Source organism: Buchnera aphidicola (Pterocomma populeum), assembly GCF_049314985.1.
Taxonomy (GTDB): Bacteria; Pseudomonadota; Gammaproteobacteria; order Enterobacterales; family Enterobacteriaceae; genus Buchnera; species Buchnera aphidicola_BQ.
In genome coordinates this window covers 403,699-461,369 of record NZ_CP186013.1, presented here as the reverse complement: position 1 = coordinate 461,369, position 57,671 = coordinate 403,699, and the positions used below count along the sequence as shown (strand labels likewise).

Sequence of the window (57,671 nt, the reverse complement as noted above, 5' to 3'; positions counted from 1 at the left end):
TTTAAAAGAACCATTGATCATCGAAAAAGCAATACTAAGAATTAATATACCTCCAGCAATACGAAATGAATTTACAGAAATACCAAAAAAATTTAAAATAGAATTTCCAAAAAAAAGTGATATTAATAAAATTAATGCTGCTGAAAAATTTGCAACTAAATTGGTTTTAATTTTTTCTTCAGTTGTTTGATGATGGGTCATGCTTGTAAATATAGGAATCATTCCAATTGGATTTACTAAAGCACATAAACTTACAAAAAATTTTATATATATAGATAAATCAAAAATTGAAATATTCATATTATACTCCTAACTAATATTAATTTTTATAATATGTTATAAAATGTTTTTTAAAAAAAGTATAATACTCATATTACACTATTTTCTTATATTACTACTGTCTTTTATACCAATATGGCATTAGTCTTTATAAAATTTCATGAAATAATATTTAATTAATTTAATAGTTTTTTTATAATAAAAATTTTTAATTATCATATATATTAAAAATTGGGTTTTGCAATAATATTGCGATTTTCTAAACGAATATCATATAATTTAACTGAAATAACATCGGATACCTGATAATGTATCGATCCATTAATTAAGACTATTCCTTTATCTGGATTAAAAATTAATTCTTCGCGAATTGGATGTAAAAATATTCCAGGAATAAAAACACAAGCACCATTTTCTATTAATCGTCCTCGAATACCACTTCTGGAAATATCTATTATTTCAGCATTAAAAACGCTATCTCTATTTTCTTTTCTTTGTAAAAAAAGAACATATAACCAATCTGATATATCTCTTTCAGCTATTCTATTACGACGTCTTTGTTCAATAATTTTTAATTTAATTTCTTCATTTGGTTTTATAGCTTCTTTTTTCTGTATAATCGATTTTAATAAACGATGATTAATCATATCACTATATTTTCGAATAGGAGACGTCCAAGTTGCATAAACATCAAAACCCAATGCAAAATGTGGTCCAGGAGTAAGACTAAAATCTGCAAAAGATTGAAAACGACGAATTCGATTGTTAATATATGTATTAGATAAAATATTTAAAACATATCTTAATCTACAAAATCCTTTTAGTGTCATAATGTCTTTAGCTTTAAAAGACAGTTGATAATTTGATAAAAATGACGCTACATGTTCTGCATTAATCATATCAAAACCTGTATGAATATTATATATTCCAAAACCAAGATTTTTAGATAATAATTGAGCACCAGATACATTAGCTATAATCATAGATTCTTCAATAATTTTATGAGCAATACGTCTTTTTTCTACTAAAATATTTAATACTTCACCTTTTTCTGAAAGATCAAACCGATATTCTAAATTGTCCTGAAATAATATTGCATTTAATTTTCTCCATTTTATTCTTAATAAACATAAATCATGTAATAGTAATATTTGTTTTTCAATAGATTTATTTTGAGGTTTCCATGTTCCTTTTTTTTCAATCCAATCAGATACATTATCATATGATAACTGAGCTTTAGATTTAATCCATCCTAAAAAAAATTTGGAATTTTTTGATATGCTACCATCTTGAAAAATAATTGCTGTACATGCTAATACTGGTCGTTTTTGATTAGGATTTAATGAACAAAGATCTTCTGATAAAGATCGAGGTAACATTGGAATATTAAATCCTGGTAAATAATTTGTAAACATTCTTTTAGAAGCAATTATATCTAATCTACTTCCTGTCATAATATAAGATGTAGGATCAGCTATAGCGATAGTTAAACAAAAATTTCCATTATTGTCTTGATTAATAAAAAGAGCATCATCAATATCTTTTGTATTTTTATTATCTATAGTAATAAAATCTAAATCTGTTAAATCCACTCTATGGTCTTTTTGAAAAAAAATATCATTATCTTTTAAAGATGGTTGTTTATTTTCAAGATTATGACGTGATAATGTCACTAACCATGGTATCATAAAGTTATTTTTTTCTGTGATTTTATTAATTAATTCTGCATAAAATATTGGATCTCCTTTTAGCTTATGTTTAATTAAATTTGCTACAGCCCAATCTCCTGATTTAAAATTATCTATACATTTTTTATTCGGACTACATATAATATAATCTTTAAGAAGAGGATAATCTGGAATAATAAATAATTTATTTTCTTTTACTTCCACTTTTCCTACAAATCGTCTTAAAAAAGGTTCAATAAGTTTTTCAGGTTCAACTATTTCTCGTTCTTTTTCAATTTTTAATTTTGCTAATATACGATCTCCATGCATTACTTTTTTCATATTTTTAGGAGGAATAAAATAGCTTTTTTGCATATCAACTTCTAAAAATCCAAATCCTCTTTCCGTATTTTTAACAATTCCTTCCACTCGTGGAGTTTTAATATGTAATTTTTTTTTTAATTGTACAAGTAATGGGTTATTTTGAAACATAATAGAGCCTAATTCTCACAGTAGAAAAATAAATAATAATTTGATAAATTTAATTATTGTTTAAATATATAACTTATTTACAAATTAGCATAGGGAAATTTGATTAAAAATCCGAATAACAATTACAATAAAAAAATTATAAAAAACTATTTATTCTACTAGCATGAAAACCATGATCAACATAAATAATTGAACCAGTAATTCCATTAGATAAATCAGAAGATAAAAAAGCAGTAACATTTCCTATTTCTAAACTAGTAATATCTTTTTTGATAAAATAAAATGATTCACAATATTTTTTAAATTTATTAAAATCTTTAATTATATAAGAAGAAGTAGTTTTAATAGGACCCGATGAAATAGCATTCACTCTAATACATTTTTCACCTAAAATACTGGCTAGATAACGTACATTAGACTCTAAAGAAGCTTTAGCTAAACCCATCAAATGATAATGAGAAATAACTTTTTGAGAACCAATATAAGATAAAGTAACTAAAGAAGAATTTTTATTTAACATGTGTCTACATTCTTTTATCATAGCTAAAAAACTATATGAACTAATTTCATGAGTAGTATTAAATGCTGATCGAGTTATATTGTTAAAAATATCTTGGGATAACTGCTCTTTAGGACAATAAGCAATAGAATGAACTAATCCATCAAAATTTTTCCATATACAATTAACATCTATAAATAATTTTTTAATACTTTGATCATTAGAAACATCACAAATTAATAACATATTAGGTTTGATTTCTTCTATAAAATATTTAATTTTTTTTCTAATTTTTTTATTTTGAACAATACAACCTAATTCCGCTCCTTCTTTATATAAAATTTTTGCTATCCCCCAAGCTATAGATCTTTCATTTGTTATTCCAGTAATTAAAATTTTTTTTCCTTTTAATAATTTCATTTTTCTTCTCAAAATATATATTTATCTTTATTATAAATGCTTTTAAAAATATTTTATTTATTTTTTAAGATATGATAAATAAACATTACTTTTTCTAAATAATGTATAGCTTGTTTTGATGGATGTTTTTTTTTATATAAATACAAAATTCTTTTTTCGTCATATTATTAATTATAGATATTGCTTTCTTTTTATTTAAAGAAAAAATATTTAATAAAGCTTTATTTCCATTAACATATGATAAAATTGTAGAATATCTAAGAATATCTTTATTTTGAATACCATATAACATTTTTTTTTGCAATAAACTAATATAAGCAGTACCAATACTAATATTTATCTTTGGATTATATAATTGTTTAATTGAGGGATGACCTTTTTTATGTAAAAAACGATATACTTCTAAACCCGCAGAAAATGGTTTAATTTGCATTAATCCAATAGCATTAGATTTACTTTTAGCATATGTATTACCTGTAGATTCTACATAGATAATTGATTTGACTAAAGTTTTATCAATATTATACTTATCAGAAAAAACTTTAATTAAATTATCCCATGGTTTACAAGAATTATATAAAGTTTTTTTATTTAAAATATGATGTGTTTTATCAAGATGATGTTCATAAAAAACACCATTAAATCCAGTTAAAAAGATAAATATAAAAATTAAAATACTTAATATCATTAAATAATCCTTTTTTTTAAATATTAATATTACTATATCATAAAAATCAAATTTAATTTTTTCGTATTAAAGAATTAACTATTTGACTTGCTCCTCCAATATAATTTAAAGGTGTAATACATTTTAAACGCTCTCTTTCTTCTATAGGGATATTTAATTCGTTAATAAAATTATGTATTATAGTTCTATTTATTTTTTTTCCTCTTACTAACTTTTTCACTTTTTCATAAGCATTTTTAATACCATAACGGCGCATTACTGTTTGAATTGGTTCAGATAAAATAGACCAATTTTCATTTAATTTTCTTGATAATTCTGACTGATTAATTTCTAATTTACTTAATCCTAATAATAAAGAATTATATCCAATTATTGCGTATGCAATAGAAACCCCTATATTGCGCAAAACTGTAGAATCACTTAAATCTCTTTGCCAACGTGAAATAGGAAGTTTATGAATCATATAATTCATTAAAGCATTAGATAAACCTAAATTTCCTTCAGATTTTTCAAAATCAATAGGATTAATTTTATGAGGCATAATAGATGAACCTACTTCTTCTTCGACTAATTTTTGTTTAAAATAATCTAAAGATATATAACCCCAAAAATCACGATTAAAATTAATTAATATTGTATTAAATAAAGAAATACAATTAAATAATTCCGCTATATAATCATGAGGTTCAATTTGTGTAGTATAAGGATTCCACATAATTCCAAGAGATGTAATAAATTCTTCACTAATTTTATGCCAATCAATTAAAGGATATGCTGATAAATGAGCATTATAATTTCCAGTAGTACCATTTATTTTACCTAATATTTCTATTTTTTTTAACTTTTTATATTGACGCTGTATTCGATAATAAAAAATAGCAATTTCTTTACCCATAGTTGAAGGTGTTGCCGGTTGACCATGAGTTAATGAAAGCATAGGAATATTTTGATATTTACACATCATACTTTTTAAAATACAGATAATTTGGTACCATAAAGGTAAAATTATTTTTTCACGTGCATCTTTAATCATTAAAGCATATGCTATATTATTAATATCATCAGAAGTACATGAAAAATGTATAAATTCTGAAATTAAAAACAATACTTTAGATGTAGAAATTTTTTCTTTTAAAAAATATTCTATAGCTTTCACATCATGATTTGTTTTTTTTTCTATATTTTTAATTAATATCGCATCTTTTTCATTAAAGTTAGAGAGTATATTATCAAGAAAAATATTTTCCTCTTTATTTATAGATTTGATATTTAATTTTTTTGATAAACTAATAATCTTTTTAAACCATTGAATTTCTACATTTAGACGATATTTTAAAAAACTAAATTCGCTAAAAATATTTTTTAATGACTCAGTAGATTTTTGATATCGACCATCTATAGGTGAAATAGCATGAAGAGAAGTTAATTTCATATTTTATATTCCTAATAAAAATTAAATATTTTTTAATTTATCAATTATATGATAAAATTTATGGATTATATTACATCTAAAAATATTAATATTACTGAAAATCGAAATAGTGATTTTTTTAAAAATAGAATTAATATCTTTGCATAATATAAATTTTAATAATTTTATTTTGTATAATAACCATTAATTTCTAATATCTTTTTTTTGATATATTAGAAATAATTTAATTTTTTTGAATATGACTACATCGAAAATATATTTTATTATTTATATTACTATATATAAAAAAATAAAAAATTATATTATTAATAGTATTCTATTAAAAATTGTAATTTTTTATTGTTACCATAAATACCTATAATATATTTTTAAAAAAAATTATTATCATAATTACTGATTTTTATTAATGATAAAATGAAATAAGATGATTAATAAATATCTGTAAATAATAATATAATAAAATCTGTTTTTTTTGATCATGTATCCTGTTTTTTATTACAATGTTAATGTATCATATTAATTATATTTTTAATAATGGTAATCTAGAATTAATAATACCACCACCTATACATATTTTTGATATATAAAATACAGCAGATTGTCCAGGTGTAATGGCCAAAGAAGGTTTTACAAATAATACTTTTATGGAAGAAAAATCGATATTTTCTACTATGCAAAATATATCTTTTTGACTATATCTAGTTTTAATAGAACAATAAAATGGAAAATATATTTTTTTTGTGTTAACCCAATTTATATTATTTACAATTACACCTATAGAAAGTAAATATTCATTATGCAATCCTTGTTCTACAATTAAAGTATTAGTTTCTATTTTTTTTTCTACTACATACCACGGATCATTATTTTTACCATATATTCCACCAATGCCTAATCCTTTTCGTTGACCTAAAGTATAATAAAAAATACCATCATGAGTACCCATTATTTTTCCAGAAACATCAGTAATATTACCTTTTTTTTTAGAGATATATAGATTAAGAAAAGATTTCATTTTTCTTGGTCCAATAAAACAAATACCAGTAGAATCTTTTTTATATGCTACATTTAAAAATATTTTTTGCGCAATTTTCCTAACTTGAACTTTCTTTAAATATCCAATAGGAAATAAAATTCTTTTTAATTTATTTTCATTTAAAGTATATAAAAAATAACTTTGATCTTTACTAATATCTAAACCTTTTAAAAGTATAAATTTTTGATTTATTTTTTTTATTCGAGCATAATGTCCTGTAGCAATATAATCTGCTTTTAATTCTGTTATACAATAATCAAAAAAAATTTTAAATTTAATTTCTTTATTACACAATATATCAGGATTAGGTGTATTACCTTTCTTATATTCATTTAAAAAATTTTTAAACACTAAATCCCAATATTCTGCAGAAAAATTGATCTTATGAAGATGAATATTTAATTTCTTACATACTAATATGGTATCATCTAAATCTTGTTTAGAATTACAGTATTTTTCTGTATCATCTTCTTCCCAATTTTTCATAAATAAACCTTCTACTTGGTATTTTTTTTTCTTTAATAACCATGCAGAAACTGATGAATCTACACCTCCGGACATTGCTACAATTACTTTTTTTCTTTTTTTTGTTATTATCATAAATTAATCTTAATATTTTAAAAATATTTTTATATTATAGTGTATTAAAGATAATAAATAAAAAATTATATCAACATATTTTCATCAACTCAAAATAATGATTTTATAATGTTATAAATTAAAATTAACGTTTTTCTGAATGCTAAAATATAAAAAATAAATCTTTATGGAACAAAAAATATGAAGAATATAAGAAATTTTTCTATTATTGCTCACATTGATCATGGTAAATCTACTTTATCTGATCGTTTAATTCAAATATGTGGAGGTTTATCTGAAAGAGAAATGTCTCATCAAGTATTAGATTCAATGGATTTAGAAAAAGAAAGAGGAATTACGATTAAAGCACAAAGCGTAATGATTGATTATAAAACAAAAACAGGTAATATATTTCATTTAAATTTTATTGATACACCTGGTCATGTTAATTTTTCTTACGAAGTATCACGATCCTTAACAGCTTGCGAAGGAGCATTACTAATTGTTGATTCTAGTCAAGGCGTGGAAGCGCAAACGTTAGCTAATTGTTATACTGCTATGGAAATGAATGTAGAAGTTATTCCTGTTTTAAATAAAATAGATTTACCTAATGCTAATCCAGAACGTGTAGCAAGAGAGATTGAAGATATTATAGGGATATCTGCACTAAATGCAGTAAGATGTTCGGCTAAAACTGGACAAGGTATTGAAGATTTAATCAATCGTATTATCTCAGATATACCTTCTCCTACAGGAGATTGTAACGCAGCTTTACAAGCAATTATTATTGACTCGTGGTTTGATAACTATCTAGGTATTGTATCATTAATCAGAATTAAAAATGGAACTTTATGTAAAAAAGACAAAATTCAAGTCATGAGTACTAAAAAAAATTATATTGTTGAAAAAATAGGAATATTTACACCAAAAAAAATAGATCGAGAACAGTTAAAATGTGGCGAAGTCGGATGGATTATCTGTGGAATTAAAAACATCGCAGCAGCACCTGTAGGAGATACTTTAACTAAAGAGAATCATCCTGCAAATCATGCATTAATTGGATTTAAAAAAATAAAACCACAAATTTACGCTGGCTTATATCCTATATCATCCAATCAATATGAAAAATTTAGAGATGCATTAGAAAAACTTAGCTTAAATGATTCTTCATTATTTTTTGAACCAGAAAATTCTACCGCACTTGGATTTGGATTTCGATGTGGATTTTTAGGATTACTTCATATGGAAATTATTCAAGAAAGGTTAGAAAGAGAATATTCTATTGATTTAATATCTACTATACCTACAGTAATTTATCGTATTGAACTAAATGACGGAAAAATTATATATTTAGATAATGCTACTAATTTTCCTCATACAAATATGATTAAAAATATTCAAGAACCTATTGCTGAATGTACTATTTTGTTACCCTCTCAATTTTTAGGATCAATAATTAAATTATGTACAAAAAAAAGAGGATTACAAATTAATATGATTTATCATACAAATCAGGTATCTTTAATATACCATATTCCAATGAATGAAGTAGTTTTAAAATTTTTTGATGAATTAAAATCTGTCTCTAAAGGTTATGCATCTTTAGAATATAATTTTAAAACATTTCAATCTTCAAATATAGTATGTGTAAATATATTAATTAATTCAGAAAAGATAGATGCATTAACAATTTTATCTCATTATAACAATGCTCACTTTCGAGCACGCGAAATAGTAGAAAAAATGAAAATATTAATACCTAGACATCAATTTAATATTATTATTCAAGCTATTATTGGTAATACTGTTATTGCAAGATCGACTATCAAGCAACTAAGAAAAAATGTACTTTCAAAATGCTATGGAGGTGATATTAGTAGAAAGAAAAAATTATTACAAAAACAAAAAGATGGGAAAAAAAGAATGAAAAAAATCGGTAATATTAATATTCCTAAAAAAGCATTTTTCTCTCTTTTAAATATCAATAAAAAATAACATATTAAGGTAATGAAAATGTCTAATATATTTACTATTTTTTTATTCATTAGTACATTATTAACTGGAATTGTATGGATTTTTTATCGTATTAAATTTATTACAAAATATATTTACAATACAAAAATAATAAAAAATAATGAAAAACATACAATAAAAAAAGAATCACAACTATTACGTTCTTTTTCTTCATTTTTTCCTATATTTTTCATAGTTTTTACAATTCGTTCATTCGTCTATGAACCATTTCAAATTCCATCTGGTTCTATGATGCCTACTCTTTTAATAGGTGATTTTATTTTAGTTAAAAAATTTTCTTATGATATTAAAGAACCTATTACTCAAACCTCATTAATCCATTTGAATGATCCCAAACGTGGTGATATTGTTGTTTTTAAACATCCTATACAATCTCATTTAAATTATATTAAACGTATAATTGGATTGCCTGGAGATAAAATAGAATATAACATTAAAAATAAAAATATAATTATCTATAAAAATTACATAAATCATAATCATAATAAAGAAAAACTATACATTAATTATTCAGATAAAAAACCAAGTAATTTTATTCAAAAATTATATTTTTCTATAGATAATCAAGACATTAATAAAAAAAATAATAATAATAAAAAAGAACAAATAGAATATAATTCTATGTATTTTAATATAGTAGAAGAAAATATTGATAATGCGAAACATAATATTTTATTATTAGATTATCTTAAACAACCTATAGAAAATTATTTCCAGCAACCAGGTATTAAGAAATTTACATGGATAGTGCCAGAAAACGAATATTTTGTAATGGGTGATAATCGTGATAATAGCTCAGATAGCCGTTATTGGGGTTTTGTACCAAATAAAAACTTATTAGGAAAAGCTACAAAAATCTGGATGAGTTTAAAGAAAAAAGAAAATGAATGGCCTATTGGTTTCCGTCTGAATAGAATTGGTAATATAAATTAATAATTAAAATATAAAAAGATATAATTTATCTTATTTCTAATAAGTTATAAATATATCCTGAATTTTTTCTTTTTATATGTAAAAATGAATTAAAATATTATTGAAATTGGTCTAAAATGAACTATATCATAATAAAAAAAATACAAAAAATATTAGGATATACCTTTAATCATAAATATCTTTTACGACAAGCATTAACACATCGTAGCGCTAGTAGTCAACACAATGAAAGATTAGAATTTTTAGGTGATTCTATTTTAAGTTTTGTTATTGCTAGTGCTCTATATAATTATTTTCCAAATATTAATGAAGGTGATATGAGTCGTATGAGAGCTACATTAGTACGAGGTAATACCCTCGCAGAAATTGCTTCTGAATTTAATTTAGGAGAATATTTGCAATTAGGACAAGGAGAATTAAATAGTGGAGGATTTCGCCGTGAATCTATTCTAGCTAATACTGTAGAAGCATTAATTGGAAGTATTTATTTAGATAGCAATATTAATACTGTTGAAAAATTAATATTGCAATGGTATGAAAAACGTTTAAAAATCATTAGTCCGGGTGATAAACAAAAAGATCCTAAAACAAGACTTCAAGAATATTTGCAATCAAAACATCTTTCTTTACCATCATATTTAATTGTTGCAGTATACGGTGAAGCACATAATCAATTATTTACTATACATTGTATGATTAGTACAATTTCAGGTTATTTTGTTGGTACTGGTGCAAGCAGAAGAAAAGCAGAACAAGATGCCGCACAAAAAGCATTAATTCAATTGGAAATAGAATGAAAAAAGAAAAACAATACTGTGGATATATTTCAATTGTAGGAAAATCTAACGTAGGTAAATCTACCTTGTTAAATACAATGATTGGACAAAAAATTTCTATTACATCTCATAAAAAAAACACAACACAAAATAATATAATTGGTATTAAAACAGATAATCTATATCAATCTATTTATATAGATACACCAGGAGTCAATAATAATCGAAAAAATAATCATATATTTAAAATATATAAATCTTATTATAAAATAATACCTCAATCAACATTAATTATTTTTATGTTAGACCGTGATATTTGGACGGAAAATGATCAAATTATTGCAAATTATATTAATAAAATTAATATCCCAATTATTATTTGTATTAATAAAATTGATAAATTATCTAATAAAAATATTTTGTTGTCACATATTAATTTTTTAAAAAATAAAATTAATTCAACTGAGATCATACCTATATCTATAAAAAAAAATGAAAATATATTCTTATTAAATAATATTATTAAAACTTATTTACCTGAAAAATTACACGAATTTTCTCATAATACAATTACTACTAATTCACAATTTTTTACAATCTCTGAAATTATACGTGAAAAATTGATATTATTTTTAGGAGATGAATTACCAGCAATAGTTAAAGTAAAAACTGATTCTTTAGAAAAAAATAAAAAAGAAGAAATATATGTTAAAGCAACAATTTATGTATACAATACTAGACAAAAAAAAATTATTATAGGCTTTAATGGAGAAAAAATTAAAAAATGTAATATTTTAGCAAGACATCAAATAGCAAAGATATTTCAAAAAAAAATACACTTATTTTTATGGGTAAAAGAACAAAATTAAAATACTAAAAATATTAAATACTAATCATTAATATAATAATTATGACAATTATAGGAATAGGAATAGATATTATTGATATTATTCGTATACAAAAAATTATCTTGAATTATAAAGAAAAATTTGCAAAACGTATTTTATCAAAATATGAATGGCAACAATATATTATCAGCAATAATCACATTAATTTTCTTGCTAAAAGATTTTCTATAAAAGAAGCAGCATCGAAAGCACTAGGAACAGGAATATGTTCAGGAATAAAGTTTAATCAAATAGAATTATACCATGATCAATATGGAAAACCAAAAATACGTTTTTTTAATAACGCTTTAATACAATTAAAAAAAATAAAATGTAATTTTATACATATCAGTATTACAGATGAAAAAAAATATGTTTATTCTATTGTTATTTTAGAAGAATAATTTTATTTTTTCTCTTTTCATGAAAAAAATTACTTAAAATATGAGAACATTCATCTTGCATAACATTTTTAATAATACTTAATTTATAATCTTTTTTTGAATTTATAAAAATATTTTTTAATGAACATCTATTATAAAATTTTTTATAATCAGCACCAAAAACTAAACGACTAATACGACTATGTATAATTGCTCCACAACACATTATACATGGTTCTAAAGTGACATATAATGTAGCATTAATAAATCTATAATTTTTTAAATATTGACCTGCTTGACGAAAAGCTATAATTTCAGCATGAGCAGTGGGATCATTGTATATTATAGAACTATTCCAACCTATACCAATAATTTTTTCTTCTAATACTAATACAGCTCCAATGGGGATTTCACCTAATTTTTTAGCATAAGATGCATACTTTAAAGCTAATATCATCCACTTTTGATCTAGATTGCTAATCATAGTTATTATATAATAATCATCCTATTTTTTTAAAATTCTGAGTTTTTCTTTATTCCATTCATTTTTTTTTAAATCCATTCTTTTATCTCGTAATGTTTTTCCTTTTGCAAGACCTATTTCTAATTTACACCAAGACCGTTTCCAAAATAATGATAATGTGACTAAAGTATATCCAATATTTTTAATTTTATGAGATAAACTATCTATTTCATGAGTATTTAAAAGTAATTTTCTTTTTCGAATTGGATCACAAAACATATTATTTGAAGATATGGGTAAAGGTTGAATATTTGAATTAATAAGATACATTTCATGTTTCTGATAAATGATATAACTATTAGAAAAATTAATTTTTTTTGATCGAATTGATTTAACTTCCCATCCTTCTAATACAATACCAGCACAAAATTTTTCTTCTATAAAATAATTATGATATGCTTTTTTATTAATAAAAATTTTAGATAATTTTATAGAAATATTTTTTTTTTTAACATTGTTTATTCTATCCAAAAAAAAATTAATTATTATGGAATAATTAATATGATAAAAAAAATTCAAGTAATAGTAGTATATGCTTTAAGTAATCATCAATTTATATATCCAGTCAATATCAGATTAGGCGCTACTGTTCAAGATGCAATTAAAAAATCTCATATTTTAACTATTTTTGAAGATATTAATTTATATAAAAATAAAGTGGGAATTTATAATAAAATAGTAAATCTTAAATATTTGATAAAAAATGGAGATCGTATTGAAATTTATCGATCTTTAATAATTGACCCAAAAGAAAGAAGACGTAAAAATTTTTATTTAAAAAATACTATTTTAAATAAACGATAATTTTTTATATTAAATAGTATTAAATTTTTAATACTATTTAATAGATACTATTTTAATTTTTTTTTTGTGATACAATTGCCATTGCAGGTCGTAATAAACGGCAATTATGTAAAATATAACCGGTTTGAATAATCTCAATGACTTGATTAGATGGAATATCATCATTATAATGAATAGACATGGCTTCATGAATTAATGGATCAAATAATACATTTACATCATTTATTTTTTTAACATAATGTTCCTTAAATATAATTTTTAATTTTTTTAAAATATTTATTAAATTCTGAATAATTAAAATATAATTTTTTTCTTTTTTTTTATTTTCTAATAAATTTAATGCTCTTTCAATATTATCGTTTACTGAAATCAAAAAAATAAGTATTTTTTCTAAACAATATTTTTTATTTTTTTCAATATCTTGTTTTAATCTATTTTTCAGTTTAATTTTTTCTTGTTCAAAATTTATTTGATCTTCCAATATCTTTGAGTGATATGCTTTAAATTGATCTTCTAAAAAATATAATAAATTTTTTTTAATTAAATAATTAGTATCTTTATTAGTATTATCATCCTTTTTTTCTTTATTTTTAATATCATTAATTTCATTATTAATATTGCTAAATAATTCTTGATCTATATTATTTTCTTCTATACTGGTCATAAAATACTCCTTTTTTTACTTTATTAATTTTATAAAAAGAAAATATTTTTTTATCTAATATGATTATATAATAAAAATTATATATTAAAAACATTATAAAACTAAAATTTTTTCTTCAGTTGTATAACTATTTTTTAATTAATATTTTATTTGATTTTATGACTTTTAATAAGAGGAGAAATATAAGATATTGACATATCCCATGGTTGTTCAATCCATATATTTTGAGAAATATCTATAATATAATCATCAACAAATGGACGACCCATAGGTTTAGCAAAAATAGTTACAAAATATGCTTTAGGATATAATTTTCTAATAATTTTTGCTGTTCCACCAGTATCAACTAGATCATCTATAACAATAGTATCTTCACTATTAATATTAGATTGTTTCAGTATTTTTCTATTTTTTTTTAAAAAATTATCATTATAACTTGAAATACAAACAGTATCTACATATCTAATATTAAGCTCCCGTGCTAATAATGCAGAAGGAACTAATCCACCACGACTAACTGCAATAATATTATTCCAAGATTTTATTTTTAATAATCGAACAGCTAATTTTCGAGTATTTATTTGAAGCATATCCCATGTGACAATATATTTCTCACTCATATAAAGATATTCCGAAACTATCAAAAATAGTATTTATTAAAAAAAGTGGAAATAATTTTATACTGCTATATATTTTTAAATTAAAAAAATAATTTTTAATGAATAATACTTAAAAAGTATTTAATTTATTAATATAATTTATTATTTAATATTTTTTCGGTGCGGACGGGATTTGAACCCGCGACCCCCGGCGTGACAGGCCGGTATTCTAACCGACTGAACTACCGCACCTTATTATCTTATTATTGTACATATTTTAAAAAAATCAGTCAATCATCTTTTTCAATTAATTGAAAAAATTTATTTTTATTCAGATATTTTTTTTATTTTTTTAATATACTTTTCATGTTCTTCTATTTCTTGGTTTGTTGCATATATAATTTTTAATTTTGTTTTACAATTTCTAATGATTTTATTTTCAACATGAAAATACTGAGAATCAATTTTATTAGTAGAAAACATTGATTCTTGACCACCAGTCATTAAAAGGTATAATTTACCTAAAAGTTTTGCATCAATGATGGCACTGTGTAAATTTCTGTGAGAAATATTAATTTTATAACGGGAACATAAAGCATCTAACGTATTTTTTTTACCAGGAAATAACATTCGAGCCATTTTTAATGTATCAACAATAGAACAATAATAAGATATTTTTTTAATATTTAAATTTAAAAAATCAAATTCCTGTTCTATAAAACCAATATCAAAAGGAGCATTATGAATAATTAATTCAGAATTAGTAATATACTGTAAAAATTTTTTTGCTATATCTTTAAAAATAGGTTTTTTTAATAAAAAATCATTACTAATACCATGTATTTTGAATGCTGCATCATCTATATTTCTATTAGGTTGAATATAAACATGAAAATTATTACCCGTAAAACGTCGATTAAGAATTTCAACAGCACCTATTTCAATAATTCGATGATTTTTATGTGGAATACTGGTATGATTTATACCTGTAGTTTCAGTATCTAAAACTACTATTCTTTTATTACTAATCATAATTAAATTAATTCACTATAATTTAAATAATTTTTATAAGAAGTTTAATAATGTCAAAATTAATAAAAATATTCACTGATGGATCATGTCTAGGAAATCCTGGTCCAGGAGGATATGGTATCATTTTACAATATCAATCATATGAAAAAAAAATGAGTACAGGTTTTATTTATACAACAAACAATAGAATGGAATTAATGGGTGTAATAGTAGGACTAGAATCTCTTAAAAAACCATGTATAGTAGATATTACCACAGATAGTAAATATGTACAAAAAGGAATCACATCTTGGATATTATTATGGAAAAAACAAAATTGGAAAACATCTAAAAAAAAACCTGTAAAAAATGTTGATTTATGGATACGACTATATACAATTATTCAATATCACACTATTAATTGGTTTTGGATAAAAGCACATACAGGTCATATAGAAAATGAAAAATGTGATCAAATGGCCCGTCAATCTGCAAAAAATCCAAAAATAATTGATATCTATTATGAAAAAATGAAATATTTTTAATATTTTATTTTTATTTAGGAATGCAATTATGTTAAAAAAAATATCTATATTAAATGATAACTATATATGGATTATATATAATATTTATAAAGAATGTGTAATAATAGATCCTGGTACATCAAATGATGTTATTAAAACAATAATAAAAGAAAAATGGACTCCAATAGCTATTTTATTGACGCATAAACATAAAGATCATATTAATGGTGTTGAAAAAATAAAAAAAAAATATCCTGAAATTATAATTTATGGCCCATCGGAAATAAATCATATTCCAATTGATATAATCGTTTATGAGGGAATGGTTATAAAATTATTATATAGAAAATTTATTGTATTGTTTACGCCAGGACATACATATGGTCATGTATCTTACTATAGTAACCCATATATTTTTTGTGGAGATGTTATTTTTTCTGGTGGATGTGGTTATGTAGATAATAATCAATATATAGAAATGTATAATTCTATTAAAAAAATTTTATCTTTACCAAATAACACTTTATTATGTTGTTCTCATGAATATACTTTATCTAATTTAATTTTTTCAATTTCTATTGTTCCTGATGATATAGAAATAAAAAAATATTATATATTAGTTAAAAAAAAAATAAAAACAAAAAAATCAACTTTACCTACATTATTATTATATGAAAGAAAAATTAATTTATTTTTAAGAACTCATGAAACAATTTTAAAAAAATCTATTGGAATTTCAGATAAATCTAATAGTTTTAAAACATTTGTTGCATTAAGATTAAAAAAAAATTTATTTAAAAAATAATTTGGAGCTAAGCGGTATCGAACCGCTGACCTCCTGCGTGCAAGGCAGGCGCTCTACCAGCTGAGCTATAGCCCCTAATATTATCTTTATTATGGTAGGCCTGAGTGGATTTGAACCACCGACCTCACCCTTATCAGGGGTGCGCTCTAACCATCTGAGCTACAAGCCTGTTTAAATATATTAGATAATTTGTGTGGGCACTTTCAAAAAAGTATATTTTTTTAAGGAGGTGATCCAACCGCAGGTTCCCCTACGGTTACCTTGTTACGACTTCACCCCAGTCATGAATCACAAAGTGGTAGGCGACTTCCCATAAATGGGTTAGGATACCTGCTTCTTTTGCAACCCACTCCCATGGTGTGACGGGCGGTGTGTACAAGGCCCGGGAACGTATTCACCGTGGCATTCTGATCCACGATTACTAGCGATTCCGACTTCGTGGAGTCGAGTTGCAGACTCCAGTCCGGACTACGATTTACTTTGTGAGGTTTGCTTGTCTTTGCAGAGTTGCTTCTCTTTGTATAAACCATTGTAGCACGTGTGTAGCCCTGGTCGTAAGGGCCATGATGACTTGACGTCGTCCCCACCTTCCTCCGGTTTATAACCGGCAGTCTCCTCTGAGTTCCCGGCCGAACCGCTGGCAACAGGGGATAAGGGTTGCGCTCGTTGCGGGACTTAACCCAACATTTCACAACACGAGCTGACGACAGCCATGCAGCACCTGTCTCACAATTCCCGAAGGCACTTCTTTATTTCTAAAAAATTTTGTGGATGTCAAGACCAGGTAAGGTTTTTCGCGTTGCATCGAATTAAACCACATGCTCCACCGCTTGTGCGGGCCCCCGTCAATTCATTTGAGTTTTAACCTTGCGGCCGTACTCCCCAGGCGGTCGATTTAACGCGTTAGCTTCGAAGCCCAGCAGTCATGCCACCAAACTCCAAATCGACATCGTTTACAGCGTGGACTACCAGGGTATCTAATCCTGTTTGCTCCCCACGCTTTCGCATCTCAGCGTCAGTATTTGTCCAGAAGGCCGCCTTCGCCACCGGTATTCCTCCACATCTCTACGCATTTCACCGCTACACGTGGAATTCTACCTTCCTCTACAATACTCCAGACCACCAGTTTTAAGTGCAGTTCCCAGGTTGAGCCCGGGGATTTCACACCTAACTTAATGACCCGCCTGCATGCCCTTTACGCCCAGTTATTCCGATTAACGCTCGCACCCTCCGTATTACCGCGGCTGCTGGCACGGAGTTAGCCGGTGCTTCTTTTGCGGGTAACGTCACGAAATAAAATTATTAGTTTTATTTTTTTCCTCCCCGCTGAAAGTACTTTACAACCCTAAGGCCTTCTTCATACACGCGGCATAGCTGCATCAGGCTTTCGCCCATTGTGCAATATTCCCCACTGCTGCCTCCCGTAGGAGTCTGGACCGTGTCTCAGTTCCAGTGTGGCTGGTTATCCTCTCAGACCAGCTAGAGATCGTTGCCTTGGTAGGCTATTATCCTACCAACTAGCTAATCTCGTCTGGGTTCATCCAAAAGCATGAGGTCTATAAAAGGTCCCCCACTTTGGTTTATCAACATTATGCGGTATTAGCTACCATTTCTAGTAGTTATCCCCCTCTTTTGGGTAGATCCCCAGATATTACTCACCCGTTTGCCGCTCGCCGACAAGAAAGCAAGCTTTCTTTCGATGCCGCTCGACTTGCATGTGTTAGGCTTGCCGCCAGCGTTCAATCTGAGCCATGATCAAACTCTTCAATTTATAAAGCTAGTATTAAAGAAAAAATCTTCTTTAATATTTTAAATCAATAAAAAGACGTTTTGTACTTAATTTTCTGTGCCCACACAGATTATCTAATATTTTGTTAAAGAGCGTTTTAATTTGAAACTTTATAAGAGATTACATTTTTTTTATTATCTTGTCAACCTTTTTATAAAAATAATTTTAAATTTTAAATAAAACTAAATAATAAATTCAGTGTCTAATCATATTATTTTTAAATATGAAAAAAATAAAATATTGTTTTAAACTAAATAATAAATTATTGTAAAGAAATAAATTTATTTTTCAACAATTCTTATAAAACCTCAAAAATAAAGCGATTACAATGTATATTAAAAGCATTATAAAAAAAGATATTACACATGCATTAAATAAAATTATAGATATTCAGCATTATGATCCATTAGTTAAATTAAGTAAAAAATTAGAATATGGACATTATCAGATAAATAATTTAATAAAACTTTCTAAAATATTAAAAATTACACCATTTCAAATCAGCAAAAAAATTATATCTAATATTAATAATAAAAAAATGTATGAAAAAATAACATTTTCCGAACCAGGATTTATTAATCTTTTTCTTAACCTTTCCTGGTTATCTGAACAATTAAATAAAATGCTTAAATCAATTCGATTAGGAGTACCATATGATATTAATAAACAAAACATTGTTATAGATTATTCTTCTCCAAATATAGCTAAAGAAATGCATGTAGGACACTTAAGATCTACAATTATTGGAGATGTTATAGCTAGAATATTAAGTTTTTTAGGTCATAATGTAATTAGAGCAAATCATATTGGTGACTGGGGAACACAATTTGGTATGTTAATTGCCTATCTAAAAAATAAAAAATTAATTGAAAAACTAAACAATAATAATATTTCTTTGTTTCAATTGGATAAATATTATTCCAAAGCTAAAAAAAAATATGATGAAGACCAATTATTTGCAGAAAAATCAAGAAAATATGTTGTTAAATTACAAAATAAAGATCCTATTTACTATTCCATATGGAAAAAGATAGTATTTATTACAATGACACATAACAATGAAATATATAAAAAATTAAATGTAACGTTAAATGAAACACATATTATGGGAGAAAGTTTATATAATGATATGCTTCCAAATATTATTCAAGATTTAAAAAGTAAAAAAATTGCTATCGAAAAAAATGGAGCAATTATTGTATTTTTAAAAGAATTTAAAAATAGATTAGGAGAATCTATGGGTGTAATTATTCAAAAAAAAGATAAAGGATTTTTATACTCAACTATTGATATTGCCTGTTTAAAATACAGATATGAAATTTTTAATGCCCATCGCATTATATATTATACTGATTCTAGACAACATCAACATTTAATACAAGTATGGACTATTGCAAAAAAAGCAAATTATATCCCAAATAGCATAATATTAGAACATCATATGTTTGGAATGATGCTAAATAAAGATAAAAAACCTTTTAAAACTCGTGATGGAAATACAATTAAACTAAATGAATTGCTAGATGAATCTATAGAAAGAGCAAATAAAATAATTAATGAAAAAAAATTTAAATCATCTAAAAAAAAACGTATACAATTAGCTCGAATTATTGGTATTAGTGCAATTAAATATGCTGATTTATCTAAAAATAGAAATACTGATTATATATTTAATTGGGATAAAATGCTTAGTTTTGAAGGTAATACCGCTCCTTATATACAGTATGCATATACAAGAATCATGTCTATTTTTAAAAAATCTCACATTTCTATTTCTAAAATTAAAAATAATATTCTTTTAATAGAAGAATGTGAAATTAATTTAGCTTTATTATTATTAGAATTTGAAGAAATTATTTATTTAGTTGCAAAAAAAGGAACACCGCATATTCTATGTGAATATCTTTATAAAGTATCTACTAATTTTTCTAATTTTTATGAAAATTGTTCTATTTTATTTCCTAAAAAAATAAAAATTTGTAAAAGTAGATTAAAACTTTCTTTTTTAACTGCAAAAATAATAAAAAAAGGATTAAATATGCTTGGAATAAAAACAGTAGAAAAAATGTAAACTTCGATTATTAATATAATTATTTAAGTTATTAAACTTTATAAATATATATTATTAAAAATCAATAAAAAAAATAATTTATAAATATTTATAATTACACTGATCTGTATTCTTAAATAACACCAAGCATATTTCTATTATTCTGTATAACCAATTACACTTGTCATTTTAATATTTTTTACCGTTAAAATTTCAAATTGTGATAATACACTTAATTCTGGAAAACTTTGCCGTAAAAAACTAGATAAAAAAAATCTAAGAGAATGAGTAACTATTAATACAGTAGGATATCCTAAAGATATTTGTTTTTTAATAGCATCTTGAGTTTGAATTAATAAATTATTAGCTAAATTTGGTTCAATAGTATTAGATCCACCTTCTAAACTTTTTAATAATAAATTTTCTAAATTGATATCTAAACCAATAATTGTAAGAACATTATTATCAGGAAATAATGTTTGAACAATAACTTTTCCAAGTGCAATACGAACAATACTAGTTAATTCATTAGGATCTTTTTGCGATACTCCATGTTCAGATAAAGTTTCTAAAATAGTTCGCATATCGCGTATAGAAACATTCTCTAATAACAAATTTTTTAGAACTTTATGTAAAACAGTTAAACTTATGATATTAGGAATTAAATCTTCAGTTAATTTTGGTATTTTTTTTTCCACATGATCTAATAACTGTTGAGCTTCTTGACGACCAAATAGCTCATTGATATGTCTAGTAATTAAAAAATGCAAATGTGTTGCAATCATAGAGCTAGATTCTATTACTGAATAACCTTTTTTTTGAGCTTCTTGTTTAAATGATTTATCAATCCAATATCCAGATAAACCGAATGCAGGCTCATGTACTGTTTTAAAAGGTAACGATTCTGTTTCTCTTCCAGAATTAATAGCCATGAGCTTATCATAAAAACATTCACTTTTACCTACTTCTACACCTTTAATTAAAATACGATAAGTTGATTTATATAAATTGATGTTATTTTTAATATGTACTAAAGGTGGAAGAAAACCAATTTCTTGAGCATTTTTTTTTCTCATTATGCGAATTCTATGTAATAAATCTCCATTTTTGTTTACGTCTACCATAGGTATTAAACTATATCCTATTTCTATTCTAATTGGATCTTCTAGTGAAACATCACTCCAAGAAGCTTCTTCTGAAAAAGAATTTTGTATCGCCTTATTTTTTGATTTTAATAAGGATATATCTTTAATAACATTATTTTTTTGTAGATATAATTTCCAGGAAATAAAAAACAATGAAATAGTAAAAATTAAAAAAATTATATTCGGCATACCTGGTACTAATCCTAATATTCCTAATACTACTCCGCTTAATAAAATCACTTCAGGATTACAAAATAATTGACTAATCATTTGTTCACCTACATTTTTATTAGCACTTACCCGTGTAACAATAACACCAGCAGCAGTAGAAATAACTAAAGCAGGAATCTGAGCTACTAAACCATCTCCAATAGTTAATAACGTATAAACTTCAGCTGCTTTATTTAATAACATATCATGTTGAAATACACCAATAACTAATCCGCCGAATATATTTAATACCATAATTAATATTCCTGCAATTGAATCTCCGCGAACAAATTTACTAGCACCATCCATAGCTCCATAAAAATCAGCTTCTTGTGAAATTTTAGCACGGCGTTTTTTTGCTTTTTCTTCACCAATTAAACCAGCATTTAAATCAGCATCAATCGCCATTTGTTTACCTGGCATTGCATCTAATATAAATCTTGCTCCTACTTCTGCGATTCTACTTGCACCTTTCGTAATAACCATAAAGTTAATTATAACTAAAATGATGAATACTACTATTCCAATAGCAAAATTTCCACCCACTAAAAAATGACCAAATGATTCAATCACCCTTCCTGCAGCACTTGTTCCAATATGACCATATAAAAAAATAACACGTGTAGAAGCAACATTTAAAGCTAAACGTAATAATGTTGAAAAAAGTAAAATAGTTGGAAAAGAAGCAAAATCTAAAGTATGACGAGTAAACATAGAAACAAGTAATATCATTATTGATAATGCAATATTAAAAGTAAAAAATATATCTAATATAAAAGATGATAATGGTAAAACCATCATTGAAAGAATAATTAGAATAAGTATTGGTCCTGCTAATATTTGCCATTTAAAAATATTTAAACTTTTTATGATTCTAAAAAAATTAGAAAAATTAAACATTATTTTTTCTTTTTCCTGTAAAATTTAATTCTGATGGAACTTGTATATTATTAGGTTTTTTAGGAATACTACCACCATCTTTTTTCCATTTCCGAATTTTCCAAACCCATGCTAAAACTTCTGCTACTGCTTTATAAAGAGGACCAGGAATATATTGCCCTATTTCACCATAACGATATAAAGAACGAGCTAAAGATGGGGAAGAAATAATAGCAATATGATGAGAAATTGCTATTTTTTTTATATTAAGAGCAATTAAACCCTCACCTTTAGCTATAACTTTAGGAGCTTTCATGCACGTTTCATCATATTTTAATGCAATTGCATAATGTATAGGATTAGTAATCACAACATCAGAATGAGGAACATCTAACATCATTCTTCTGCGTGCTATTATTCTCATTTGTTGACGAATACGCATTTTAATATTAGGATTTCCTTCAGTTTCTTTATATTCCTCTTTTCTTTCTTGACGAGTCATTTTTAATTTTTTATAATAATTAAATTCCTTCCATGCTACATCTAAAATAACAATAGGAATTAATCCTAATATCACTAACAAACAACACTTAGAAGTTATATTTAATCCATCTAATAATGCATATTTAGGATTTTCTACAATTAACATTAATACTTTTGAAAAACATATCCATGAATATATACAAATAATACTAACAATGAATAATAATTTTAATATATTCTTAAACATTTCCATGATAATTTGAACAGAAAATATTCTTTTTATACCTAGAAATGGATTAATTTTATTTAAATTAAATTTTAAAGAACGAAAATTAAATTTTATACCACTAAAAAAGATCGGTGGAAATAAAATTATTAATAATAAACATAGTAAAAAAGGAAAAAAAGAAATTATTATTTCTTTTACAGACAATAAAATTCCTAATAAAATATCTTGTTGATCTGTAATAATTTTAGAATTAAAAGATAATCCATTTAATAAAATGCGATTAAATTGAAAAAAAAATTTTTCTTTATACCACCATAAATTTATAAAACTAAAAAATAAAATTAATAAAGCATTTAATTCCCGAGAATATTTAGTTTGTCCCTTTTTTTGAAATTTTTTAATATGATGTTCAGTTGGATGCTCTGTTTTTTCTTCATGTGTATTATTATTCATGTTAAATCTATCTAATAATTATTTATTTTTAAAATATATTAAACTTCTCTCTTTTAAAAAAACAAGTAAATTTTATATATTTATTATGTAATAAAAATATTTTATTTAAAAAATTTTTTATTTTTTAATAAAAATCTATTTATTAAAAAATAAAATATCTTTTAATAAATTTTTACACTTATGAGATTAATAGAAAAATGCGAACAACTAAATATTTATTATATACCTTAAAAGAAACACCACATGATGCAAAAATTATCAGTCATCAATTAATGTTGCGAAGTGGCATGATTAGAAAATTATCAACGGGTTTATATATTTGGCTTCCAACAGGTATTAGAATTTTAAAAAAGATAAAAAAAATTATTGAAAAAGAAATGAAAAAAATTAATGCATTTGAAATATCAATGCCTATTATGCAACCAGAATATTTATGGAAAGAAAGTGGACGTTTAAAAATATACGGAGATGAACTATTATCATTTTTTGATCGCCGAAAAAATAATTTTATACTCAGCCCTACAAATGAAGAAATCATTACATATTTTGTGCGAAATGAAAGATATTCCTACAAATCACTTCCCGTAATTTTATATCAAATAAAAGAAAAATTTAGAGATGAAATACGTCCTCGTTGTGGTGTAGTTCGTGCACGAGAATTCATTATGAAAGATGCTTACTCTTTTCATATCAATCAAAATTGCTTAGAAAAAACATATGATATATTATATCAAAGTTATTGTAATATATTTAAAAAAATAAAAATTAATTTTCATGTAGTTAAAGCAAATTCTGGATCTATAGGTGGTAATATTTCTCATGAATTTCAAGCATTATCCCCTAATGGAGAAGATGAAATAGTATTTTCAAGTAATTTTTCATATGCTACTAATATGAATTTAGCTGAATCTTTGGAAAAAATAAATTTTTTTAAAAACTATCAATCATCAAATATAATTAAAAAAAATTTAATAAGTAAGAAAAAATTAATTAAAATACCACATCAAAAAATACTAATTTCTAATCATATTAAAACTATTTTAGTAAAAACAAATGCTAAAAACAAGTATAATATTGCTCTATTACTGATACGTTCAGATCATGAAATAAATGTTTTTAAAATAGAAAAAATTGATATTATTTTAAAACCAATTACATTTGTTAATGAAAATGAAACAATGTCAATATTAGGAATAAAAAATAATTTTTTAGGACCAATAGGTTTAAATGTACCAATTATAGCTGATGTATCAGTTGCACAAATGAAAGATTTTACCATAGGAGCTAATATAGAAAATCATTATTTTATAAATGTTAATTGGGATATTGATTTACCTCTTCCTATAATTAAAGATATTCGAAAAGTAACAGAAAAAGACATGAGTCCTGATGGAATGGGATTGTTAAAAATTAGAAAAAGTATTGAAATTGGACATATTTTTCAACTTGGACAAGAATATTCTAAAAAAATGAATGCTTCTATTAAGCAGAAAAATGGTAATAAAAAAAATATATATATGGGATGTTATGGCATTGGAATAACGCGAATTATTGCCTCTATTATTGAACAAAATCATGATTCTCATGGAATTATATGGCCTATTGGAATATCCCCCTTTGAAGTCGCAATTTTGCCTATTAATATGAAAAAATATATTGATATATATAATCTTTCTGAATTTTTATATAAAAAACTAAAAGAAAAAAAAATAGAAGTAATTTTAGATGATCGCAATGAACAACCTGGTATAATGTTCAGTGAAATGGATCTTATTGGAATTCCTCATCAAATTATTGTTAGTCCGCGTTGTATAAAAGAAGGAAATATTGAATATCGTCAAAGACGTAATAAAAAAAGCATTATTATGTCTAAAAATAAGATTATTGATTTTATTACTACAATATTAAATAAAAAATAATTTTTTAATATTATTAAATTAAATAATGTAAATTAAAAATTATTCAAATAATTATGTTAAAATATAGAAAAAATATTAATAAATATTTTATTGTTATATTCTCTTTATTATAATAAAAATGAAAAATATTGATTAACTCACATATCATAAAAACACAATTTTGTTTTTTTTATTCCCACCATCTCTTTTAACATTGTTAATAAATTATCAGTTATTAAAATAGACCATGTATTATTTAATGGTACATATAAATTAATGTTCTTTCTAATATATGAAATAACAATAGAAACAGAACCTTTTTCCTGATCAATTAAACATTTATATAACCTTTCTAAAAGAAGTTCATCGATATATGAAAAATCCAAAAAAATAATTAATTTATATATATATTTTTTTCTTGCCATACTGATATTCATGAAATTATATGCAATCATTTTTATATTCTTATTTATATAATTAATGTCCAGAATTCCTTTTACAATGATAATTTCATTTAATTTTAATAAAGATTTATGTATATTTAATAATTTTGAAAAAACTACTACTTCTAATCGACTAGTATTATCATCTAATATTAATAACGCTATACGATCTTTATTTTTAGTTATTTTTATTTTTATTGAAATAATAATTCCAGCAACTGAAATTAATTGACCTTTATGAAATTTGTCTAATTCACATAATTTTATTCCATTAACATAATATTTTAATTCAGATAAATATTGATTAATAGGGTGTCCAGTTAAATATAAACCTAATACTTGATATTCTTGATCTAGCTGTATTTTATTAGAAATATATGATTCATGATTAAAACAATTATTTTTTTGTATTGGATTTAATGTATTTTTTAATGAACCAAATAAATTTTTTTGTTGATAATATTGTGCTTTTATATATTCTTTAGAAGCTTTAATTAAATCATCAATTTGCATCAGTAAATATTTTCTATTAGTATTAAAACAATCAAAACTTCCAGACATAATAAGCTTTTCTAGTACTCTGCGTGTAATTTTTTTTGGATCAGTGCGCATACAAAAATCAAATAAATCATAAAAATTACCATTTCTTGTACGTTCATCAATAATATTTTTTATTGAATTTTTACCAACACCTTTAATTGCACCTATGCTATAAACTATATCATTATTATGATTTATATAAAATTCATATCTACTTATATTAATATTTGGCGGTATAATTTTTAATCCCATTTTTAAAGATTCATTTATTAAAATTACCATTTTATCTGTATTATCTAATTCAGAAGTCATTGCAGATGCCATAAATTCTGCAGGATAAAAAGATTTTAACCATAATGTTTGATATGATACTAAAGCATAAGCAACAGAATGAGATTTATTAAATCCATAACCTGCAAATTTTTCTAATAAATCAAAGATTTTTACTGCTAATTCTTTATCAATATTATTTTTTTGAGCATTTTTTTCAAAAATAAAACGCTGTTCTTGCATTTCTTTGATATTTTTTTTACTCATAGCCCGTCGTAAAATATCAGCACCACCTAAAGTATAACCAGCTAATACTTGTGCTATTTGCATTACTTGTTCCTGGTATAAAATAATTCCGTACGTAGATTCTAAAATAGGTTTTAATAATATGTGTTGCCATTTTTTATCAGGATATGAAATATCTTCTTTACCATGCTTACGATTAATAAAATTATCTACCATACCGGATTGTAATGGACCTGGTCTAAAAAGTGCTACTAGAGCCACTATATCTTCAAAACAATCAGGTTGTAATCTTTCTATTAAATCTTTCATACCATAAGATTCAAGTTGAAAAATTGCAGTAGTTTCAGATTTTTTTAATAAATCAAAACATATTGTTTCATTTAAAGATATATAATTAATATTAATTAATTTTTTATTTTGCAATTTTAATTTAATATTAATCATTTCTACTGCATCATGAATAACAGTTAATGTTCGTAAACCAAGAAAATCAAATTTTACCAATCCAATATGTTCTATATCATTTTTATCAAATTGTGTAACAGGATTATTCCCTTTTTGATCATAATATAAAGGACAAAAATCAATAATTTTAGTAGGAGCAATAACGACTCCTCCAGCATGTGTACCTACATTACGATTTGTGCCTTCTAATTTTTTAGATATATCAATTAATCTTTTTACATCTGCATTATTTTTATATAAAGAAGCTAATTCAGAGTCTTTAGAAAAAGCTATATTTAACGTCATACCTGGATCCATGGGAACTAACTTAGATAATTTATTAATAAAACCATATGGATATCCTAATACTCTACCTACATCTCTAATTACTGCTTTTGCTGTCATAGTTCCAAAAGTAATAATTTGTGCTACTGTATGTCTACCATACATTTCTGAAACATGTTCAATAACTTTATCTCGTTGATCCATACAAAAATCAATATCTAAATCCGGCATAGAAATACGTTCAGGATTCAAAAAACGTTCAAACACAAGATCAAATAATAAAGGATCTACTTCAGTGATTTTTAATGCATATGCTACTAAAGAACTAGCACCTGATCCTCTTCCAGGGCCAACCGGTATATTATTATCTTTTGCCCATTGTATAAATTCCATGACAATTAAAAAATACCCAGGAAAACCCATTTGATTAATAATATTTAATTCTAAATCTAAACGATTTTTATAAATACAATACATTTGATTATATTCTTGATTATTAATATATTTTTTTTTTAAACGATTTTGTATTCCTTTCTTCGCTTTAATAATTAAATAATTTTCTACACTTTCTTTTCCTGTTGGAAATTTTGGTAAAAAATACTTACCAGATTTTATAATCACATTACAACGTTTTGAAATTTCAATACTATTAATTAAAGCTTCTGGAATATCAGAAAATAAATTATACATTACTTCACTACTTTTTAAAAATTGCTGCTTACTATAATTATTTTGAATTTTTGAATTTTGTAATATTTCTCCTTCATTAATTGCAATTCTAATTTGATGTATTTTAAAATCTTTTTCATATAAAAAACAAACAGAATTAGTAGCAACTACAGGAATATCATGCTCTATTGATAAATTTACTGCTAAATTCAAATATTTTTCTTCATTTTCGCGTCCTGTACGCATTAATTCTAAATAAAAAAAATTAGAAAAATATTTTTTATAAAATAATACACAGGTCGAAATTAAATTAGAATCTCCTTTTAATAGTATTTTACCAATTTCGCCATAATGACCTCCTGAAAGTAATATCAAACCATCAGATAATTCTAATAACCATTTTTTTTTTATAACAACACTATTCTGATTTACATATCCATTTTTATAAGCATATGAAATTAATATAATTAAATTATTATATCCTTTTTGATTAGCTGCTAATATTGTTAATTCTGTTAATTCAAAATTAATTAATTCAGAAAAAAATTTTACTGTAGCACCAATAATTGGTTTTATACCTAATTTATGAGCGGTATTATAAAATTTTATAATACCAAATAAATTATTAAAATCTGTTACAGCAATCGCAGGCATATTAAAATATATTGCTTTTTTAATTATATCTTCAGGTTTAGACAATCCATCAATCATAGAATAATCTGTATGTACATGAAGATGTACAAATTTTGACTGAATCATATATTTTATAAAAAATAAAACTATTTTTACCATATTATTTATATAAAATAGTTTTATTTATCCTTAAATAAAAAAAAATAAAAAATATTAATATAAAATTACTTTTTAAAAAAAAGTATTATAGCTCTACAAACAATATTTTTATGAACCATAGCAACACATTTAAACGTTTGTATATTTTTAGTTGTTTTTAACCAATAAATTTTTAAAAGTATTTGATCACCTGGAACAACTTCTCGCTTAAATCGAGCATTATCAATTCCTACAAAATAATACAATTTATGAATATCTAATTCATCTGTACTTTTACTAATAAGCAAACAAGAAGCTTGTGCCATAGATTCAAGAATTAAAACACCAGGAAAAATGGGATTATTATTAAAATGACCCTGAAAAAAAGACTCATTAAATGTACAATTTTTAATAGCATATAAATATTTTAATTTTTTATAATACAAAACACGATCAATTAGTACAAAAGGATAGCGATGTGGTAAAATTTTTAGAATATTCTTAATATTTAAAAAACAATTTGGAATACACAAAATATTTTCCTTATTGTTAAATAATTATTAATTTATAAATATTATATTTTTAATGTAAAATTTACAATTGTTAAATAATTATTTTTATATTTATATACTAAAATAAAAATAATATACTTTACTACTTATTATAAATAATTAAATATCTATTACCAATTTTTTCCAATATTAAATTGAAAATGTTCTATTTGATAATGTCGATTTTGTTGAATAAATAAAGGATAAGAATAAGAAAAAACTAATGGTCCTATGGGAGAAAACCATCTTAATGCTATACCAGATGAAAAATAAATATTATTTTTAAATTTATTATAATCGGGAAAATTTTCTATTTTTTTAAGATCTAAATCCCAAATGCTACCAGCATCAAAGAAAAAAGAAGATCTAAAAAAATTAGCATATGATTTGTTAATCAATGGTGTAGGTACGATAAATTCTAAATTCATCATAATTATTGCATTTCCACCTTGAGATTCCAATGATTCACATAATTCATTATTTTTATATCCAGTACAAATATTCTTATTATCTACTTTATAAATCTTTTTTGGACCAATTGTATTTAATTGAAAACCACGAATATTATTTGCATTATTAGCATAAAATTTTTCATAAAAAGGTAATTTTTCTTGATGTAAAGAATTACTTAAACCCATATAAGCATGATATGAAAATAAAAATGTATTAGCACGATTAAATGGAATATATTGTACATTATCAATCATAAATTTATAAAAATGATTATCTGAACCAGGAACTGTATTTTTTCCACTTATATTTATTTGATTACCAGAAATAGGAAAATAAAAATATTTTAAATTATTATATATCCAAGAATAATTAAAAGTAATATCATTTATAAAAATATTTTGTAATTCTGATTTATCTGATACATTATTATGTGAATGTAATATATTTTTTTTATATACATCCATAATATTATTATGAGAATATCCAACACCTAAATTTAATTGATTGGAAGAATTAATTAAAAAACTAAAATTTGTTTCAAAACCAGAAGTTTTGTTTAAAAAACTAGAAAGTCCATTTGAAGGATATTTATAATTATTATAAAAAATTCGATTACTTAAGTTTATATTATCCGATATAAAATAAGGATATAACATTAGTATATCTGCATATTTTTGATAATTATTTTTAACAATACTTGCTCGAAAAGAATTTCCTAAACCTAATAAATTATCTTGAGAAAATGAAAAATTAGTACTAATACCAGTATCTAAACCATATCCCAAGCCAAAATTTAATGAACCAGTCTGGTTTTCTTTTACTATATAAATAACATCTAATTGATTAGAATCATTAGAAAGAAGCTGTGTTAATATTTTAATATCACTAAAATATTGAGTTTTTTCTAATGCTTTTTTCCCAGACTCTATTAAGTTTTTATTAAAAAAAACACCTTCTTTTTGTTTTATTTCTCGACGTAATATTCTATCTTGTGTAAATATATTACCTCTAAAAGAAATATTATGTACAAAATACCGTTTTTTAATATCAATATTAAAATTTAAAATAATATTGTTTTTGATATCATCTACTTCAGGATATACATTAACTTCAGAATTAAGATATCCATGATCTAATAATATTGTTCTAATTTTTTCTACAGACAAATCAATTTTTGATTTATTATATATTTCCTTTTCATGAATTTCCATTTGATCTTGAATCAGTTTTTTATATTTCTTTAAGTTACCGTTAAAAAATATTTGAGAAATAGTATATTTTTTACCTTCATGAAAATTAATTGTAATATTAACATTATTTTTTTTTTCAGAAAAATATATTTTTTTTGAATTAATGTAAAAATGATAATATCCTTGATTTAAATAAAAATTCTTTAGTCGATCTATATTTTTTTCTAATCCTTTAGAAGAATAAATACAATAATTCCATATATACCAATGATTACTACAAGATTTTAATTTAAACAATGATTCAATTTTTTTATTTGAAAAAGTACGATTACCAACAATTTTTATATTTTTAATTTTTGTTGATACACCTTCATTAATAATAATTTTTAATTCCACTATATTTTTTAAAGAAACTAATTTTAATAATTTAATATGTACTTGATATTTTCCTATATCTTGATAATAATCTTCTAATTTTTTAATAAAAATCTTTATTTTAAAAGGATTGAATATACTACCTCTTTTAATTCCAAGTTCAGTTAAATATTTATTCAGCATCTCTAATCTTATAATTTTATTACCTGTAATAAAGATTCTGGAAATGATAGGTCTTTCTTTTACCTTAAAAACAATATTTTTTCCTACATAAAATACTTTAATATCCTGAAACATCCCAGTTTGAAATAAAGATTTAACACTTTTATTAATATTACTCAAATATTTTTTTTTTCCAATATTAAATATAATACTTTTTAATACTTCTTCTTTAGAAATAGATTGTAATCCTTCAAACTGAATATGTTCTATTGTTTCTATATTTTTTGCATAAAGATTTAAACTAAAAAATATAAAACAAGCCATAATAAAATTTTTAATAAACATGATTATTATCATTTTTCCTAATAATATATCTTATGTTATATATATAAAATAAATTGTATTTATAAATTAACAGATATTATACAGAAAAATCTTATTAAATAAGAGATTTTTAAAACTAAATTAATAATATATTTTAAATATACTAATAAATATATATAAAATATTTACTGTATATGAAAAATTATTTATTAGATAAAATTCTCTTTCATTAATATTTATTTTTTTTATTAACAACCAAAACGACGATTACGAGACAAAAAAAACGTAATAGCATCTTGAAAAATATAACGATTAAAATCAGGCCAAAAAATATCGGTAAAATAAATTTCTGCATAAGCAATTTGCCATAATAAAAAATTACTAATTCTTTTTTCTCCACCTGTTCGAATTAATAGATCTACTGGAAATAAATGATCAGTAGATAAAAAAGTAGAAAAAATATTCTCTTCTATCTGATCTTCTCTTAATAATCCCATTTTAAATTTTTGAATAATTTTTTTAGTACTTTGAATTATATCCCATTTTCCACTATAATTAGCAGCAATATTTAATATTAATCCACTATTTTTTTGTGTTAATATTTCAATTAATCTAATATATTTTTGTAAATCTTTACTAAAATATTTAATGTCACCAATTACTTTTAATCGAATATTATATTTTTTTAATATATTTTTTTGGCTTTTTAATGTAAAAAGAAATAATTCCATTAATTCTATAATTTCTGATTTTGGACGGTTTTTATTTTCACTGCTAAATGCATATAATGTTAATATTTTTATTTTTTTTATAATTGCAAAACACACTGCTTTTTTTACTGCTTTAAAACCTTCTTTATGACCACATATTTGCATTTTTCCTTGTTTTTTTGCCCATCTTCTATTTCCATCCATAATAATTGCAATATGATAAAGATTATTTTTTGAATCTTGTTCTTTTTTTTTTAATAAATTTATACATGACATAAAGTATATTTAACTCTTAAAAAAATATTTTTATGTTTAAAATAAAAAAATTTTGATATTAATATTAAACATATTTAAAATTGCATTAATTCTTGTTCTTTTTTACATAAAATATTGTCTATTATTTTAATAAATTTATCTGTTAAAGATTGAATATTATTTTGCATATTACGTTCTTGATCAAGACTAATGATTTTATTTTTTAAAAAATGTTTTACTTTATCATTTGTATCTCTACGAATATTTCGAATTAATATACGACTATTTTCTGCTTCACTACGTACTAATTTAATTAAATCTTTTCTTCTATCTTCTGTCAATGATGGTAAAGGAATACGAATATCTTTACCATATGATATAGGATTTAAATCTAATTTAGAATTTAAAATAGATTTTTTTATTAAATTAGTAATTGATTCATCAAAAACATTAATTTTTAATGTATGAAAATCTTCTACTACTATATTGGATATTTGTCTTAATGGAGTACGAACACCAAAATAATCAATATAAATATTATTTAATAAATCAGGAGATGCTCGACCTGTACGAATTTGATTTATATGAATTTGAAAATTTTTTACACATACTTCCATTTTTTTACTGCTTTTTTCTTTAATTTCATTAATCATATATTACACCTGTATCATCTATATATCATTTATCAATGAATGTTGTATATAATAGTTTTTTATTAAAATTATTATGCTGTAATTAATGTACCTTCATCATATCCGGTTACCATCCGATATAAAGAATCGGATTTATTTATATTAAAAACACGAATCGGTAAATTATGATCTCTAGCTAACGTAAATGCTGTTAAATCCATTACTTTTAATTCTTTTTTTAAAACATCTTTATATTTTAAATTTTTATAAAAAACAGCATCTATATTTTTTTTTGGATCTTTAGAATATACACCATCCACTTTTGTTCCTTTTAACAAAACATCAGATTGTATTTCAATACTTCTCAAACAAGCTGCAGAATCAGTGGTAAATAATGGATTTCCTGTTCCTCCTGAAAAAATAACAATTGTTTTTTTAGATAATAAATCAATTGCTTCTTTCCAATGGTATATTTTACATATACCATGTATTGGTATTGACGACATAATACAAGATTTTAATGATATAGAGTGTAATACATCTTGCATAGCAAGACTGTTAATAGTGGTTGATAATATGCCAATATGATCAGATATTATCCTGTTTATTCCTAATTGAGATAATTCTACACCACGAAACAAATTACCACTTCCAATCACTAATCCAATTTGCAGTCCCATTTCTACTAAACATTTTATTTCTTTAGCTATTCTTGTAATAATTTTAATATCAATACCAAATTTATTAACTCCTTGTAATATTTCTCCACTTATTTTTAATAAAACACGATGGTATATCAAATTTGTATTAGTAGACATATTTATCAACTTAAATATTATTGTATCGATAATAAAAAATATTTTTCTATATTAACCACTATAATATTTATAATTTAAAGATTAAGTGATATTACTACTATCAATTACACTTCCCCCAATTTCATATCGAATAAAAGATATAACTTCAGTATTATTTTCCGATAATAATTGACCAATAGTTTTACTAGGATCCATAACAAAATTTTGACCTACTAATGAAATACTATTAGTAAATTTGTTCATTTTTCCTGTAATAATTTTATTTAATATATTAACGGGTTTATTTAATGTTTTTGATAATTCTAACTGTATTTGATATTCTCTTTCAAATACACTATGAGGAACATTTTTTGGATACAAATATTCTGGCTTACTGGCTGCAATGTGCATGGAAATATTTTTACTTATTTTCAAATTTAAATTATTAGTACAAACTAAGACTCCAATACGACCATCATGAACATAAGAAGTAATATTTTTTCCAGATAAAAAATTAAAACTACGTATATTTATATTCTCATTCATTCTATTAATAAGATCTATCTTTTTTTCTTGAAATATCATTTCCAATTCACTAATTTTTTTTATTTTTTTAGTTAATGCTGTAGATGCTATCTCACTTCCAAAAGAAATAAATAAAGAATGTTTTGCTACAAAATCTGTTTCACAATTAATTTCTAATAATACACCATAATTATCTATGGTTTTTGCAAATATTAAACCATGTTTTGTAATATTAAATATTTTTTTTTCAGCTTTTGATTTACCAGATTTTCTTAAATTATCAATGGATAATTCAATATTTCCATTTTCCTCTAAAAGAGCTTTCTTGCATTCCATTAATCCAACACCCGTGCGTAATCGTAATTCTTTTACTAAATCAGCAGTAATATTCACTATATTAATCTCCTTTATGTTTTTTAATATATTTCTATATTAACAGAGCTATTTGTCTATTAATGTATTTTCTAAAAAATTTTTATTTTTCACTTTCGCAATACTTAAAGATACTGCTTTTAAATATAATTTAACAGATCTAATGGCATCATCATTTCCTGGAATAATATAATCAACACCATCCGGATTAGAATTAGTATCTACTATAGCAAAAACTGGAATCCCTAAATTATTTGCTTCTTTAATTGCAATATTTTCATGCAATGCATCAATTACAAATAAACAATCAGGTAAACCTCCCATATTTTTAATACCACCTAAACTATTTTCTAATTTAGCTAATTCACGAGAACGTATTAAAGCTTCTTTTTTAGTTAATTTTTCAAAAGTCCCATCTTTTGATTCCAATTCTAAATCTTTTAATAATTTTATAGACTGTCGTACAGTTTTCCAATTAGTTAACATACCACCTAACCAGCGATGATTAACATAAAATTGATCACACTGAAGAGCAGATTCTTTAATACCTTTACTAGCAGCTTTTTTCGTTCCTACAAATAAAATCTTTCCTTTTCTAAGAGCAATTTTTTTTAATTCTGATAAGGCAAAATGAAACATTGGAAGAGTTTTTTCTAAATTAATAATATGAACTCTATTACGAGATCCAAAAATAAAAGATTTCATTTTAGGATTCCAATATCGTGTTTGATGACCAAAATGAACACCTGCTTTTAACATATCCCGCATTGATACCATTTCCATATCTACCTCTTAATAAAAAATAAAATAAAAAATAATATTTATTGTAACTTTTTTGTTTTAAAAGAAAATAATATATCAATATTTTAATGTTTTTAATAACTATATATTATATAAAATAATTTATACCATATTAAATGATAAATATATTAATAATAATCTATTTATTATTTCTCTGAAAATATCATACATAAAAAAATAAATATTATATATTAAAAATTTTAATTAAATAAAAAAGAGGAAATACCATGAATTATATAATAAAAACAGAATCAGAAATAGAAAAGATGAAAATTTCTGGAAAATTAGCAGCTGAAGTGTTAGAAATGATTGAAAATTATATTAAACCAGATATTAGCACAGAAGAAATAAATAATATTTGTCATGATTATATTGTATATAAACAAAAAGCAATTCCTGCATGCTTAGGATATCATGGTTTTCCAAAATCTATTTGTATTTCTGTTAATGATGTTGTCTGTCATGGAATCCCCAAGAGTCAAAAAATATTAAAAGAAGGAGATATAGTAAATATTGATGTTACAGTTATTAAAAACAATTACCATGGTGATACATCTAAAATGTTTTTTGTAGGAAAAGTAAGCATTTTAGCTAAACGTTTATGTCAAATTACACGTGAAAGTTTATATAAAGCATTAAATATAGTTCATCCTGGTATTCCTTTATACAAGATCGGAGAAACGATTCAAAATTATGTTGAAAAAAATAATTTTTCAGTGGTTAAAGAATATTGCGGTCATGGCATTGGCTATAATTTTCATGAACAACCTCATATTTTACATTATAAAAATATAAAAAATAATATGATTATTCAAAAAGGAATGATATTTACCATTGAGCCAATGATAAATGCAGGCCATGCTGATGTTAAATGTATGAAAGATGGATGGACTGTTAAAACAAAAGATCGTTCTTTATCTGCACAATATGAACATACTATATTGGTAACACATAATGGATGCAATATATTAACATGGCAAAAAGATGAAAAAATTCGATCAACATTAATTAATAAATATTAAATTTTATATATTCTATAAATTAATATTCTAATTGTTTATAATAATAATAGGATTAATACATACATGCAATTAACTAAAAAAATTATTGAAGAAATATATTTAAAAAAAAATAACATAAATATTGAAAATATTGATACTAATACCTTTAATGTTATTGAAAATACAATACACTTATTAAATAACGGTAATTTAAGAGTTTCAGAAAAAAAAAATAATACATGGATTACTCATCAATGGTTAAAAAAAGCTATTTTACTGTATATCTATTTAAAACAAAACCATATTATTAAAAGTGATACTACTAATTATTATGATAAAATTCCATTAAAATATGCACTATATGATGAAATAAAATTTAAACAAGAAAAAATTCGTATCGTTCCACCAGCAACGATCAGATATGGTTCTTTCATTGAAAAAAACACAGTCATTATGCCGTCTTATGTTAATATAGGAGCATACATTGATGAAGGTAGTATGATCGATACTTGGGCTACAGTAGGATCATGTGCACAAATTGGTAAGAATGTACACTTATCCGGAGGAGTAGGAATAGGTGGAGTTTTAGAACCTTTACAAAATAACCCTACAATTATTGAAGATAACTGTTTTATTGGTGCTCGTTCTGAAATTGTTGAAGGAGTTATTATTGAAGAAGGTTCAGTTATTTCTATGGGAGTTTTTATTGGAAAAAGTACTAAAATATACGATAGAACTACAGGAGAAATTTACTATGGAAAAGTACCTTCTGGTTCTGTAGTTGTTTCAGGAAGTTTACCATCAAAAAACGGTAATTGTAATCTTTACGCAGCTATTATTGTCAAAAAAGTAGATTCTCAAACAAAAAGTAAAATAGAAATTAATAAATTATTACGTCATTTAGATTAAATATAAAATCTAATAAATCCGCCCTATACTATTCGGGCGGAAAAAGAACAGTGACATGATCATTATAAAATAGTTATTGACTAACTAAAAATATACTATCATTTCCTCTTTTTACATTAAATATTAATATATTTGGCTTAGTGTCTAAAACTTTTTTTAATTCATGCAAATCAGTTACTCGTTCCTGATTAATAGATAAAATAATATCATTTTTTTTAAACCCGATCTTAAATGCCGGAGTATTACGTATTACTTGTTCTACCTGTATAAATGTTTTTCCATTAAACAAATGGTTTCTTAATTCCATTCCTTCTAAACCTAAATAAGTATTTTTTAAAGCCATTCTATTGTGTGATTCATTTTTTAATTCTACTATTATATTAGTAATTTTTCCTTTTCGGAAAATTCCTAATTCCATTTTAGTTTTAACTGGTAATGATCCTACTTCAGCTCGTAAAACTGAAAAACTAGAAATAGCTTTATGATTTAAAGAAACTATAATATCTCCAGATCTAATACCGGCCTCAAATGCTGAAGAGCTTGGTAAAACTTGTGTAATAAATGCTCCTTTTTGTAAATTAATATGCATAATTTGAGCCAAATCTGGATTTAACTCTATTCCAATTATCCCTAATTCTCCACGTTGAACTTGACCAAAAAGTGCAATTTGTTCTGTTAAATTTTTAACCATATTAACAGGAATAGCAAATCCAATACCAATATTACCACCTTCTGGAGCTAAAATAGCAGTATTTATTCCTATTAACTCACCTTTTAAATTTAATAATGCTCCACCAGAATTTCCTCTATTAATAGCTGCATCTGTTTGAATAAAATTTTCATAATGTTCAATATTTAGCCCGCTACGACCTAATGCAGAAATAATACCAGATGTAACTGTTTCACCTAATCCATAAGGATTTCCAATAGCTACAGTATAATCTCCTACACGTAAAAAATCACTATTGGCAATTTTTATTTCACGTAAATTATTTGCATCTATTAATTTAATTAAAGCAATATCAGAATGTATATCTTTTCCAACAATTTCAGCTTTATAACGACGACCATCACTTAATGTTACTTGAATTTTATTTGCATTTTCGACAACATGATAATTTGTAACAGCATATCCTTTATCAGCATTGATAATCACACCAGAACCTAAAGCATGAAAATATTGACCTTGATTATCAGAAGAAGGATTTGTTTGACAAAAAGGAGAACGATAAAATGGTGATCCTTTTTGACATAATGGTGAATTTTCACTAAAAAATGGTTCAAATTGATATGGTGTATGAGATTCTTGAATTTCAGATTTTCCTTCAATGGTAATGCTAATAACTGCAGGAGTTACTTTTTCTAACATTGGCGCTAAACTAGGGAATAACTGACCAGAAGAAAAATTTGCAGTTTTTTTAAAAAAAATTTCTCCATGCAAAGTTTCTATACTTAATAATAGCGTTAGCACTAGCATCATCTTGCTGAATACTATAGTTATTTTTTTCATTTTTTCTGTCTCATATTTAAATCTAATATATAAATATATCTTTTATATTTTTTAATAATATAATATCATTTTATTATACACTTCATTATTTATTATTGTATAAATTAATATCTTTATAAAAATATATTTATTAAAAAACTATTCATCTTCAATATATTATAAAATTATAATATGAATTAATTTGTAAAAATACATTTTTATTTGAAGATGTTATTAAATTAAGAGTGAAAAATTATTTATGTTATTTAAAATATTTATAAATATAATAATTATATTATTGTTAATATTAATATATTTTCATTATCCACAAAAAAAACATAAAAAAAAAATATGACCATGCTAACTGGAAAAACCATGGGAACATATTGGCAAATAAAAATGCCTTTTTTAAAACAAAAAAATATTAAAAATATAATACAAAATAATTTAAATAAAGATGAAAATATGCTTTCTTTATGGAAAAAAAATTCTATAGTATCTCAATTTAATAATAATAAAAAAAATATATTACAACCTATAAATAAAAAAATTTGTCAAACAATATATAATTTATTAAAAATTAACAAAAAAACTGAAGGAAAATTAGATATTACTGCTGGATCATTAATTAACTTATGGGGATTTGGAAATAAAAAAAAACTTCATCATTATCCAACAAATAAAGAAATAAAAAAAGAAATTTCTCTAACAGGAAGTAAATATCTGCAACTTATTTATAATGTTAAAGGATGTTATCTACAAAAAAAAATAAATGGTATAAAAATTAATCTTTCTACAATTGGAGAAGGTTTTGCAGTCGATCATTTATCATCTGTACTTCATCAATATGGAATAGAAAATTATATTATTTCGGTTGGTGGCACAATATTAGTAAAAGTACATCCACGTCAATCAAAATCGAAAATCATCGCAATACAAACACCTACTGATATAAAACAATCAGTGCATTTATTAGTATCCTTAAAAAACAATGCTATTAGTACTGCGGGTAATTATCGCAATTATTATTACCTTAATAACATTCGAATATCTCATTTAATTGATCCTATAAATGGAAAACCAATTAAACATAATTTAGTTTCAGTAAGTGTAATTGCATCTAGTGCTTTAGAAGCAGATACTTGGGATACAGGATTACTGATATTAGGATTTAAAAAAGCTAAAAAATTAGCAATACAGGAAAAATTAGCAGTGTGTTTAATTATGAAAAGAAAAAATCATTTTTATACATGGATATCTCCTGCATTTAAAAAATTTATAGTACAATATTAAGATACATTAAAAATACAATATTAAATTTTCTCATAACAAATACATTTATAACATTCTATTTATTGATAATATTTATTATATTTGTAATAATAATAAAAATATATTTAAATTATTTTAAAAATTTAATCTAATTAATATTTGTGAATCATATTTCCGCGTATAATCAAAATATCAATCAAAAAATATTGAAAAAATTATCTCCTAATTATAGATACCCATTGTATAAGATTAAATCAATAGCAAAATTAAATATAATTATTCTTATTTTGCTTTAAAATATTTAAAAAATATAATTAAATCAATAGCATCTTAGAGGGAAAAATGGAAATATTATCAGGATCTGAAATGGTTATTAGATCATTAATCGATCAAGGAATAAAGCATATATTTGGATATCCTGGCGGTGCTGTGCTAGATATTTATGATGCTTTAAAAACTATTGGTGGCATTGAGCATATTTTAGTAAGACATGAACAAGCAGCAACTCATATGGCTGATGGATACGCTCGATCTACAGGAAAAGTAGGTGTAGTATTAGTAACTTCAGGACCAGGTGCAACCAATTCTATTACTGGTATTGCAACTGCATATATGGACTCGATTCCAATGGTTATTATTTCTGGACAAGTTGCATCATCATTAATTGGATATGATGCTTTTCAAGAATGTGATATGATTGGAATTTCTCGACCAATTGTAAAACATAGTTTTTTAGTAAAAAAAACTGAAGATATTCCCATCACTTTTAAAAAAGCATTTTGGTTAGCATCCAGTGGACGTCCAGGACCGATAGTTATTGATTTGCCAAAAGATATATTAAAACCAAGTAAAAAATATAATTATCAATGGCCAAAAAAAATCAATATACGTTCATATAATCCTACTATTAAAGGTCATAAAAAACAAATTAAAAAAGCTTTAAATACACTATTAAATTCAAAAAAACCTGTAATTTATGCTGGAGGTGGAGTCATTATTTCTGAAAGTACTAAAGAACTCATTGTTTTTTCAGAAAAACTAAATATTCCTGTTACCACTTCTTTAATGGGACTTGGTGCATTTCCCGGAAATCATATTCAAAGTATATCTATGTTAGGTATGCATGGAACTTATGAAGCTAATATGGCAATGCATAATGCTGATGTTATTTTTGCGATTGGTGTAAGATTTGATGATAGAACAACAAATAATTTAAGTAAATATTGTCCTAATGCTATAATTTTACATATAGATATTGATCCTACATCTATATCAAAAACTGTTATAGCCCATATTCCTATTGTAGGAGATGCTAAATATGTACTTAAAAATATGATAGAATTATTAAAAAATGAAAAAAATATTCCATGTTTTAAAAATTGGTGGTTTTCTATTAATAAATGGAAAAAAATTAATAGCTTAGATTATGAACAAAATGATTCAATTATTAAACCTCAAACAGTGATTAAAACTCTTTTTAATCTAACAAAAGGAAAAGCATATATTAGTTCTGATGTTGGGCAACATCAAATGTTTACGGCATTGTATTATCCATTTAGCAAACCAAGACATTGGATTAATTCTGGTGGTTTAGGAACTATGGGATTTGGCTTGCCTGCTGCATTAGGCGTAAAATTAGCACTTCCTAATGAAATGGTTATTTGCATTACTGGTGATGGTAGTATTCAAATGAATATTCAAGAATTATCAACAGCACAACAATATCAATTATCTATATTAATATTAAATCTCAATAATTCTGCTTTAGGTATGGTAAAGCAATGGCAAGATATGATTTATTCTGGAAGACATTCACATTCTTATATGAATTCACTTCCAAATTTTGTTAAATTAACAGAATCATATGGACATATTGGTATTGAAATTAATCATCCTACAGAATTAGAAAATAAATTAACATTAGCATTAAATCATTTATCTAATGGAAAATTAGTATTTGTAGATGTTAAAATAGATAACACTGAACATGTTTATCCTATGCAGATTCAAGGTGGCGGAATGAATGACATGTGGTTAAGAAAAAAAGAGGTTTCTTAAAAATATGCAAAGAAGAATTTTATCTATTCTCATAGAAAATGAACCAGGTGCATTATCACGAGTTATAGGGTTATTTTCTCAAAGAGGATATAATATAGAAACAATTACTGTCGCACCTACAGAAGATTCTACTTTATCTAAAATGACTATACAAACTATAGGTGATGAAAAAAACATTGAACAAATTGAAAAGCAACTACATAAATTAATTGATGTATTAAGAGTAACACAAATTGGTCAAACACCTCATATAGAAAGAGAAATTATGTTACTAAAAGTACAATTAAATAATTATAGAAGAGACGAAATTATACATATTACTGAAATATTTCGAGGAAAAATTGTAGATATTACATCAACAACATATATTTTACAAATGTCTGGAACTACTAAAAAATTAGATTCGTTCTTAAATATCATCAGAAGTATATCAGAAATTATTGAAATCACTCGTTCTGGTATAGTAGGTATTGCTAGAGGATAGATTATATATTATGTAAACCCATGATATTATCAATCTATCCAAACAATCATTAATAAAATAAAAAAAATTATTTTTTTTATATTAACTATAAAAAAATTTATTATGAATATAACATTTCAACATATTCCTGTGATGTGTCAAGAAACTATTCACTCTTTACATATTAAAAAAAATGGTATTTATATCGATGGTACGTTTGGTATGGGAGGACATTCTTCTGAAATTTTAAAAAAATTAGGAAATAATGGACAATTATATTCTATAGATAAAGATCCAGAATCAATTAAAATTGGAAAAAAAATAAACGATAATCGTTTTCATATACAACAAAATAATTTTTCTAAAATATTACATTATGCACAAGAAAAAGAAATCGTAGGCAAAGTTAATGGTATTATATTTGATCTAGGTGTATCTTCACCACAAATTAATAATGCACAAAGAGGATTTTCATTTATATTAGATGGTCCATTAGATATGAGAATGAATCCCTATTGTGGAATTTCTGCTTCTGATTGGCTTTTTAAAAGTACTGTCGATCAAATTGCTTATGTATTAAAAACATATGGAGAAGAACGATTTTCAAAAAAAATAGCCTATAATATTAAAAAATATAATAAATATAAAAAAATTACACGAACATTGGAATTATCTAATATTATACAAATGGCTATTCCTATTAAAAATAAATTTAAACATCCTGCACGAAGAACTTTTCAAGCAATTAGAATTTATATTAATCAAGAATTAGAAGAAGTTCACAAGGGATTAAAAGCGGCATTAAAAATATTAAAACCTGGAGGATACATATCTATTATTAGTTTTCATTCTTTAGAAGATAGAATTGTAAAAAATTTTATGATAAATAATAGTACTTTACAAAAAATACCATATGGTATCCCAATTACTGAAAAGAAAAGAATTATGCTAAAGAAATGTCAATTAAAGAACATTAAAAGAATATTTCCTAGTCTTGATGAAATTAAAAAAAATCCTAGAGCACGCAGTGCTATACTTCGAACAGCTGAAATCAAAAATAATGAAATATAATCGTTATGACTTACCAAAAATTATTCAAAAAGATTTATTTTTAAATGCAAAAATACATTTAATTTTATTAGTTTTTATCATTCTTTCCGCTAATCTTATTATTATTACCAATTATAATACTCAATTATTAATTATTCAAAAAGAAAAAATTTCTATACAAAAAAATAAAATTTTGAAAAATGATATCATTATTTAAAATAATTAATTATATATAAATGGATTATATGAAATGATTTATAAAAATAATAATTTTTCACTTAAATATAAAAAAATTTTTTTTTTCACGTTTTTTTATATTATATATTTTTATTTTATTAGCTTTAATTAGTTTAATACTAAGAATAATATTTTTGCAAATTATTAATCCTGAACCACTGATATATCAAGGAGATCGACAAACATTAAAAATTCAAAAATTATTAAATATAAGAGGTATGATCAATGACAGATTAGGATCACCATTAGCAATTACTGTAATTGTACATTCTATTGTAGTTAATCCAAATATAGTATTAAAAAATATAAATAATATAAATAATAATCTTTGTTGGAAAGCCTTGTCTAATAAAATATCTATACCTTTAAAAAAAATTATTTTACATATTAATAATCATAAAAAATCAAAATTTATATATTTAACTCACCATATTTCTCCAAAAATAGGTATTTATATAAAAACACTAAAAATACCAGGAATTACTATATTTAAAGAAATAAAAAGATATTATCCTCTTGGAAACATTGCATCTCAATTAGTTGGATTTACTAATATAGACGGACAAGGAATAGAAGGTATAGAAAAAATTTTTAATAAAAGTTTAACAGGAATTCCTGGAATTAGAAAAATAAGACAAAATAAAAAAGGACAAATTATTGAAAATATACCTCTAATTAATCAATCTCAACCACATGCAATTACATTAAGTATCGATAAAAAACTACAAACTCTTATATATAACAAACTAAAAATAGCAGTAAAACATTATCAAGCTGAGTCTGGAACAGCTATATTAACTAAAATAAAAACAGGAGAAATTTTAGCAATTGTTAATAATCCTTCATATAATCCTAATGATATCATATCTTATCCTAATCATTATATTCGTAATAAAGCCATTACAGACCTATTTGAAGCGGGATCTATAATAAAACCTATGGTGATTATGAAAGCATTACAAGAAAATATAATTACAGATAATTCTATTATTAATACACAACCATATTATATAAAAAAACATTTAATAAAAGATATCTCTTATCATAAGAGATTAAATATTACTGAAATAATAAAAAAATCTAGTAACATAGGAGTATCTAAAATTGCATTATCTATACCAATGAAAAAATTAAGTGATATTTATAATCAATTTGGATTAGAAGAAGTAACTAATATTGGTTTAATTGGAGAAAGAAAAAAAAATTTTTTACATAAAAGAAAATGGTCTAATTTCGAAAAAGCAAAATTTTCTTTTGGATATGGATTTATGATTACTCCATTACAATTGGCACAATTGTATACAACTATTGGAAGTTATGGAATTTATCATCCTCTTTCAATTTTAAAAGTTAATACACTCCATATAGGAACTACAATATTTTCTAAAAAAATTACTAAAAAAGTTTTAAATATTATGGAAAATGTTACAAAATATAGCGGAAATGGAGAAAAATCTTCTATTAATGGCTATCGTATTGCTGCAAAAACAGGAACTGCAAAAAAAATAGTTTTCCAAAAAAAACATATTAACCAATATGTTTCTTATACTGCTGGAATTGCACCTGCTAGTAATCCTCAATTTGCACTTATTGTTATAATTGATAATCCTAAAAAAAGAAAATATTATGGAGAAAAAGTTTCTGCTCCAATATTTAGTTCAATTATGCAAAAAATCTTAAAAGATATGAAAATAAAAAAAGATAGTATAAATAAATAATGTTTATATTCTTGCAAAAGAGGTTATTTATGAAACAAAACTTACAAAATTTATTATTACCTTGGATCAAAAATATACCTAATAAAAAAATTTCAAATATAGTTATAGATAGTCGAAAAACTAATATAGGAGACGTATTTATATCTATAAATACGAATAAAACCAATAGAAAAAAATTTATTATAGAAGCAATAAAAAATCAAGTACTTGCTATTTTATATGAAACTAATCATCTAAAAAAACATGGTAAATGGTGGTATCAAAATAATACTTTAGTTATATTTTTTTTCAAATTATCTGAGTATATTTCTGAAATATCTGGACGATTTTATAATCATCCAGGTCAATATTTAGATATTATTGGTGTAACTGGTACTAATGGAAAAACAACAATAATACAATTAATTGCACAATGGAGTGCAATATTAGGACATAAAACTGCAACAATGGGAACATTAGGAAATGGTCTTTATAAAAAATTAAAATATACAAAAAATACTACTTCTTGTCCTATTTATATTCAATCTTTTTTAAATATGGCTGTAAAAAAAAAATAAAATTAGTTGCAATGGAAATTTCTTCACATGGAATTGTTCAAAATAGAATAAAAAATATTCCTTTTACCATTGCTATATTCACTAATTTAACACAAGACCATTTAGATTTTCATAAAAATATGAAAAAATATGAACAATCAAAATGGTCTTTCTTGCATACATATAATATTGATAAAATAATACTGAATACCAATGATAAAATTGGAAAAATATGGTTAAAAAAATTATTTAACCATTATACAATATCTGTCACTATTCAAGATAATAAACAAAAACAATATTCTACTAAATGGATTAATGCAATTTATATAAATATTAATATTAATCAAATTCATGTAAAATTTGAATCTAGTTGGGGAAATGGAGAATTTATTAGTACTTTAATGGGTTATTTTAATGTTATGAACATATTACTTACATTAGCATCTTTTTTAGAATTAGGATATGATTTATCTTTACTTACAAATACTGCTAAAAAACTTCAACCAGTACTTGGTCGTATGCAAACATTTAATATTCCTACAAAACCAATATTTATTGTTGATTATGCTCATACTCCAGATGCATTAAAAAATTCATTAAAAACAATTAAATTATATTATAAAACACATAAAATATGGTGTATATTTGGTTGTGGAGGAGAACGAGACAGAAAAAAAAGACCTTTAATGAGAGAAATTGCAGAAATATTTTGTAATCATATTATTATTACTAATGATAATCCCAGAGGAGAATCAGAAATACAAATCATTAATGATATTTTAAAAGGATGCACAAAAAAAGAAAAAATATTTATTATTAAAAATAGAAAAAAAGCAATATCATTTGCATTTTATCAAGCCAAATCTACTGATATTATTTTTATTGCTGGAAAGGGACACGAAAAAAAACAAATTGTTAGAAATAAATCTATTAATTACTCTGATATTAGAACAGTATTAAATTTATTAGGAAAAATATGATTTCACTATCTTTAAAAAAAATTTCTAGTATTACAGAAGGAATATTACACGGTAGTAATCTTATAATTCATGATATCATGATCAATAGTAAGAAAATTATACCAGGATCTCTTTTTATTGCATTAATAGGAAAAAAATTTGACGCTCATATATTCATAAAAGAAGCTATTAAGAATGGCTGTGTTGCTATTATAACACAAAAAAAAATAAATTATCCTATTTCTTATATTATAGTAAAAAATACTTCGATTGCATTAGGAAAAATTGCTTCTTGGATACGTATTTTCCTTAATACAAAAGTTATAGCTATTACTGGATCTGCTGGAAAAACATCTGTAAAAGATATGACAACTTCTATTCTTCAAACAAATAAAAAAATAATATCTACTATTGATAATAATAATAGTAATAATATTAATGTTCCAATAACATTATTACAATTAAAGAAAGAACATAAATATGCCATCATTGAGTTAGGTGCTAATACACCTGGAGAAATTTTATATACATCTCATATTAGTAAGCCTAATGTTATACTTATTAATAATATTTATCATGCACATTTAGAAGGTTTTAAATCCTTGTTAGGAGTATCTAAAGCAAAAGAAGAAATTTTTTATGGTTTACAAAAAAATGGAATTGTTATTTTAAATTTAGATAGTCATCACTTTTCACGATGGAAAAAAAAAATAAAAAATAAAAAAACTATTTTTTTTTCTATTAAAAAAAAAAAAATAGTCATTTTTTTGCTAGTAATATTAATATTAATATTCATAACACTTCTTTTATTCTACATACACCAAATGGAAAAATAAAAATATTATTACCTTTCTTAGGATATCACAACATCTCTAATGCCTTAGCTTCTAGCGCAATTGCATTTTCTTTAAATATTCCTTTAGTAATTATTAAAAAAGGTTTATCCAATGCTTCTATTAAATCGGGAAGATTAGAACTAATACAACTTTCTTCACAAAAAATATTAATTAATGATACTTATAATTCTAATGTTGCATCTATGATTGCAGCAATAAAAGTTTTAGAAAAAATGCCAGGATATAAGATATTAATTACTGGTGATATGTCTGAATTAGGAAAAAACAGTCAGTTATACCATAAAGTAATAGGAAATACTCTTAGAATAACAGAAATTAATAAAGTATTAAGTATTGGAAAATTTAGCGTTGAAATTAGTAAATATTCTCAAAATGGTGAACACTATACTCATCTTCTGGAACTGAAAAAAAGATTAAAAAAAATTATTCTTAATCAAATACCTATGACTATTTTAGTGAAAGGATCACGTAATATAAGAATGGAAAAAATTGTTGAATATATTATTCAAGAGGATAAAAAAAATGATCTTTTGGTTCAATAAATTTTCATATTTTTATCATTTTAATATGAATGTTCCTTCTACTATTGTAATACGAAGTATCCTTAGTTTATTTATATCTTTTTTTATTACTTTATTCTGTACTTTACAACTTATTAAATATTTTCAAAAATCAAAAATATTTCAAATTATTAGAAAAAATATACTTAAAAAAGATAAAATTAAAAAAAATACACCAACTATGGGTGGTATAGCTATTATAATTTCAATTTTTTTATCTTCTATACTATTCTGTGATTTATCAAATATTTATATTTGGTACATTATTGCTATTTTATTAGGATATGGATTAGTTGGTTTAATAGATGATTACCTCAAAATTAAATATAAAAATACTCAGGGATTAACTATTAAATGGAAATATTTTTTGTTATCCTTCATTGCTTTAATTGTTGTATATTTCATGTATTTACAAGGAAAAAATACTATTTCTACACAATTAATTATTCCTTTTTATAAAAATTTTTCTCTTCAAATAGATTATATATACATTATTATATCTTATTTTGTTATTGTTGGAACAAGTAATGCAGTAAATTTCACAGATGGTTTAGATGGTCTTGCAATTATTCCAATAATTTTTTTAACAAGTGGTTTTATAATAATTTCTTTATGTTCTGAAAACTTATACTATCTTCAATATATTAATGTTCCTTATTTAAAAAATACTAGTGAATTAACTGTATTCTGCGCCTCTATTATTGGATCAGGATTAGGGTTTTTATGGTTTAATGCATATCCTGCTCAAATATTTATGGGTGACATTGGATCATTATCATTAGGAGGAATACTAGGTATTATTGCAGTCTTATTAAGACAAGAAATATTATTAATAATTATGGGTGGTATATTTGTAGTTGAAACTATATCTGTCATACTACAAATATTTATATTTCAGATAACAAAAAAAAGACTATTTAAAATGGCACCCATCCATCATCATTATGAAATAAAAAAATATTCTGAACCAAAAATTGTTATTCGATTTTGGATTATTTCACTATTATTAGTCTTAATAGGAATTTCTTTATTAAAGGTATATTAATGTCTACCAACTATTGTGAAAAAAAAATATTAATTTTAGGAATGGGTATTACTGGAATATCATGTATGAATTTTTTTTTAAAAAAAGGAATTATCCCAAAAATGCTTGACGAATCTTTATCACCTAAATATTTATATAAAATTCCTTCAGCAATCAAATACCAATTAGGAGAGTTTAAAAAAAAATGGATTTTAGAGTCAGATTTGATTATTATTAGCCCTGGTATTTCTCCTTTTAAATCTATATTAATCCAAGCACGTTTGCTAGGTATTAAAATTGTTAGTGATATTGAACTCTTTGCGCTTGAAGCAAAACATCCTATTATTTCTATTACTGGTACTAATGGAAAAAGTACTGTTTCTACAATAATTCAAAAAATTGCAAAAAATATAGGATATCATGCTGTTTTAGGAGGTAATATTGGTTTTCCAGTATTAAATATGCTAGAAAATAAAGAAGCAAATTTATATATTATAGAGTTATCAAGTTTTCAATTAGATATGACCTTTAATTTAAAATCTAAAATATCAGTAATTTTAAATATTACTGAAGATCATATAAATCGATATCCTTATGGTTTTGAACAATATAAAAAAAGTAAACTATCTATTTATAATAAATCAGAAATATGTATATTTAATTCAGAAGATAAATTAAATATTCCCTTAAATATAAATAAAAAAAACTGGATTAGCTTTGGAACAAACAAAAAACATTATAATATTTTTTATAAAAAAAAAACTTTTTTATGTTATCAAGATGAAATAATAATTGATACTGATCAACTATCCATACATGGTTATCACAATTATTTGAATATTTTAGCATGTTTAGCCATTTCAGATGCAATGAAATTTCCAAGAAAATCTATTATAAAAGAAATTATTTCTTTTAAAGGATTACCACATCGTCTTCAGTTAATTCATAATAATAATGGAATAAAATGGATTAATGACTCAAAATCAACCAATGTTCATAGTACTATTTCTGCAATTAACAGCATCCATACTCCAGGTGTAATATGGTTATTATTGGGTGGTGATAGTAAATCTTCTAATTTTAATATATTGAAAAAATATCTTATAGAACAATCAGTTAAAATTTATTGTTTTGGAAAAGATGGTTTTATTCTTTCACAATTATATAAAAAAAAATCTACTTATGTTAAAACATTACAAAAAAGTCTTTTTTTAATATCAAAACTTGTAAAACCAGGCGATATTGTATTATTATCACCCGGTTGTAGTAGCTTAGATCAATTTATTAATTTTGAAGAAAGAGGTGATATTTTTACAAAATTAGCCAAGGAAATAGGCTAATGTCAGATCAAAATAAAACGCTTAAATGTACTACAAAAAAAAAATACTATTCTTCATATTTACTATATGATCGTATATTAGTCTGGTTAACTATAGGACTATTAGCAATAGGTTTTATCATGGTTACTTCATCATCTCTTTCCATAGGACAGAAATTATTTAACGATAAATTATTTTTTATAAAAAGAGAAATATTTTATTTACTTATTATTTTTATTTTATCTCTTATATTTTTACGGATACCTATACTATTTTGGGAAAAAAATAGTAATATTATGATAATAATTTCAATTATTTTATTATCTATTGTATTGCTAATTGGAGAATTAATAAATGGATCATCAAGATGGATAAAAATAGGACATTTTCATATACAACCTGCTGAATTATGTAAAATATTTTCATTTTTCTATATATCTGCTTACTTATCAAAAAAAATCAATAAAATACAAAATAATTTTTTAACATTGCTAAAACCTATTACTATTATGGTAGTACAATCTATATTATTATTATTTCAACCTGATTTAGGTACAGTCATTATCTTATGCAGTACTACTTTATCTATTTTATTTTTATCGGGAATCAAAATATCTCATATATTAATCATGATCAGTACTTTTATTTTAATAGTTATGATATTAATTATAATTGAACCGTATCGAATTAATCGAATATTATCATTTTGGCATCCATGGAATAATCCTTTAGGTAATGGATATCAATTAATACAATCACTAATATCTTTTGGTAGAGGACAACTTTTGGGAGAAGGTTTAGGTAATTCAATACAAAAACTAGATTATTTACCAGAAGCACATAGTGATTTTATATTTTCTATTATAGCTGAAGAATTAGGATGTTTAGGGTCATTATGTATCTTATTAATGATTTTCAGTGTATCTTTACGAGCAATGTTAATAGGTAAAAAATCATTAGAAATAAAAAATAATTTTTCTGGATTTTTAGCTTGTTCTATTGGTATTTGGTTCAGCATACAAACATTTATTAATATTGGTTCTGTAACTGGTCTCTTACCAACTAAAGGCTTAACTTTACCATTTATAAGTTATGGAGGATCAAGTTTAATTGTAACTTTAATAGCAATTTTTCTTTTAATAAGAATCGATTTTGAAAATAAATTAGATATAAAAAAATTTTTTCAAAAAAAAATAATTATTAATAAAAAAATAATCATTCTAGCTGGTGGTAGTGGAGGACATATATTTCCAGGACTTGCTATAGCAAAAAAATTAATTAAACAGGGGTGGAAAGTAAAATGGATAGGTACAGAAAATCATATAGAAGCACAATTAATACCTCAAAATAATATTAAAATTCATTTTATTAAAATTTATGGATTAAGAAATGCTAATTTTTTAAAATTAATTATGTCACCAATGTACATATTATATTCATGTTATAAAATTAAAAAAATTATTAGATATTGGTCTCCAAATATTATTTTAGGAATGGGTGGATATGTATCTGGTCCTGGTGGTTTAGCTGCTTGGCTATCTGGTATTCCTTTAATTATACATGAACAAAATACAGTAGCAGGATTAACAAATCAATTTTTATCAAAAATATCTACAAAAAACACACAAGCTTTTTCTGGCACATTAATAAATGGAGAAATTGTAGGAAATCCAGTACGAGAAAGTATCATAAATATTCCTTTACCTAAATACCGTTTTAAATACAGAACAGGTCCTTTAAGACTATTGATTACAGGTGGAAGTCAAGGTTCTCATATTTTAAATAACATTTTACCTAAAATATCCATATTATTAAAAAATAAATTTATTATTTGGCATCAAATAGGTAATAATCCAATAGAATCTATTCAACAAAAATACGATAAAAATAGTTTATATAAACATAAAATTACTAATTTTATAAAAAATATAGATTCTGCATATTCCTGGGCAGATTTAATTATATGTCGTTCTGGAGCATTAACTGTAAGTGAAATTTCTATCATAGGATTAGCAGCCATCTTTATTCCTTATCCACATAAAGATCAACATCAGTATTTAAATGCACTAGAACTAAAAAATATTGGTGCTGCTATAATTATTAATGAAGAACAATTTAATATAAATATCATCATTAATATTCTCCGTTCTTTAGATAGAAAAAAACTTTTTTATATGGCAGAAAAAGCAAGATTACTTGGGATTCGAAACTCTACTTCTAAAATAACTAATATTATCGAGAATATAAATAACAATATTCTTTATTAAATAATATCAATATTAAAATATTCAATATAAAAATGAAAAAAAAAATTAAAAATATTCATCTTATTGGAATTGGTGGCTCAGGAATGAACGGAGTAGCAGTTATTTTACTGCAATTAGGATATAAAATTAGCGGTTCTGATATATTAAATAGTATAATTATACAAAATCTAATCCAAAAAGGAGCAAAAATATATTTTAATCATTCTGAAAATAATGTTAAAAATGCTGATTTAATTATTATATCTTCTGCTATCTCTTATAATAATCCAGAAATTATTTCCGCTCAAAAAAAAAATATTCCTATTTTTCATAGAGCAGAAATTATTCAAAAATTAATGAAATATAAATTTGGAATAGCAATTTCTGGAACTCATGGAAAAACTACTACCACTTCTATGATTGTTGATATTTATATTAATAGCGGAAAAGATCCCACTTTTATTAATGGAGGTTTAATAAAATCTATTAATGCTTACGCACAATTAGGATTATCTAATGATTTTATTGTAGAAGCCGATGAAAGTGATGCATCTTTTTTATTTTTAAAACCTAATATTATTATTATTACTAATATTGAATCCGATCATATAGATTATTACAATGGTAGTTTTTGTAAATTAAAAGAAACTTTTTTTCAATTTATAAATAATCTTTCAAAAGATAGTATTATAATAATTTGTATTGATAATATAATATTAAAAAATTTTTTGCCAAAAATTCAATGTAATATTATTACATATGGATTCAATAAAAATGCAAATATACGTATAGTTCAATATAAGCAATATAATTTTATTAGCCAGTTTATTATAATAAGAAAAAATAAATTACCTCTTAGTATTAAATTAAATATGCCAGGAAAACATAATGCACTAAATGCAACTGCTGCAGTTGCTTTAGCTATACATAAAGGAATAAAGAAAAAATATATTATACAATCATTAAAAAATTTTAAAGGTACTCATAGACGATTTGAATTTGTTGGAACATTTCATACTAACAAAACTATTACAATGAAAAATAAAAAAAACATATTAATAGATGATTATGGACACCATCCTACAGAAATATATGAAACTATTAAAACAATAAGAAATAGTTGGCCAAATAAAAGATTAATTATGATTTTTCAACCTCATAGATATACAAGAACACATTATTTATATAATGATTTTATTAAAGTACTTTCTCAGGTTGATGATCTTATTATATTGGATGTTTATTCTGCTAATGAACCTATTATAGTTGGTGCAGATAGTAATTCATTATGTCTAGATATTAATAAATTAAATAAAATTCACGCCACTTTATTATCCGATCCTAAAATGATATTAAATGTTTTAAATAATAAACTATGTGGTAATAATATTGTATTAGTACAAGGAGCAGGAAACATAGATAAAATAGTAAAGTATTTATTTCCTACAAAAGTGATAATATGAAAAATAAAATAGCAATATTATTTGGAAGAAATTTCTTCAGAAAGAATAATTTCACTTTTATCCGGAAATGCTATACTAAATAGTTTAATAAGATCTGGATATAATACACATCTAATTGATATTCGTGATTTTCCAATTATTCAATTAAAAAACAAAATTTTAATATTGCATATATTACTTTACATAGAACAGGTAATGAAGATGGAAGTATTTAAGGTTGTCTTGAATATCTATATATTCCTTATACTAGAAGTAATTTGACAGATTAATCTATTGCCATAGATAAATTAAAAAGTAAAATACTATAGAAATTTTATTCTTTACCAATAGGACCTTATATGTTTAAAAAAATATTTTTCATAAAAAATTATACTTATTCATTATAAAAAATATTAAAATTAGGATGACCTGTATTTATTAAATAAAACCGCCAAGATTCTAGTATTGGAAGAACTTTAGTGAATAAAAAAATATTATTAATGCTTTAAATACTATATTTTTTATGATGATATTGTTCTGATGAAAAAATAAAGTACAAAAAATAGAAAAAAGAATGGGAATACAATTAGATGTACAGGATGTAAAAGAATAGATATGATTATGAATAAAAATAAAAAATTCTGGTTATTAGAAATTTATACTATTCCTGAAATAACTGATCAAAATTTAGTACTGATAGCAGTAAAAAAAACAGGAATAAAATTTTATAATTTAGTATTAAAAATCCTTCATATGAATAAATTACATATAACATTATAATTATTAAATTACAGAATATATAAAAATTTTAATCTTAATTTTATTATATAAATATATATTTTCTATTTTAATAATGTGTAAAATTAATACGATACAATGATAAAAATAGTTTTTACTATATGAGGTATAATGAATAAAACATGCTATAGGTTAATAGACAATGATAAAATCAATAGATAGAAAATTGGTAGTCGGAATAGAGATTGGTACTACTAAAGTTATTACTTTAGTAGGAGAAATTGAAATAGATAATAAAATTAAAATTATTGGAATAGGAAAATGTTTATCTAAAGGAATGGATAAAGGAAGAATAAACAATTTAGATACTATAATACAATGTATTAAAAAATCTATTCATCAAGCTGAAATTATGGCTGATTGCCAAATCACTTCTGTATACTTGTCTTTATCTAATCAACATATTCATTGTCAAAATGAAATAGGTTTAGTTCCTATTTCGGAAGACGAAGTGACAAAAGAAGATATAGAAAATGTAATACATATTGCAAAAACAGTACAAATATTTCATAAACATCATATCTTGCATGTTATTCCAAAAGAATACTATATTGATCAGCAATCTGGAATAAAAAATCCTCTTGGATTATCTGGAATTCGTATGAAAGTAAAAGTGCATTTAATTACTTGTCATTATAATATTTCAAAAGATCTTATTAAAGCTGTTGAAAAATGTAATCTAAAAGTCAATCAACTAATATTTTCTGGTTTAGCATCAAGCAAAGCGGTATTAACTACAGATGA

49 protein-coding genes, 3 tRNA genes, 1 rRNA gene and 1 pseudogene (2 of these 54 only partly in view) are annotated in these 57,671 nt (G+C 23.7%); 28 read left to right on the top strand and 26 right to left on the bottom strand.

Annotation, left to right across the window (positions count from 1 at the left end):
• The 6 genes from ACOI1G_RS02305 to mnmA all read right to left on the bottom strand — a co-directional run.
• Positions 1-300: the beginning of a YchE family NAAT transporter gene (locus tag ACOI1G_RS02305; RefSeq protein ID WP_422667193.1), read on the bottom strand. The gene continues 348 nt to the left of window position 1, outside the view; 300 of the gene's 648 nt are visible here — the first part of the coding sequence; its start codon is at positions 298-300; its stop codon lies beyond the left edge, outside the window.
• Positions 301-503: 203 nt separating this feature from the next.
• Positions 504-2,438, bottom strand: coding sequence for an exoribonuclease II (gene rnb, locus ACOI1G_RS02300; RefSeq protein ID WP_422667192.1), 1,935 nt, complete (start codon positions 2,436-2,438; stop codon positions 504-506).
• Between the two features lie 136 nt (positions 2,439-2,574).
• The gene (locus ACOI1G_RS02295; RefSeq protein WP_422667191.1) at positions 2,575-3,357 is read right to left on the bottom strand and encodes an enoyl-ACP reductase FabI; all 783 of its coding nucleotides are present in this window, start codon (positions 3,355-3,357) and stop codon (positions 2,575-2,577) included.
• A gap of 94 nt (positions 3,358-3,451) precedes the next feature.
• Positions 3,452-4,045, bottom strand: coding sequence for a transglycosylase SLT domain-containing protein (locus tag ACOI1G_RS02290; protein ID WP_422667190.1), 594 nt, complete (start codon positions 4,043-4,045; stop codon positions 3,452-3,454).
• Between the two features lie 52 nt (positions 4,046-4,097).
• Positions 4,098-5,477, bottom strand: coding sequence for an adenylosuccinate lyase (gene purB / locus ACOI1G_RS02285; protein ID WP_422667189.1), 1,380 nt, complete (start codon positions 5,475-5,477; stop codon positions 4,098-4,100).
• A 520-nt stretch (positions 5,478-5,997) separates the two neighbouring features.
• Positions 5,998-7,110, bottom strand: a complete 1,113-nt coding sequence (gene mnmA, locus ACOI1G_RS02280; RefSeq protein WP_422667600.1) for a tRNA 2-thiouridine(34) synthase MnmA — start codon at positions 7,108-7,110, stop codon at positions 5,998-6,000.
• A gap of 183 nt (positions 7,111-7,293) precedes the next feature.
• Between mnmA and lepA the strand changes: the two genes are divergently transcribed.
• The 5 genes from lepA (at position 7,294) to acpS (ending at position 12,126) form a co-directional block, all read left to right on the top strand.
• A complete protein-coding gene (gene lepA, locus ACOI1G_RS02275; protein WP_422667188.1) occupies positions 7,294-9,087 on the top strand; it encodes a translation elongation factor 4 in 1,794 nt (597 codons plus the stop codon).
• A gap of 18 nt (positions 9,088-9,105) precedes the next feature.
• Positions 9,106-10,059, top strand: coding sequence for a signal peptidase I (gene lepB, locus ACOI1G_RS02270; protein WP_422667187.1), 954 nt, complete (start codon positions 9,106-9,108; stop codon positions 10,057-10,059).
• A 116-nt stretch (positions 10,060-10,175) separates the two neighbouring features.
• Entirely contained in the window at positions 10,176-10,856 is a 681-nt protein-coding gene (gene rnc / locus ACOI1G_RS02265; protein ID WP_422667186.1) for a ribonuclease III, read from the top strand.
• Positions 10,853-11,704 (top strand): GTPase Era, encoded by an 852-nt coding sequence (gene era / locus ACOI1G_RS02260; RefSeq protein ID WP_422667185.1) that lies wholly within the window; start codon positions 10,853-10,855, stop codon positions 11,702-11,704. The genes rnc and era overlap by 4 nt, the downstream gene beginning before the upstream one ends.
• Before the next feature lie 41 nt (positions 11,705-11,745).
• Positions 11,746-12,126 (top strand): holo-ACP synthase, encoded by a 381-nt coding sequence (gene acpS, locus ACOI1G_RS02255; protein WP_422667184.1) that lies wholly within the window; start codon positions 11,746-11,748, stop codon positions 12,124-12,126.
• Here acpS and tadA read toward each other — a convergent pair.
• Complete coding sequence (gene tadA / locus ACOI1G_RS02250) at positions 12,110-12,589, bottom strand: tRNA adenosine(34) deaminase TadA (protein WP_422667183.1); 480 nt, start codon at positions 12,587-12,589, stop codon at positions 12,110-12,112. The genes acpS and tadA overlap by 17 nt on opposite strands.
• A gap of 21 nt (positions 12,590-12,610) precedes the next feature.
• Positions 12,611-13,090 (bottom strand): SsrA-binding protein SmpB, encoded by a 480-nt coding sequence (gene smpB, locus ACOI1G_RS02245; RefSeq protein WP_422667599.1) that lies wholly within the window; start codon positions 13,088-13,090, stop codon positions 12,611-12,613.
• A gap of 42 nt (positions 13,091-13,132) precedes the next feature.
• Between smpB and ACOI1G_RS02240 the strand changes: the two genes are divergently transcribed.
• Entirely contained in the window at positions 13,133-13,432 is a 300-nt protein-coding gene (locus tag ACOI1G_RS02240) for an RnfH family protein (protein ID WP_422667598.1), read from the top strand.
• A 52-nt stretch (positions 13,433-13,484) separates the two neighbouring features.
• Here the strand turns inward: ACOI1G_RS02240 and ACOI1G_RS02235 are convergent, their stop codons facing one another.
• From ACOI1G_RS02235 to dnaQ, 4 genes are all read right to left on the bottom strand, one after another.
• Positions 13,485-14,096, bottom strand: a complete 612-nt coding sequence (locus ACOI1G_RS02235) for a nucleotide exchange factor GrpE (protein ID WP_422667182.1) — start codon at positions 14,094-14,096, stop codon at positions 13,485-13,487.
• 146 nt (positions 14,097-14,242) lie between these two features.
• Positions 14,243-14,716, bottom strand: coding sequence for a xanthine phosphoribosyltransferase (gene gpt / locus ACOI1G_RS02230; protein ID WP_422667181.1), 474 nt, complete (start codon positions 14,714-14,716; stop codon positions 14,243-14,245).
• Between the two features lie 157 nt (positions 14,717-14,873).
• Positions 14,874-14,947 (bottom strand) — tRNA-Asp (locus ACOI1G_RS02225).
• Between the two features lie 75 nt (positions 14,948-15,022).
• On the bottom strand, positions 15,023-15,727 hold the full coding sequence (dnaQ, locus tag ACOI1G_RS02220) for a DNA polymerase III subunit epsilon (protein WP_422667180.1): 705 nt from the start codon (positions 15,725-15,727) through the stop codon (positions 15,023-15,025).
• A 50-nt stretch (positions 15,728-15,777) separates the two neighbouring features.
• Here dnaQ and rnhA point away from each other — a divergent pair, with 50 nt between their 5' ends.
• The gene (gene rnhA / locus ACOI1G_RS02215; RefSeq protein WP_422667179.1) at positions 15,778-16,251 is read left to right on the top strand and encodes a ribonuclease HI; all 474 of its coding nucleotides are present in this window, start codon (positions 15,778-15,780) and stop codon (positions 16,249-16,251) included.
• A gap of 25 nt (positions 16,252-16,276) precedes the next feature.
• Positions 16,277-17,035, top strand: a complete 759-nt coding sequence (gene gloB, locus ACOI1G_RS02210; RefSeq protein ID WP_422667597.1) for a hydroxyacylglutathione hydrolase — start codon at positions 16,277-16,279, stop codon at positions 17,033-17,035.
• 2 nt (positions 17,036-17,037) lie between these two features.
• Here gloB and ACOI1G_RS02205 read toward each other — a convergent pair.
• The 3 genes from ACOI1G_RS02205 to ACOI1G_RS02195 form a co-directional block, all read right to left on the bottom strand.
• Positions 17,038-17,110 (bottom strand) — tRNA-Ala (locus ACOI1G_RS02205).
• A 17-nt stretch (positions 17,111-17,127) separates the two neighbouring features.
• Positions 17,128-17,204 (bottom strand) — tRNA-Ile (locus ACOI1G_RS02200).
• A 53-nt stretch (positions 17,205-17,257) separates the two neighbouring features.
• Positions 17,258-18,806, bottom strand: a 16S ribosomal RNA gene (locus ACOI1G_RS02195).
• Between the two features lie 346 nt (positions 18,807-19,152).
• Here ACOI1G_RS02195 and argS point away from each other — a divergent pair.
• On the top strand, positions 19,153-20,895 hold the full coding sequence (gene argS, locus ACOI1G_RS02190) for an arginine--tRNA ligase (protein WP_422667178.1): 1,743 nt from the start codon (positions 19,153-19,155) through the stop codon (positions 20,893-20,895).
• A gap of 137 nt (positions 20,896-21,032) precedes the next feature.
• On the opposite strand, the gene flhA is transcribed toward argS, so the two are convergent.
• Together flhA and flhB are read right to left on the bottom strand one after the other, a co-directional pair.
• On the bottom strand, positions 21,033-23,129 hold the full coding sequence (gene flhA / locus ACOI1G_RS02185; protein WP_422667177.1) for a flagellar biosynthesis protein FlhA: 2,097 nt from the start codon (positions 23,127-23,129) through the stop codon (positions 21,033-21,035).
• Positions 23,122-24,273 (bottom strand): flagellar biosynthesis protein FlhB, encoded by a 1,152-nt coding sequence (flhB, locus tag ACOI1G_RS02180; protein WP_422667176.1) that lies wholly within the window; start codon positions 24,271-24,273, stop codon positions 23,122-23,124. The genes flhA and flhB overlap by 8 nt, the downstream gene beginning before the upstream one ends.
• Positions 24,274-24,470: 197 nt before the next feature.
• Here flhB and ACOI1G_RS02175 point away from each other — a divergent pair, with 197 nt between their 5' ends.
• Complete coding sequence (locus tag ACOI1G_RS02175; RefSeq protein WP_422667175.1) at positions 24,471-26,192, top strand: proline--tRNA ligase; 1,722 nt, start codon at positions 24,471-24,473, stop codon at positions 26,190-26,192.
• Positions 26,193-26,329: 137 nt separating this feature from the next.
• Here the strand turns inward: ACOI1G_RS02175 and dnaE are convergent, their stop codons facing one another.
• The 8 genes from dnaE to rpsB all read right to left on the bottom strand — a co-directional run bounded on the left by dnaE (position 26,330) and on the right by rpsB (position 36,968).
• A complete protein-coding gene (dnaE, locus tag ACOI1G_RS02170) occupies positions 26,330-29,827 on the bottom strand; it encodes a DNA polymerase III subunit alpha (protein ID WP_422667174.1) in 3,498 nt (1,165 codons plus the stop codon).
• A gap of 98 nt (positions 29,828-29,925) precedes the next feature.
• Positions 29,926-30,372 (bottom strand): 3-hydroxyacyl-ACP dehydratase FabZ, encoded by a 447-nt coding sequence (fabZ, locus tag ACOI1G_RS02165; RefSeq protein ID WP_422667173.1) that lies wholly within the window; start codon positions 30,370-30,372, stop codon positions 29,926-29,928.
• 149 nt (positions 30,373-30,521) lie between these two features.
• Positions 30,522-32,915: an outer membrane protein assembly factor BamA gene (bamA, locus tag ACOI1G_RS02160; protein WP_422667172.1), complete on the bottom strand. Its 2,394-nt coding sequence runs from the start codon at positions 32,913-32,915 to the stop codon at positions 30,522-30,524.
• Positions 32,916-33,142: 227 nt separating this feature from the next.
• Positions 33,143-33,880 carry a polyprenyl diphosphate synthase gene (gene uppS, locus ACOI1G_RS02155; RefSeq protein ID WP_422667171.1) on the bottom strand — a complete coding sequence of 246 codons (738 nt, stop codon included), beginning with the start codon at positions 33,878-33,880 and terminating at the stop codon, positions 33,143-33,145.
• Positions 33,881-33,954: 74 nt separating this feature from the next.
• A complete protein-coding gene (frr, locus tag ACOI1G_RS02150; RefSeq protein ID WP_422667170.1) occupies positions 33,955-34,512 on the bottom strand; it encodes a ribosome recycling factor in 558 nt (185 codons plus the stop codon).
• A 71-nt stretch (positions 34,513-34,583) separates the two neighbouring features.
• Entirely contained in the window at positions 34,584-35,309 is a 726-nt protein-coding gene (gene pyrH, locus ACOI1G_RS02145; RefSeq protein WP_422667169.1) for a UMP kinase, read from the bottom strand.
• Between the two features lie 81 nt (positions 35,310-35,390).
• Entirely contained in the window at positions 35,391-36,209 is an 819-nt protein-coding gene (tsf, locus tag ACOI1G_RS02140; RefSeq protein ID WP_422667596.1) for a translation elongation factor Ts, read from the bottom strand.
• A gap of 45 nt (positions 36,210-36,254) precedes the next feature.
• Positions 36,255-36,968 (bottom strand): 30S ribosomal protein S2, encoded by a 714-nt coding sequence (gene rpsB, locus ACOI1G_RS02135; RefSeq protein WP_422667168.1) that lies wholly within the window; start codon positions 36,966-36,968, stop codon positions 36,255-36,257.
• Positions 36,969-37,213: 245 nt separating this feature from the next.
• Here rpsB and map point away from each other — a divergent pair, with 245 nt between their 5' ends.
• Both map and dapD read left to right on the top strand, forming a co-directional pair.
• Positions 37,214-38,008 carry a type I methionyl aminopeptidase gene (gene map, locus ACOI1G_RS02130; RefSeq protein ID WP_422667167.1) on the top strand — a complete coding sequence of 265 codons (795 nt, stop codon included), beginning with the start codon at positions 37,214-37,216 and terminating at the stop codon, positions 38,006-38,008.
• 63 nt (positions 38,009-38,071) lie between these two features.
• A complete protein-coding gene (gene dapD, locus ACOI1G_RS02125; protein ID WP_422667166.1) occupies positions 38,072-38,896 on the top strand; it encodes a 2,3,4,5-tetrahydropyridine-2,6-dicarboxylate N-succinyltransferase in 825 nt (274 codons plus the stop codon).
• A 73-nt stretch (positions 38,897-38,969) separates the two neighbouring features.
• Here dapD and degP read toward each other — a convergent pair whose 3' ends face one another.
• On the bottom strand, positions 38,970-40,406 hold the full coding sequence (gene degP, locus ACOI1G_RS02120; protein ID WP_422667165.1) for a serine endoprotease DegP: 1,437 nt from the start codon (positions 40,404-40,406) through the stop codon (positions 38,970-38,972).
• 330 nt (positions 40,407-40,736) lie between these two features.
• Between degP and ACOI1G_RS02115 the strand changes: the two genes are divergently transcribed.
• The 16 genes and pseudogenes from ACOI1G_RS02115 to ftsA all read left to right on the top strand — a co-directional run.
• The gene (locus ACOI1G_RS02115) at positions 40,737-41,678 is read left to right on the top strand and encodes an FAD:protein FMN transferase (protein ID WP_422667164.1); all 942 of its coding nucleotides are present in this window, start codon (positions 40,737-40,739) and stop codon (positions 41,676-41,678) included.
• Between the two features lie 321 nt (positions 41,679-41,999).
• On the top strand, positions 42,000-43,715 hold the full coding sequence (locus tag ACOI1G_RS02110) for an acetolactate synthase 3 large subunit (protein WP_422667163.1): 1,716 nt from the start codon (positions 42,000-42,002) through the stop codon (positions 43,713-43,715).
• Positions 43,716-43,719: 4 nt separating this feature from the next.
• Positions 43,720-44,199, top strand: a complete 480-nt coding sequence (ilvN, locus tag ACOI1G_RS02105) for an acetolactate synthase small subunit (protein WP_422667162.1) — start codon at positions 43,720-43,722, stop codon at positions 44,197-44,199.
• Positions 44,200-44,301: 102 nt separating this feature from the next.
• A complete protein-coding gene (rsmH, locus tag ACOI1G_RS02100) occupies positions 44,302-45,249 on the top strand; it encodes a 16S rRNA (cytosine(1402)-N(4))-methyltransferase RsmH (RefSeq protein ID WP_422667161.1) in 948 nt (315 codons plus the stop codon).
• Positions 45,239-45,445: a cell division protein FtsL gene (locus ACOI1G_RS02095; protein WP_422667160.1), complete on the top strand. Its 207-nt coding sequence runs from the start codon at positions 45,239-45,241 to the stop codon at positions 45,443-45,445. Before rsmH ends, ACOI1G_RS02095 begins: the two co-directional genes overlap by 11 nt.
• Positions 45,446-45,485: 40 nt before the next feature.
• On the top strand, positions 45,486-47,183 hold the full coding sequence (locus ACOI1G_RS02090; RefSeq protein WP_422667595.1) for a penicillin-binding transpeptidase domain-containing protein: 1,698 nt from the start codon (positions 45,486-45,488) through the stop codon (positions 47,181-47,183).
• A pseudogene (murE, locus tag ACOI1G_RS02085) lies at positions 47,183-48,702 on the top strand (UDP-N-acetylmuramoyl-L-alanyl-D-glutamate--2,6-diaminopimelate ligase). The gene ACOI1G_RS02090 and the pseudogene murE overlap by 1 nt, the downstream one beginning before the upstream one ends.
• A complete protein-coding gene (locus ACOI1G_RS02080; RefSeq protein ID WP_422667159.1) occupies positions 48,699-49,517 on the top strand; it encodes a Mur ligase family protein in 819 nt (272 codons plus the stop codon). The pseudogene murE and the gene ACOI1G_RS02080 overlap by 4 nt, the downstream one beginning before the upstream one ends.
• Positions 49,460-50,080 (top strand): glutamate ligase domain-containing protein, encoded by a 621-nt coding sequence (locus ACOI1G_RS02075; protein WP_422667594.1) that lies wholly within the window; start codon positions 49,460-49,462, stop codon positions 50,078-50,080. Before ACOI1G_RS02080 ends, ACOI1G_RS02075 begins: the two co-directional genes overlap by 58 nt.
• Complete coding sequence (gene mraY / locus ACOI1G_RS02070) at positions 50,061-51,143, top strand: phospho-N-acetylmuramoyl-pentapeptide-transferase (protein ID WP_422667158.1); 1,083 nt, start codon at positions 50,061-50,063, stop codon at positions 51,141-51,143. Before ACOI1G_RS02075 ends, mraY begins: the two co-directional genes overlap by 20 nt.
• Positions 51,143-52,462 (top strand): UDP-N-acetylmuramoyl-L-alanine--D-glutamate ligase, encoded by a 1,320-nt coding sequence (murD, locus tag ACOI1G_RS02065; protein ID WP_422667157.1) that lies wholly within the window; start codon positions 51,143-51,145, stop codon positions 52,460-52,462. The genes mraY and murD overlap by 1 nt, the downstream gene beginning before the upstream one ends.
• Positions 52,462-54,708: a cell division protein FtsW gene (gene ftsW / locus ACOI1G_RS02060; protein ID WP_422667156.1), complete on the top strand. Its 2,247-nt coding sequence runs from the start codon at positions 52,462-52,464 to the stop codon at positions 54,706-54,708. Before murD ends, ftsW begins: the two co-directional genes overlap by 1 nt.
• A 32-nt stretch (positions 54,709-54,740) precedes the next feature.
• Complete coding sequence (murC, locus tag ACOI1G_RS02055; RefSeq protein WP_422667155.1) at positions 54,741-56,150, top strand: UDP-N-acetylmuramate--L-alanine ligase; 1,410 nt, start codon at positions 54,741-54,743, stop codon at positions 56,148-56,150.
• A gap of 21 nt (positions 56,151-56,171) precedes the next feature.
• Positions 56,172-56,411: a hypothetical protein gene (locus ACOI1G_RS02050; RefSeq protein WP_422667154.1), complete on the top strand. Its 240-nt coding sequence runs from the start codon at positions 56,172-56,174 to the stop codon at positions 56,409-56,411.
• A 303-nt stretch (positions 56,412-56,714) separates the two neighbouring features.
• The gene (locus ACOI1G_RS02045) at positions 56,715-56,909 is read left to right on the top strand and encodes a hypothetical protein (protein WP_422667593.1); all 195 of its coding nucleotides are present in this window, start codon (positions 56,715-56,717) and stop codon (positions 56,907-56,909) included.
• A gap of 160 nt (positions 56,910-57,069) precedes the next feature.
• On the top strand, positions 57,070-57,671 hold the beginning of the coding sequence (gene ftsA, locus ACOI1G_RS02040) for a cell division protein FtsA (protein WP_422667153.1). The gene runs 655 nt beyond the window's last position; the window shows 602 of its 1,257 coding nt (coding positions 1-602); the start codon lies at positions 57,070-57,072; the stop codon falls past the right edge of the window.

What these genes read in the sequence shown, in the direction of transcription:
- ACOI1G_RS02080 (WP_422667159.1), top strand. Translation starts at nt 48,699, where the DNA reads ATGATTTCACTATCTTTAAAAAAAATTTCTAGTATTACAGAAGGAATA.
- ACOI1G_RS02235 (WP_422667182.1), bottom strand. Translation starts at nt 14,096, where the DNA reads ATGACCAGTATAGAAGAAAATAATATAGATCAAGAATTATTTAGCAAT.
- lepB (WP_422667187.1), top strand. Translation starts at nt 9,106, where the DNA reads ATGTCTAATATATTTACTATTTTTTTATTCATTAGTACATTATTAACT.
- rnb (WP_422667192.1), bottom strand. Translation starts at nt 2,438, where the DNA reads ATGTTTCAAAATAACCCATTACTTGTACAATTAAAAAAAAAATTACAT.
- rpsB (WP_422667168.1), bottom strand. Translation starts at nt 36,968, where the DNA reads ATGGAAATGGTATCAATGCGGGATATGTTAAAAGCAGGTGTTCATTTT.
- rnhA (WP_422667179.1), top strand. Translation starts at nt 15,778, where the DNA reads ATGTCAAAATTAATAAAAATATTCACTGATGGATCATGTCTAGGAAAT.
- rsmH (WP_422667161.1), top strand. Translation starts at nt 44,302, where the DNA reads ATGAATATAACATTTCAACATATTCCTGTGATGTGTCAAGAAACTATT.
- ftsW (WP_422667156.1), top strand. Translation starts at nt 52,462, where the DNA reads ATGTCAGATCAAAATAAAACGCTTAAATGTACTACAAAAAAAAAATAC.
- tadA (WP_422667183.1), bottom strand. Translation starts at nt 12,589, where the DNA reads ATGATTAGCAATCTAGATCAAAAGTGGATGATATTAGCTTTAAAGTAT.
- acpS (WP_422667184.1), top strand. Translation starts at nt 11,746, where the DNA reads ATGACAATTATAGGAATAGGAATAGATATTATTGATATTATTCGTATA.
- ACOI1G_RS02110 (WP_422667163.1), top strand. Translation starts at nt 42,000, where the DNA reads ATGGAAATATTATCAGGATCTGAAATGGTTATTAGATCATTAATCGAT.
- frr (WP_422667170.1), bottom strand. Translation starts at nt 34,512, where the DNA reads ATGATTAATGAAATTAAAGAAAAAAGCAGTAAAAAAATGGAAGTATGT.
- pyrH (WP_422667169.1), bottom strand. Translation starts at nt 35,309, where the DNA reads ATGTCTACTAATACAAATTTGATATACCATCGTGTTTTATTAAAAATA.
- era (WP_422667185.1), top strand. Translation starts at nt 10,853, where the DNA reads ATGAAAAAAGAAAAACAATACTGTGGATATATTTCAATTGTAGGAAAA.
- ACOI1G_RS02175 (WP_422667175.1), top strand. Translation starts at nt 24,471, where the DNA reads ATGCGAACAACTAAATATTTATTATATACCTTAAAAGAAACACCACAT.
- murD (WP_422667157.1), top strand. Translation starts at nt 51,143, where the DNA reads ATGTCTACCAACTATTGTGAAAAAAAAATATTAATTTTAGGAATGGGT.
- mraY (WP_422667158.1), top strand. Translation starts at nt 50,061, where the DNA reads ATGATCTTTTGGTTCAATAAATTTTCATATTTTTATCATTTTAATATG.
- purB (WP_422667189.1), bottom strand. Translation starts at nt 5,477, where the DNA reads ATGAAATTAACTTCTCTTCATGCTATTTCACCTATAGATGGTCGATAT.
- ACOI1G_RS02295 (WP_422667191.1), bottom strand. Translation starts at nt 3,357, where the DNA reads ATGAAATTATTAAAAGGAAAAAAAATTTTAATTACTGGAATAACAAAT.
- ACOI1G_RS02095 (WP_422667160.1), top strand. Translation starts at nt 45,239, where the DNA reads ATGAAATATAATCGTTATGACTTACCAAAAATTATTCAAAAAGATTTA.
- argS (WP_422667178.1), top strand. Translation starts at nt 19,153, where the DNA reads ATGTATATTAAAAGCATTATAAAAAAAGATATTACACATGCATTAAAT.
- map (WP_422667167.1), top strand. Translation starts at nt 37,214, where the DNA reads ATGAATTATATAATAAAAACAGAATCAGAAATAGAAAAGATGAAAATT.
- dapD (WP_422667166.1), top strand. Translation starts at nt 38,072, where the DNA reads ATGCAATTAACTAAAAAAATTATTGAAGAAATATATTTAAAAAAAAAT.
- flhB (WP_422667176.1), bottom strand. Translation starts at nt 24,273, where the DNA reads ATGAATAATAATACACATGAAGAAAAAACAGAGCATCCAACTGAACAT.
- degP (WP_422667165.1), bottom strand. Translation starts at nt 40,406, where the DNA reads ATGAAAAAAATAACTATAGTATTCAGCAAGATGATGCTAGTGCTAACG.
- lepA (WP_422667188.1), top strand. Translation starts at nt 7,294, where the DNA reads ATGAAGAATATAAGAAATTTTTCTATTATTGCTCACATTGATCATGGT.
- gpt (WP_422667181.1), bottom strand. Translation starts at nt 14,716, where the DNA reads ATGAGTGAGAAATATATTGTCACATGGGATATGCTTCAAATAAATACT.
- ACOI1G_RS02290 (WP_422667190.1), bottom strand. Translation starts at nt 4,045, where the DNA reads ATGATATTAAGTATTTTAATTTTTATATTTATCTTTTTAACTGGATTT.
- dnaQ (WP_422667180.1), bottom strand. Translation starts at nt 15,727, where the DNA reads ATGATTAGTAATAAAAGAATAGTAGTTTTAGATACTGAAACTACAGGT.
- ACOI1G_RS02115 (WP_422667164.1), top strand. Translation starts at nt 40,737, where the DNA reads ATGACCATGCTAACTGGAAAAACCATGGGAACATATTGGCAAATAAAA.
- uppS (WP_422667171.1), bottom strand. Translation starts at nt 33,880, where the DNA reads ATGTCATGTATAAATTTATTAAAAAAAAAAGAACAAGATTCAAAAAAT.
- flhA (WP_422667177.1), bottom strand. Translation starts at nt 23,129, where the DNA reads ATGTTTAATTTTTCTAATTTTTTTAGAATCATAAAAAGTTTAAATATT.
- dnaE (WP_422667174.1), bottom strand. Translation starts at nt 29,827, where the DNA reads ATGATTCAGTCAAAATTTGTACATCTTCATGTACATACAGATTATTCT.
- murC (WP_422667155.1), top strand. Translation starts at nt 54,741, where the DNA reads ATGAAAAAAAAAATTAAAAATATTCATCTTATTGGAATTGGTGGCTCA.
- ilvN (WP_422667162.1), top strand. Translation starts at nt 43,720, where the DNA reads ATGCAAAGAAGAATTTTATCTATTCTCATAGAAAATGAACCAGGTGCA.
- rnc (WP_422667186.1), top strand. Translation starts at nt 10,176, where the DNA reads ATGAACTATATCATAATAAAAAAAATACAAAAAATATTAGGATATACC.
- bamA (WP_422667172.1), bottom strand. Translation starts at nt 32,915, where the DNA reads ATGTTTATTAAAAATTTTATTATGGCTTGTTTTATATTTTTTAGTTTA.